The sequence below is a fragment of the Gammaproteobacteria bacterium genome, from assembly GCA_011682695.1.
Lineage (GTDB): Bacteria > Actinomycetota > Acidimicrobiia > Spongiisociales > UBA4744 > BMS3Bbin01.
This window is the reverse complement of the sequence record JAACED010000011.1, coordinates 1-45,213: the sequence shown is the minus strand read 5'-3', so window position 1 is coordinate 45,213 and position 45,213 is coordinate 1. Positions and strand designations below refer to the sequence as shown.

Sequence of the window (45,213 nt, the reverse complement as noted above, 5' to 3'; positions counted from 1 at the left end):
GTTGGGATCCTTCGCGGACCGGCTCGGCGTGGGCGGGACGCTGTCGGAGGCGGTGGGATGGTCCGGTCCGGGTCGGCCGGTTCATGATCGGGGCCGGGTGTTGGTCCAGGCGATGTTGACGCTCGCCGGGGGTGGCGAGTCGTGTGCCGATATCGAGACGCTCGCCTCGCAGGGCCGACTGTTCGGTTCGGTGTGTTCGGACACGACCCTGTATCGCACCTTCACCCGAACCCTCGACACCACAACCATGGAACGGGCCCGCCGGGCGTGGGCGCAGATCCGCGCCGAGGTGTGGCGACGCACGTCAGTGACCGGCGGGGACGGGCCGGTGATCTTGGATGTTGACGCGACCCTCGTCGAGATCCACTCCGAGCACAAGGACGGCGCCGCCCCACACTTCAAGGGAGGGTTCGGGTTCCATCCCCTGTTCTGTTTCGCGGATGGGACCGGTGATGTGCTGGCGGGGATGCTGCGGCCAGGGAACGCCACAGCGAACGACACCGCCGACTTGTTGGCTGTGGTCGACGACGGGATCGGTCAGCTCCCTTCAGATGTGGCGGCGGGGCACCGGGAAGGCGACGACCCCGGCCTGGCGGAACGTCGGATCGTGGTGCGTTCAGATTCGGCGGGCGGCACCAAAGCGTTCACCAACGGGCTGCGGGCACGCAACATCGGATTCGCCGTCGTTGCCCGCCGACAGACCGCCGTGGCGGCGGCGATCACGGTCGCGAACGACGACCCGACACGGTGGATACCAGCCGTCGGCCAGGACGGCGACCCGGTCAAACCCACCAGTGATGGGAGAACCGCAGCGGTGTGTGAGGTCACCGACCTTCTCGACCTGACAGGTTGGCCCGACGGGACACGGCTCATCATCCGCCGCCAACCGTTGCATCCAGGAACGCAAACAACGCTGCTCCCGGATCTCGCCTATCGGTTCTGGGGCCACTACACCGACCAGGGCGGCGACCCCGTCGAACTCGACCGCCAAATGCGCGCCCACGCCCACGTCGAAGACCACATCGAACGCCTCAAAGACTCCGGACTCCAACGGTTCCCCTTCACCCGGTGGGAAGCGAACCAGGCGTGGCTCCAAACCATCTGCTGGGCCGCGGACCTCGTCCGCTGGTTCCAACTCCTATGCCTGGACGGCCCACTCGCCCGAGCGAAACCCAAACGGCTCCGCTGGACCCTCTGGCACACCCCCGCCCGCATCATCCGAACAGCAAGACGCGACATCATCCGCATCCTCGACGGCTGGCCCACCGCAGCCGACATCATCGCCGCCTACCGGGCCATCGCCGCACTCACCTGACCCCACCACCATCGACCCGCAAGCCCGCCCTCACGACGGCAGACCCGCCACACACGTCCCGAACAGGTCCCGACGACCGGGCAAACCGACAACGCGACCCGGCAACCACAACACCACCGTCGCACATCAACCATCACCCCCACGACTACCCGAAAACAACCCCGTCACACCACCCCGTGAATGATCGAGGCTAGTGCCTTGGCCAGTAACGTTCGGGGGGTCGATGCCGAGGCAGGGGCGTCTGGTCGCAAGGCTGCACAACGAAGGCGCACCTGCAGGTGCGTCGAGGCGGAGAACGCAGCGAGCGGCGTTCCTGGCCGGCAGAACACCGTAAAGGTCGCCGGTCGAGGCAATAGATCGAAGGACGCTACCGCACGAAGTTGTCCGACGAGGCACTAGGGCATCTCGAGGCGATTCGCCGAGAGGAGATCGTGATCTGCGAGAACCTGGCTCGTCGGCCCGTCTGCAACGATCCTGCCTTCATTCATCACGATCGTCCGTTCGCACAACTCGAGAGCGTACGCAAGATCGTGCGTGACCATCAACATGGTGATGTCCAGATGCGTAAGGATGGATCCGAGTTCCCTGCGTCCGGCCGGATCGAGATTCGACGAAGGCTCGTCCAGAACGAGGATCTCGGGTTCCATGGCGAGGACGGTCGCAACCGCCACACGCCGGCGTTCTCCCAGACTCAGATGGTGCGGTACCCGGTCGATCTCCGCCTCCATCCCCACCGACGCCAAGGCGGTGAGCACGCGCCGATCCAGGTCCTCTCCGGAGACCCCGAAGTTGGCGGGTCCAAATGCGACATCTCTGCGAACGGTGGGCATGAACAACTGATCGTCCGGGTCCTGGAAGACGAGACCCACCCTTCGTCGGATCTCCATGAGGTTCGCTTCGGTGACTTCGAGTCCGGCGACACGGACCGTTCCGGCGCTCGGCCGCAAGATCCCGTTGAGGTGCAGCACCAGGGTGGTTTTGCCTGCCCCGTTCGGACCCAGTAGGGCAACACGTTCCCCCGGGTGGATGTGGAAGTCCGCCTTGTCGAGCGCCTTGCGTCCGTCCGGATAAGAGAAGCTGAGGTCTCGAACTTCCAGAGCCGGGGTGCTCATCGCATCATCAACGCGGCGCCGGCGGCCACCCAGGCCAGCAGGGGGATCACAGAACCTACCATCCAGTCCTTCGAGGTCGCCGCGGCGGTGTTGGAGGCCGGCATGATCCCGGTGTAACCCCTGGCGAGCATTGCCTGGTGGACCCGCTCGCCCCGCTCATAGGAACGCACGAAGAGCGCACCGGCAGAGGCTGCGATCGGCCCCGCCTGACCGACCCAAGTCGGGTCGTAGCCTCGTGCGGCCATCGCCACTCTCATCCGTCGTAGCTCCCCCGCGATCACGTCGAGGTACCGAACCATGAATCCTGCAATCGCAGTCACCAACCGGGGCACCCGCAGGCGCTCGAGGCCACCGAGGATATCGGGGATCTCGGTTGTCGCAGCCATCAGGACCGATGCCGACAATCCGAGTGTTCCCTTGGCCAAGATCGTCCATGCACCCCACAGCCCTGCCACCGAGAGGGATAACCCGAGAACGGAGGTCCGGTCGCCCGCGCCGAGGAAGGGCATGAGGACGGCAAAGACGATGAACGGGACCTCGATGACAAGACGGCGCAGCACGAAACCGAACGGAATACGCGCCACGACAAGTCCAGCCACGAGTAGGGCCCCTTCGAACGCAAACGCCCAGAAGGCTTCGCGGGGCGTTGCGACCACGGCGGCGACGAACAGTACGAGCGCCGAGACCTTCACCTGTGCCGGGAGGTCATGCAGCACGCTGTGCTCATGCCGGTACAGGGCATGTGTGTGAAAGCCACTCATCCCCTGGCTCGCCGCCGCAGCCGCACGACCACGTAGCCGAGGCCGAACGTGATCCCTACGCCGGCAACGCCGGCCACCGCGGTCGCGAGACCACCTTCACCTCCGAATTCGTAACCAGCCAGCGGAGAACGTTCTTCTACGATTCCAGGCTGTGCCGTCTCCGCAAAACCCTGATCTGCGGCAACTCGCTCCAGTCCGTCCGGGCTGCTGCTCGCAAAGGGGCTGAGGAACGCTGCCACCAGCAGTGCCACCCCGAACCCTGCGGCGACGAACCGTCCGATCTTGTGAGAGGGCCGTGACGAAATAGCGAGCAGATCTTCCGCGCCTGCGACGATGTCCGGTCTCGCGGCGAGTACTGCGGCAACGATCACGGCCGTGATCAGACCTTCCCCGATACCGATCAGGACGTGCACGCCTCCCATTGCGAGCAGGACCGTCTTGACGGGCGCCCCACCGGTCCCTCCGATGGCGTACTCCGCCACGAAGCCGAGAGAGGCAACGACCACCGAAAAGGCTGCCGCGATGCCGGCCGAGACGGTCACCACCCGTTGCGTTGACGGAAGAACCGAACGCATCAGTTTGAAGAGAAGCCATGCGGACCACGGCGCGAGAATCGCCATATTGATGATGTTCAAGCCGAGTGCGGACACTCCTCCGTCGGCGAAGATGAGGGCTTGCACACCGAGGACCACCGACAGGACAACCGTTGCGAGCCACGGACCGAGAAGCACCGCGGCGAGCCCGCCACCGATCAAATGCCCGGACGTCCCTGCTCCGACAGGGAAGTTGATCATCTGCGCGGCGAAGATAAATGCGGCGGCGAGTCCGGCCAAGGGTACATGGCGATCGGCGAGCCGACGGCCGGCCTGCTTCAGCCCGGCTGCGAGCCCCCCGGCAGCGACCAGACCCGCACCGACGGACGTGGTTCCGTTGATGAAACCGTCCGGGATGTGCATCCAGGGCTCCTTATTGCATGAGACTTGCAGCAACGAGTATACGCTCCGTGACATTCCGCTGCAGGCTGTACGGCGGCGTGCATACCAGGAGCCACGGCAGTCGGCACGTGCCTCCCGCTGCCCGTCGAGCTCGCATCTGAAGAGACGCGGCGCGGCGCGGCGCGTGTCCCGCGATGGAATCAGCCGGTTGCGCAGTCCCCACACGTCCCGACGATGGCGAAATGCGTTCCTTGAATGCTCGTAAACGAATGGCGATGGGCAAGACTCTCGAAGGCCTCGACGACCTCATCGATCGGGATGTCCACCATCTTCCCGCAGTGTTCGCAGACGAGGTGCTGGTGGTCGGTCTCGGCACTGAGGTGGACGATGGCCGGGCCGTGACCGAGGTGAATGTGATGCAGGACGTCGAGCCGTTCCAGAACGTCGATCGTGCGATAGACCGTCGACTGGTCGATGCGGATGCCAGAGCCCTCCTCGGCCCGCTGACGAATCTCGGTGGCATTGAGATGCTCACCCTGGTTCGCAGCAAGCGCATCGCAGATTGCCCTGCGCGCCGCTGTGATGCGCAGACCTTCCGAGCGAAGGTCGCGAACCAACGCTTCGGCTTCCATCACGGTGCCCGGAAGGCCGGCACTCCGGTGATCGCATTGCCGAGAATCAACGTCTGGATCTCGTTGGTGCCTTCATACGTGTAGACGGACTCCAGGTTGTTCATGTGGCGAATCACCGGGTATTCGAGAGTGATCCCATTTGCACCAAGGATTCCGCGCGCCGTGCGAGCGACTTCGAGTGCGTTGCGGACGTTGTCGAACTTACCGAAACTCACCTGCTCGTGGGTGAGTCCACCGCCATCCTTGAGCCGGCCGAGGTGCAGCGCCAGCAGCGTTCCCCGGTTGACGGCCACGAGCATGTCCACGAGCTTCTTCTGTGTCAGTTGAAACGCGGCAAGTGGTGCGCCGAACTGGCGTCGCTCTTTCGAGTAGTCGAGCGCCGCCTCGTAGCACGAGCGCGCGGCGCCCATCGCTCCGAAGAGGATCCCATAGCGAGCTTCGGTCAGACACGACAGCGGCCCGCGCAGACCCGTGACCCCCGGAAGCACCGCTTCGGCGGGCAACCGCACATCGTCGAGCACCAGCTCAGAGGTGACGGACGCTCGTAACGACAGCTTCCTGTCGATGTTGTTCGCGGCGAACCCGGAACTGTCCGTGGGAACAATGAACCCGCGTACCCCCTCGTCGGTGACGGCCCATACGAGGGCCATATCCGCGATGCCGCCGTTCGTGATCCACATCTTCGTTCCGTTCAACACCCAGTCGCCACCGTCTCTTCGCGCTCTGGTGCGCATGCCGGCCGGGTCGCTGCCGGCGTCGGGTTCGGTGAGGCCGAAGCAGCCGATGACCTCACCGGCAGCCATCCGGGGAAGCCACTGGTGCTTCTGTTCCTCCGATCCGTACTTCCAGATGGGGAACATGGCAAGAGATCCCTGGACCGACACAAAGGACCGAATGCCCGAATCGCCTGCCTCCAATTCGAGGCAGGCGAGGCCGTAGTCGACCGCTGATGTTCCCGCACAGCCGTAGCCCTCGAGGTGCATGCCCAGCAAGCCGAGCTCTCCCATCCTGGCTACGAGTTCCTTCGGGAATGTTCCTGCCTCAAACCAATCGGCGACGTCGGGCAGAACATAATCTGTGACGAACTGCCGGACAGTATCCCTGATCATTCTCTCCTCGTCCGAGAGGAGAGAATCGATTGCCAGGAAGTCATTCGGGTCGGGGGCGCTGCTCATGCTGTCTCCTCGAAGACCTATGCGGATAGGAGCCCGTTGAGCAACGCATGGCACGCATCTCGACCGGCAGTGCTCAACAGACTCCCGAAGGCTAACGGGCCGGAGGGCGACCAGGTGCCATTCACGCCGAGCGACGCATGATGCGTTTGCGCTGCTGTTCTGTGGTACCTCCCCAGATCCCGTGACGTTCTCGTGTCGATAGCGCCCATTCGAGGCACTTGAGCCGTACCGGACACACGCGACATATTGCCAGGGCCTCGGCGGCGTCCGCGTCCGCGGTAGGAAAGAACAGCGCCGGATCCATGCCCCGGCACGCTGCTTCGGCCTCCCAGGGACGCTCTTCGTCTTCGATCCAATTCTGCATCTCTTCTACATACAACGTTTTCGGTCCTTTCCTTCATCCCTCCGACCCCATCAGGTGAGATGAAGTTCTCGATCAGAGTGACCTGCGGGACTCCGATTCACTAAGCTGACACCCCCGTAACCGGTGAGGAGATCGAGTGCAGACAACGCTGTATTTTGCCTATGCCGCTCTTCTGTCTCCGCGGCGCATCCTCGACGTCGTCCCGGAAGCACAGTTCAGGTTCATCGCCCACCTTCCCGAAACCCGGCTCGTCTTCCCCCATCTGAACGGTAGGTGGGATGGCGGTCTCCCATCGGTGAAACCCGAGCCCGGCAACACGGTGTGGGGCGCAGTGTTCGAGATCCCGGTTCGGGCACTGGCCAGTCTGGACGAAACGGAGAAGTCTGAGGGCAGGGAGCGGTCAGAGGCATTCAAGGCCGTGGATCGCGAGGGACATCGTCATCCCGTCGTCACCCATATTCACAAGGGCGCCCCCAACGGTGAGTACACACCTTGCCGTGACTACATGCGTCTCGTCGTCGACGGTGGCCGCCACTGGAAGCTGCCGACGGGCTGGGTCGCAGGCCTCGAAGAGTACATCGAGGAACCGTCGCTCTGAAGAAGTGGTGATGCCGGGTTTCGGCCCGTCATCGCTTGCTCGTGCCACCGCCCATTGTTCAGGACGGCACCTGTCGACAATCCTGCATGCTCCCTCTTTCGACCACCCGAGCGTCAGGCGAGAACGAGGCTTCTTCTTACGCGTGGATGCCGGGATACGATCCCGGCATCCACGTTTCTGGAGGGCTGCGGGACGACGACTTCCACACAACCGAGCAACGGCCACGAGTAGGGAGGATCCACTCGCATGCTTCTGGCTCGTTTCTCGGATGCTTTGACTCGCACTCCCCCTGTGGGGTTTCACGTCGACGCAATCTTCAGACCTCAGGTACGATTTGTCATGAGTTCGCCGGACGGCCGCGGGTTTCGACCTGAGGAAAGTCCGGACTCCACAGGGCAGGGTGCTGGGTAACGCCCAGGCGGGGCAACCCGACGGAAAGTGCCACAGAGAACAGACCGCCGAAAGGTAAGGGTGAAACGGTGGTGTAAGAGACCACCAGCGTCCCGGGTGACCGGGGCGGCTCGGCAAACCCCACCCGGAGCAAGGCCAAGCAGGGACTGGATTGCCCGTCCGTTACGTCCCAGGTAGGCCGCACGAGGTCGATGGCAACACCGATCCCAGATAGATGGCCGTCCCCGGGGAGACCCGGGACAGAATCCGGCTTACAGGCGGACTCGCCATCGAGAGGGCCCCTTCGGGGGCCTTCTCGTGTGCGCGAACCGGCACGAAGGACGTCTCACAGTTCGCGTCCTGCAGTTGAACGGAACGCAGTTGTCATCGACAACCTCACCGGCAGGCTCCTTCGCTCGGCGTCGCTCAGTCCCCGTGCCTTCAATCCTCCTTGCCGCAGCATTCCCCGTCGAACCGACCTGGACGCAACCTGCAGCAACCAGTGACAAGACCACGACCAGCAACCTCTTGTTGATGAAGACCTGGCACCCGCCGCAGTCGAGATTGCAGCAGACACCGCCCGCCCAGCGTCACAACCCCGGCCGGTCATCACCTCACACCCCCTTTGCCCACGCCCTCACTTGCCTCACTTCCGGATCTCCTTCACGGCACGCAACACGACCACCGGGAGCGAACCTTTGGGGAACAGCCCCAATGCTGGATCCGTGCTTCCGACACGCCGCCTCCAAACGGCACGATTCACCTGCTCGGCAACAGCGCCAACAACAAGAAGGCAATCACCGCAATCAATCCGACCACGAGGATGGCCGCTCCCGACCGGTCGGTCGTGGCTCGCATCGCCAAATCAGGTCGGGCGAACCGGCCGGCTTGGCGAGCGAAGTTGGGATGAACCCCATAGAGCCACAAAACATCACCGTCCAACCGGCCAGAAACCCACACCACGCGGCGAGCGATCGAACCTCCAATCAGTGTCACCAGCACCACCACCCCCGCCCCAGCCGCCAGCTCCACAGCCCCGATGGCCGCCGCCGCGGCAAACAGCCCGATTCCTACGACCAGACCGACGGCCGAGCCCAGATCGACCATGTGGATCCGGCGGCGGACCTGTTCGGAAATGGGCAGATCCACCGTCACTTTGCGGCGAGCGAACCCCGCAGCGATCAAGAAAGGGATGATCCCCCAGAAGATGAGCAAGAGCGACCAGCCGGGCACCTGGGCGAATATCTGCCGGATGACTCCGTCGGTCGGAACCCCAGTCTTGGCACAGACCGAAGGCAGCATTGGTGTCTGCCCAACCTCGATGCTGAAGGCCGCCTTGTGCACGATGCCAACACTACTCCGGGCACTCGGGACGACGGAGGGATCACAGAATCAACGGTGTGAGGCGATCTTTGCCTCTCTCCACAAGGGTGCGGGAGTCTTGTGGTGCAGTCCGGTTGTTGGGCGCCTTTGTAGGGTGTGAATAGGCAGGCTGTGAAAGAGGACTCCTTTCCGGGATTCGTGCTACGGGTTGAACCGATGCTGCAACACGGTCTCGTCGCGCGTTTCGGTGCGACTGCCGGCCGGGAGTCGGCCGTGGATGTGCCGACGTGGGCGTGGCCGCGTTGGGATCGCATCCGCGCGATGACGAATCCAGCCGGCCATTTGTATCGTGTCGCCGTCAACCAGACCCGACGTCGTTTGCGTCGTCCTGAGTTGCTGTTCCGACCTGTCTCGCGCTTCATCGATGTGTGGATCGAACCGGGACTGCCAATGGCGCTCGCACACCGACGACACGACAGCGCGAAGCAGTGGTGCTGGTCTACGGCTACGGAATGAGTCATCTCGAAGCAGCCACGCTGCTCGGTGTGAAACGTTCAACGATCCAGAATCGCGTGGAACGCGGGCTTGCGAAGCTCCGGACCGAACTGGGGATGCATGATCATGCTTGACATCGACGATCAGATCCGCCGCTATGTCGAGGCAGTCGCTCCACCTGTGCGCAGCGACGAGATCCGGACCGAACCCAAGAGCGTGAAACGTCTGAAGCCCGCGCTCATCGGGGTGCTGGTGGTGCCGATCGGTGTGGAAGCCGTGTAATCCTGCAGTGCCTGCGTCTCTCAGACGGCCCCGTTTGCGGCGAGTTCGGCGAGTACAGCCGAGTCAGCAGCCCGCTCGGCGGTACCGGAGCCGGCTTCAACTCTCCCTCCGAACCGGCCGTCCCATTCGGCAGTACTTCGGTCGTGGCAAGCGTCGACAGGCCCGACCGTATCCGAACGCTCCGGGAAGTACCGTTCCTAGACAGGTCACCGATATGAGAGTTATTGCTTGGAGATCGGGGGTCCGTGCAGTAGCGAGCGACAGATGCTCTGATCTACGTTCGCGATGCGGGGCCAGGCAGCGCGAGTTCGAAGATGCTCCAACCGTGCTCATGACGGTAGGTGAGCGTGCCGCTCATCAGTTGGGCAAGGGTGCGGGCGACGGGAAGCCCCAGGCCCATCGATTCCGGTTGCCCTTGGATGTGATGGCCTCGACTCGATGGCTCGAAGATCGTCTGCCGCCGCGCTTCCGGCACTCCCGATCCATCATCTCGGATGGCGACGCGCACCGTGCCGTCACCGACGATCTGTATCCGGATCTGCTCGCCTCCATATTTGAGCGCGTTAGAGATCAACGCTCGCATGATCTGTCGAAAGTAGGCGGGATCGGCGAGGGCGTGAACAGTCTGAGGAACCTCCAGAGTGATCCTTCCCGCCGCCGTCGTCGGAAAGGCCTTCAGCACGCGTTGGGCCTCGGCTTGAATGTCAATGACTTCTGGGCGCGCACGGAGCAGACCAAGGTCTGCTCGGGCCGCCACGACCAGGTCCTCGATGATATTGGAGAGTTCGCAACTTCCCTGGGACACCTGGTCGATCCACTCCTCGCGCACAACGTCTGGTATCTGTTCCCAGTTCGTTCGCAGGAGCTCCACAAACCCGACTACAGAGGTCAAGGGTGTTCGCAGATGGTGCGCCGTCGAAGTCACAAACGCCTTTAGCCGGTCCTCCGTCGTCTCCAGTGCGGCGCGGGTCCGGTGAGCGGCCATGCCGTATGCCAGGTCGTTCGTGAGCTCGGTGAGGATGCTGATCTCGTCGGAGTCGAATGCGTATGGCTCCTCGGCGTACACATTCAAGGCACCGAAGACTCCTTTATCCGCGATGAGCGGAATCGCCACCGATGAGGCGTAGCCCCGCTTGACCGCCTCAGCGCGCCACGGTTCGAAGTCGTGATCAGTCAGAATGTGCTGCGCAGCGGCAGGTTTCCTGGTGCGTATTGCCGTGCCGGTCGGGCCGCGCCCTCGCTTCGTGTCGGCCCAAACGATGTCCAGACTCGCCAGATAGCCCTCTTCGAAGCCGTGCTGTGCCACCGGCCGCACTGTCCTCGCTTCGTCGTGCTCCGCGAACCCCACCCACGCCAAGCGGTAGCCACCGATCTCCACCACGACCCGACAGATCTCATCAAGGAGTTCTTGCATGTCGGTCGCACGCACGAGGACTTGGTTGGACGCTCTCAGAGTGCGCAGCGCACGATTTGCTCGGCGCAGCTCGTCACTCACCCTGTCATGGGCTTCCGACACGCCTGATCCCCCAAGTATCCTTATTCCACACTATCACCTTGGCTGGTCCCAATCAGGCGCATTCCTTCCCTCCTTCCATCTGTTCCCGGTCGTTGCGATGCGACAGCGGTGGCATCCTGAAATGGTGGGCGAGAACGAGTGCCATGCTTCAAAGACGGCAACCTAGGATCTTCTGCAATTAGGTGGAAGAGAGCGATCGTAGGTGGCGCATATTCACGCTGAGAGTGACCCCGTCGGCGGCACGCTGGCCTTGAAACAGAGAGATGACCAGGCAGGGAGGATGTGACGGTGCGGCGTCTCAAGGCTGACGGTATAGGACTGACCGAGGTTGCCTACATCTGGGGTTTCTGAGGAGAGGAGCTTCTTGGTGATGGAACCCGTCCAACAGCTCCTGGAGGTGCTCCAAATCGAAGGCCGGGCCTTCGCCTGACAGCCATTCTTTGTGGGTGCGGTGGAACCGTTCCAGCTTGCCGAGGGTTTGGGGGTGATACGGCGCCGAGTTGGTCAACTCCACCCAGATCGGCGAGGCTGCGAACATCACCTCCACGCCCTGGCGTCCCCCAGTGAAGCACATGCCGTTGTCGGAAAGGACCTGGCGGGGCAGCCCATGGCGAGAAGCCGCAAACTCAAAGGAATCCCACGCCCGCTCGCCACCAGGAGCCTTCCCAGCCAGAGCAGCCACCCTGCTTGTAGCTCGTCCCACGACTCACCGGCGTAAGTGCACTTGCACATTGCCGGTCGCCTCCCTCTCGATGGCGAGTCCACCTGTGAGCCGGAGTCTCAGGCCAATCGTCTCCTTGCGTCGCACGTCAGAGCCTTGCCGGCGACATGCACAGTGGCTGATCCTTCGGCATCACTCAGCAGACTCCTACACGGCTCGTTCAGGGCGCTGCGGAACAGGCGCCAGCCAATCTGCACACAACACGCCTCGTCCGGCCGTGAGGACGATCGCATGACGCCACGTCTCGGACTCCTCCCCGGACGGCTCATACCGCACCGACCAGCTCACCTTGCGGATCGCCTCCTCGAGTCCCCACATCGTGCGCGCGATGAGGGCGTTCGCCCGGTCGGTCACGATGCGAGCAGGCTGCTCACCGAGGCGCGGGATCGCAGCGTAGGCATGCTGCAGACAAACGCCGCTCGAGCGCAGGTACCAATCACGTCGATCCGCGTCGAGGAGGTAGGCGTCGAGAAGCGCCATGCCACGATCGACCGCGGTCACGGCTGCAACACACGCCACGCATTCCTCCTCGACGAGAACCTTGCGGAGCTGGACTTCACGAGTCCGTCTCGGGAACGCCCGTTCAAACCATCCACGGAACCTGTGCCGCCACCCACCGCCCCGTCCTCCAGGCTGAGGCGGCGCGGCCCCTTCAACGAGGGCATCGAGTCCCTCGAGAATCCTCATCCATGTTCGACGAATCCGTTGCATCGTCCGTGCCGAAGCTTCCGGGTTGTTCGCCGTGGCATCCCACAGGTGGAGCGGACACAGGCGGGCGAAATCATCCTGGTCCCGGCCGGTTCGGTCTGGATGCCCGAGCCATCGGATGACATTCTCCGACGCCTCTCTGCCGGCCAGGCAGAGAGGACACCACCCTTGGGCGACCGCTCGATCGAAATCGTCGAACGAGAGCACGGCCGTGGCGTCGGTATCGCAGCGCTCGGGTCTCCGGAACGCCTCGTCGTATCCGTGGCCAATTGCGGTTCGGATCTCGGGCTGCGACCGGCCGCTACCTGTCCGCACGTGATCGACCGTTGCGCCCAATCGCTTCAGAGCCTCAGGAAACACTCCTGAAGGCACCTGCTCGACGAGCATCCGGGCATGAGGCAGGCAGAACAGGGCATCCGGGTCCAGATGTGTCTGCTGATCTCCGCTCCACGATCCACGACTCAGCAGGCGCAGGACATACGCCTCCGTCTCATCCTCGACACGACACGCAGGGCAGTCCAGGCGTATCGAACCTCCGAGGCCGGCACGCCATCCGCGCAACACGAACTGCAAACCTCGAGCAGTGCGTTCTCCCTGCTCGTGTAGGAGCAGCTCACGAGCGTGCCTGACACAGTAACCGCCGCCCGCTCCCAGTCGGGTGAGGAACGACCCGTCCCCGAGTTTCTCGGCGAACACCCAGAACCAGTGCCTTTGGCGAGCCAGCGACACCTCCTGGCACACGGGACACTCGCCAGGCGGCCGAACTGGTCGTTGCGGCGGCTCCGAATCGGTCATTGTCGCGGCTCCGCGACGGCACCGTGTACGGGGGAACCGACGATGAGGTGGGCGGCACGCACCCAGGCGTCCTTCTCTTGCCCCAGCGGTTCATCGGCACGCCGATAGTCGGCATGATCGATGAGATGCCGAAGTTCGGACCGGATCGAGGCCGACCCTCGCAGATACACGGTCTCGAGCCGTACATGATCGATCCCGTGAATCTCCCGCCCCCTCGAGAGATGCGGAAAGCACAGGGTTGCCGTTTCGAGCCGTCGGCCCACATCGGTGTCTGGTTCGCAGGTTGCGATGATACGCAGGTAGTTGACGGCCACATCGTCGCCAACTGCACAGGCCCGACACGACCGGCCGGAACTCATGTTCGACCAAAAGCGGGGGGATCTGCGTCGAGGGTTCGTTCCCTCGGCGGCGACCTCCGCTTCGATATGGCCCAGCAGGTCCTCGTAGACGATGGCCACACCAAGCGCTTCGCTGCGTGCTGCGGCCACCTGCAGAAGGGCCAAGGAGTGCTCCCGGCAGAATCCGTGATCGTGGCGAAGCTCCTCTCGGACCCCGGAATCGTTCACGTTCTCCCAAAGCAGGCTCTCCAGGTACCTGGCCGCGGCGTGCACCGAACCACGACAGACCGGACACCCGCCCTCATCCAGATCGGTGAGGAGCTTCCTGTACCCGATCATGCGTTCAACGGATCGCGCCATTGCGATTGGCCTCCTCGAAAGCACCACTTCGGCTCGACAAGCATACGACTCTGCGTGTTCGAGTGATGAGCCGCCATGCGATGCGTCCCCGCTCAAATCATGCGGCAGGGTGCATCACGCGTCGCCGGCCCGGACACCTCCCTGTGTTCCGAAGAGGCGGATCATCGGTCCCCGGTTGTCCGATCAGCTGAACTCCCACGTTCCTTCGGTATCCCGATGTATCTCGAAGTACTCAACAGATACCGGCGGTACTCCTCTCCGTACACGTTCTCGAGATACGGCTCCGCCAACCGGACGGTGTACAGATGAAGAACCACCATGAACGCGAACGTGAGCGCCAACGCACATCCCGACCGCCCAGCAATCGATACGCCCAAGAGCATGAGAAACCAGCCGACGAACTGTGGATTCCTGCTCCATCGATAGATCCCGGTGGTGATGAGCTTTGAAATATCTTGACCGGTGGATCTGCGCAACGAACGCAACTCGATCATCCCCGCGGGCAGTAGGGCCACCCCGACCAAGAACAAGATCAGACCACCAATCTGACCGAGAGTTCTGTCGACTGGTATCAGCCAGACGCCAAACCATGATGCCAAGACCACGGGAATGTGATGAAACGCCCACATCGCATACCACGAGTAGAGAAGCTTGTTCGAAAATGTGCCCTTCTCTTGGTAGGTCGTCTTGATCTCAGAGAAGACATGCATTCCCAGTGTGATCCACAAGCAGATGGAAACACCCAAGCCAACGTAGAGCCACATCATCATTTCTCCCCGGCTCGATTCCTGGATCGTCGCCACAATAGGGTCACAGGCTCCCCGGCGCCTCGTAGGCTCTTACGGCCGCCGCGATCATGGGCAGAGCCCATTGGTGGACTCGGCGTGTAAAGGTGTTGATCCGGCACCGATGGCCCCTGGGTAACCGGGCCATACGACTCGGGGCAGCCCCAGTGCGAAGTTCGGAGATCTCGCCGCCCGCGCCAGGGTTCGGGTCATGGTCCTTGGGTGAGGTAGACCTTCGAGCATGACACGAAAACGACGGCCAAAGGCACCGGTAACCCATCTCAAGGCTGCGAGCAGGTTGCTCTCGTCGCCGACGAAGACCAGGGCACGACTTGCGCCGGTGTAGCTTCTGTGATCGTTCACGCCGCCAGGTCTGATCGTTGAGGACTCGTGCCCGCCCGCCGTCTGGTTCACGGTCCGAAACGGACGAACGATTCCTCGTAGAGACTCACTTCATCGGGATCGGCCGGTGGTAGCGGATCGACGGAGAACAACACCACCCGATTGTTCTCTCGGTCGGCAATGCCGAAGGTGCCGTCCGGGCCCATCGCCATCTTCTCCGGGAAACTGAACGAGTCCTCCGACGTCCCGGCCGCACCAAACTCGGAGACCAGTTCTCCCGTCGGCTTCAGCACGACGATATGCCCCACGCCGGCGCAGCGGTCCTGGGCTCGAAACGTGTCGGTGACATACACCAGACCATCCGGGCCGACGACAACCGATCTCGGGAGCTGCCAGAAGCCGACGATCTTGCCCTCCTCATCACGCTTTCCCGACGCCCAGAGCACGTTGCCCTCGCCGTCGAGCGCAACCACACGCCGATTGAGAGTGTCGGCAACGTAGAGATTGCCCGTTGCAGGATCGATGGCGACGCCATTCGGAAATGCGAAACTGCCTACCTCGGATCCCCGCAGCTCCCCTCCCCACCGATCGACAACATGCCCTGACTTGTCGAAAAAGTACAAGCCATCGTTGGAAGCGACGACGATCTGGGAACCGACAACGTGGACATCGTAAGGAGAGAATCCGTCGGGCCCAAACACGGCGAGGCCCTGGTCTGCCGCGGGCAGGCTTTCTATGTAGCGCCCATCGGCCGAGTAGACCACCACCTCTCGTCGTGTCCAATCTGCCACGTAGAGACGCTGGAAGTCGCTGCTGAACGACAGGCCGTAGGGACTGTGGAGACGCCCCGTGTCACTGTCATCGCCCACGAAGCGAATCAGCTTGCCGTCGGGACCGAACTCGACGACTCGGGAATTCCCCGTGTCGGAGATCCACACGTTGCCTGCCCCGTCGAAGGTGACCGCGAGAGGTTGGTCCAGCAAGTCGGTGGGTTTGGCTCCGAATCCGTAGATCGATCGGGAGATCTCCATGGGACATCCCTCCACCGCAACCACTGTCGAAGTGGGTTGGGGGCGAACCAACCACACCAATACGGCGAGCAGGGCAACCGCAGCGATGCTGAGAACACCGATGAGCGCGTAGAGCAGGCGGCGTATCGCGGTCTGCTCCCCTGGCTGTCGTCCCTGCTCGATCGGTGGTTCTTGCGCCGGTTCCATACTGTGCTCTTTCACGAGGTCGCAGTTGAGGAGTCCAGCCTCTTCAACTCCTCCCGCACTTCGGAGCTGGAGGGATCGAAGTCGACGAGTTGCATCACAAGGATCACGCTCCGAGGCTCAGAACCACGAGCGTGACAATGACAACGATCTGTCCCGTGGGAAGTCCGATGTTCGAGCTGTTATCGCCACTCATCACTCACCACCACGACAATCGCCTCACTCCGACGCTGCTGGAGCCATCTGCTGAACGCCTCATCCTGCATCTGCTTCATGAGCTTGTCTTCGATCGAGTTTCGGACCTCCAGAAAGGGCTGCACCTCACCGTCGATGGTGAAGTCGGACTGGTGAGCCTGGTAGTAGGCATGAAGCTCATCCTCGGTGGGCGCCACGTCGGCCGTCACTTCCTGGTAGACCCTGGAAGCGATCAACTGGAGCCGGATTCTTCGCTCGAGTTCGGTCTCATCGATGCCCTGGTCCTCCAAGAAACGCCTCCAGTCGTCTTCGGAAGGGAACTTGCCATGCAGATGATCGAGTGAGGCGTCGATGTCCTGCTTGGTTACGTCGACGCCCGCTCGCCGTGCTTCTTGCTGCATCAGGACGTCGTCGACGAGTGATTGGAGTATGAGCGAACGCCATTCGGGTCCCAGAGCCGAGGCGATGCCGTTGTGCACTGCAGCGATCCCCCCGATCCTGGCTTCGGCCTGGGATTCGTGGATGCGTACGCCGTCGACCTCGGCGATAACAGGGTCATGAAGCCCGGTTCGATACCAGATGGCGGTTGCCAGCCCCGCTATCACAACGAGAAGCAGAACCACAACCATCAGTAGACGCTTTGTGATCGTTGACCTCCGATGGGCAGTGGTGTCTTCTCGAATGGGTTGGATGCGGTGTTGGGCGGCAGCTATCGGAGCAGGCGCCAGTATGACAGGTCACGTGAGCGCCGGGTCCTCGAGACCCGACACCTCGTCCAAGAATGGCAGGCCTCGCCTGCGCGTACTTCGGGGCATGACATTGGCGGCAGAGCATCGTGAATCGACAAGCCATACGTCCGGAAGGCACGGTCCCGTCGGGGCGCTCCTCGGACAACGAGGGGTACACGGTGCCCTGCAAGAACGAGTTCGGTGGCAAGCTCCGGACACCGAGATCTCGGAACTTTCCACCGAGCGATGGCGCAGCTCAGACCGACCGTCGGGATGCTGTGTTTCGATGGCGTGCCAATCCGGTCCAACGATCCCAGGAACAGGATCGCCGCCGGCCTCAAGACTGCAGCCACTCGCCACCGGCATTCCCAGGTCCGTCACTCATCACTCTCGAGAAGACGGGCCCTGTCGGCATCGAGGTTTTCGATACCGTGAAGATGACACTGGACACACGTCGCCGGTTCATGGCAAGCGAAGCACGAGCCGCCGCCCTCGTGTCCGACCACATCTTGATGGGCGTTCACCCAGGATTGATCCTGAGGTCCTGCGGTGTGGTGGCATGTGTCGCATTCGTCGCGGCCTGCCACGTCCATTCCATACGAATGGCATCTCTTGCACACCTCGGAGCCGCCGTCGAAGAAGGCCAGGGCGTGAATCTTTCCCGCCCAGTCTTCCGGGTGAGGCATCTCGACACCGTGACAAGCCTCGCAGAACGTGCTCGCCGAGTGACAGGTGGTGCAGGAGGTCTCGGTGTTCAGTACGCCGATTCCATGAGCGGTGCCCCAATCTGTTGCAGCGTGGCTTGGGGGCTTGGGCACCACGGAGAGCGGATGACACGCGGCACAGGGAATCGGGTTGTCGGCACTTGCGCCATGACAACCGAAACAGTTCTCCATGGTGGGCCTGAATGTCATTCGACCGACGTGGGTCTCGGCCGGATGACAGGAACCACACGCCACGGCACCGGCGTCCTTCTCGTGTTGCGAGTGCGTGAAGTCCAGTGTCGGTATCTGACCGGCCAGGAGGGCGGCGTCAAGATCATCGTGGCACTCGGTGCACCCTGCGAACTCGCTGTTGTCGATGACGCTCGTTGCCGTCACCGGCGCATGATCGTTGCCGGACCGTTGAGCGATGAACACGCCGGCAACGGCCACCACTCCGATCGCCACCAGAGACAAGACTCTGCGCAGGTTTCGAGGACGTCTCATGAGGCTCTCAACCACCGCCAGGAAGGTTGATCACGTCTCTCCTCTCGCTCGTTTCGGTGCCCACATGACGCAGGCCGGGGTCCTGCATCGTGGCGACTTGGATCGTGAACGGCAGCCGAGTCTCCCCGCCCTCGAGGACGCAGCCGAGAGCGTATCCAACTTCTCGTGTCATCAACATCGCTCGTTTCCTGTCTCGAGCAAGCGCCGTTCTCGTGCTCGCCGGGTCACGTCCCACAGTATCGGCACCGAACCCACCGCTGCGGGGGCCGAAGGGCCCGAATCCACCGACCGTTCGGCCACAGCGGTACATGGTAGCTGCGCAACTCTGCCCTCTCCTCCGAGGATTCCCATTCAGCCGACGCCGTGCCGACGGAGATCCATGTTGCCGGGCGAAGGTCTCGTTGCGCTGCACGCTTCTGCAGATTGGTCAGGGCACCGACGTCGAGGTATGGCAGGTGAGACAGAGAGCGTCCGGGTAGGCGATGAGAAGTGAATCGGCGAGCGACGTGTGCGGGAAATCCACCGATGACGTGTCGTCGGTCGGATTCCCGTGGCAGGCACTGCAACCTGTCGAATGGTTGTGGTAACTGGTGCCGTCGACTCGGGACGGGTGACAGGCACCGCACCACCGAGCCCCGTCGTCGTTGTCCTGCTCGGTCCCATAGCTCTGAAGCGTCGAGTAGGTGTGATTGGGGTACGCCGACAGCAGTTTGTAGCCGAACAGGTACACGAGCTGGTTCTCGGCGTCTTGCACCTGGGCGAACTGGCAGTTCGTGACACCGGCGTCGCACACCTGCCATGCGCCCGACACAGAGTCGTGGTGCAGGAACTTCTGCTCCTGATCGCCCGTGTTCGGGTTGGCCCACCAAATCGACCTTCCCTCGTCGGTTGTCGTCCACTTGTTCACGACCTGCCCGAAGTCACCGTGCGGAGTGTGACAGCTTCCGCAGTACAGACCGCCCCCCACGTCGGATGCCGTACCGGGACCCGGTGCGCTCGTGGCATCCACGGGTGGCGGGCCACTCGCCCCCCACGAGTGCTGCCAATCGGACTCGGTCATCGCAATGCCGGTCTCATCGGGAGGTCCCTGGACCCCGATCCGGTGTGCCGACGCCGGCGTGGAAGTGTCGTACGCGCTCCGACTCGATACGGTGCCAAGAGTTCCCGGTCCAACCGGATCCCGCGGTGTCGGGTAGAAGCTTCCACCGCTGTGCATGTTCATGCTGTGGCAATCGCTGCATTCGCTCGGGAGTCCGAGCGTTCCACGAAGTCCATGCAAGCCATGACATGTCGCGCACATGTAAGTGACGCTGTTCTTCCAGAGCAGCGCGTAGTCCCCGCTCGCGTCGTGCACGTCGTGACATTGGAGACACATGTTGCTGCTGGCCGAGTAGCCACCGTGAGGCGACACGTTTCCATCGACCGGATCGCCTGGACTTGGCGGAGTCGGGCCATCGAGAGCCCACGCCGTTGTCGCGAAAAGCACCAGGGCGACCAATGCAGACGCACCCATTGCCACGATTGCGGTACCTGACGTCACGCTCGGTCGCTGCCTCGAACGGCGAAGATTGCGACGATCAGCGGTCACGTGCCGACTCCCATCTTCTTCACAGGCAACAAGCTATCACAAGGTATCCGGCGAGCGGCAGGACCCGCTAGGGCCGAAAGCCCCTAAGTCGTTGGACACGAGATTAGCCCCATCGTTGGGAGCCGAAGTTGCTCACCGGGGCCCGGCGCCTGCAACGGCAATCCGGTCGACGACGAGACATCAGCGGGCTTCCCGCCCACGTCGTCGATGCGTTGATTGATCTTCAACTGTCCACACACGTTGTACAGTACCTGCCAGACGTCGGGCAGCCTGCCGTGGGCCCCCAATCGGCGACCAGCGAAGGGGAGCCGCCGGCACCCTGCTCATACGTGTCCGTGGACCGGCCGAACGTCCCGGCGTTCAGGGCCCTTCGGCCCTTGAACGCACGGCTTGAACAAGGCCATGATGTGAAGCGGCACGAAGAGGCGAAGTCGAAGCAGCACGGAGGGGCGAGTTGAAGCGGCACGGAGGGGCGAGTTGAAGCGGCACGGAGGGGCGATGGGATATCGAAGGGTTCTCGGGCTGCTGTGTTTCGTCGCCCTGCTGTTCATGGTGACTGCCGGTCGCCCTGCGCCGGCGAGTGCCGAACAGAGCCCGCTGGAAGAACGACTCAGCTACGGGACCTCGCAATGGGACAACAGCACCTGCCTCGGTTGCCACAACAAGCCCGGGCTCTCCACCGAACTGCCATCGGGTGAACGTCTCGACACGACAATCGACGAAAGTCGCTGGCACGCATCGATCCATGCGTACTGGAATATGAAGTGCATTCTGTGTCACACGGAAGTCACGTCTGTCCCCCACGATCCCCCGACCGCCAAGAACCTCCGACAGTATGCGATCCAGCAGTCCGAATCGTGCACCGTCTGCCACATCGAGCAGGCCACCAAAACGACGGATGGTGTCCACGCGGCGGCCAGAGAGCAAGGAATCGAGGAGGCCGCAGTCTGCTCCGACTGCCACGACCCTCACTATGTAATCAACCCGCCCATCCCCCATGCAGACATCCCCAAGACTTGCCGAAAGTGCCACGCGGAGATCTACGACCGGTATGAAGAGAGCGTCCACGGAAGTGCACTGACCGACGGCAATCCCGATGTTCCCACCTGCACCGACTGCCACGGCATCCACGAAATCGAAGGACCCATCAACTCTCCCTTCCGACTGTTCTCCCCGCTCATCTGCAAGAAGTGCCACGCGGACAAGGAAATGATGGACAAGTACGGAATTCGCACGGACGTGTTCAGCACCTATGTAGCGGATTTCCACGGCAGGACGGTGATCCTCTTCGAGGACCTGGCGCCAGGCCAGGAGACCAACACACCGGTCTGTGTCTCCTGTCACGGTGTGCATGACATCATCCCGCCGGGCGACCCGGCGAGCACCGTGTACAAGACGAACCTGCTCACCACCTGCCGACGATGCCATCCCGATGCCGACGCCAACTTTCCGACGGCGTGGATGAGCCATTACACGGCGACTCCGGAGGAGTGGCCACTCGTCTACTACGCGAAACTCTTCTACCGGATTCTCATCCCGACGGTGATCGGAGGGATGCTGCTGTACGTAATCATCGATGTGGTCGGCCGCTATAGGGAGAGGCGAAGAACCCGACGTGAGGTGCGAGATGTCTGAGGTCACAACCCAACCCCGCTATCGGCGATTCTCGGTCTCCGATCGTGTCGAACACTGGGCACAGGCACTCGCTTTCACCGGTCTCGCCTTCACCGGCCTCGTGCAGATGTGGGCTGAGGGATGGTTCTCGAAGGCGATCATTGGCGCGCTTGGGGGGATCAACACCACGCGGCTCATCCATCATTCGTTCGCCGTAATCGTCCTCGTCGCCACCGTGTATCACATCGGCACGGCAGGCTATCGATTCTTCGTGCTTCGGATCGGGCAGGAGATGCTCCCAGGGCTCGACGACGCTCGTGCAGCCGTGCAGCAAGTGGCCTACCGCCTTGGTCTTCGCTCCGATCCCCCCATCCAGGGCAAGTTCACGTTCGACGAGAAGATGGAATACTGGTCCATCATCTGGGGAACCATCGTCATGGTGGCCACCGGCCTGATGATGTGGAACCCCATCTCCACGACCGCCCTCCTTCCCGGCGAGTTCATTCCGGCGGCAAAGGCGGTGCATGGTGGTGAAGCCATCCTCGCGGTCCTGGCAATCCTCGTGTGGCACACCTATCACGTGCATCTGCGACACCTGAACCGAAGCATGTTCGACGGGTACCTGACCGAGGAAGAGATGCTCGAGGAGCATCCCGCCGAGCTGGCCAAGATCAAGGCCGGTGCTCCGCCAGTGCCGCCGGTGCCTCCTGAGGTTCTGCGAAAGAGACGAAGGGTATTCTTCGCCGTCTACAGCGTGATCGCCATCGCGTTTGCCGCCGTTGTCGTGGTGTTCCTCACATACAAACAGGTGGCGATCGAGACAATTCCGCCTCCTGCCACCCCTGTCGAGATCTATGTGCCATACAATCCATCTGCGCTGCCCGAACTGCCAACCTCGGACAGCACGGCACCTTGACGGTTGCGCCGGGTTGCTTTTCGGGCTGAAGGACTCCATGATTCAGAACCGACCGCCATATCTTTCCCGGCATTCCGGCGCTCGCTGCTACTTGAGGGAGGAACTCGGTGTCTGAAGTGAGACCCCCGGACGAGCCCGACGCCGGCACACCCGGCGAACCCTCCATCGGTCCGCCTGGACAACCGTCCGCCAACCCATCCCCTGTCCCGGCCGACCCTCCATCCCCGAGCGATGCCGAGCCAACCGTCGAGACGCGAAGCCTGTACCGGCATCCACTGGCGGGAGTGGGCGGCGCCATCATGGTTGCAGGCAGCTTGATGCTCCTGGTGCTCGTGGCCATCGACATGACCTCTGGAGGCCACAACACCTACCGCTCCCTCGTGACCTACGTCGCGATGCCGTCCGTGGTCCTCATGGGCGCCGTCATCTTCCTTCTTGCGATTCGACGACAGGTGATGAACGCGAAGCGTCGCGGCCAAAAGGTGCAGTTCACGTTTCGTGTCGAGCCCTCGAACCCGAGGTACATGCGTAGCCTCTGGGTCTTTCTCGGTGTCGGAGCCCTGGTGTTTCTGGTGGTCGGTTGGAGCGGCTTCAAAGGCTATGAGGCAACAGACTCGGTCGCGTTCTGCGGACAGACATGTCACAAGGTGATGAAACCCGAGGCCGTCACCTACGAACACTCACCACACGCGAGAGTCCTATGTGTCGAATGCCACATCGGTTCTGGAACATCATTCTGGGTGCGGTCAAAGATCGATGGGATGCGCCAGGTCGTGGCCACTCTGACGAATTCCTACCCTCGGCCGATCCCAACGCCCGTCGAGAACCTGCGCCCTGCTCAGCAAACCTGTGAAACGTGCCATTGGCCGAATCAGTTCTACGGACGCAAGCTCGTCACGCGCCGCTACTACCGGACCGACCAGCAGAACTCGCCGTGGACGATCAGTCTGCTGGTGAACATCGGTGGCAGCAACACGCGTACCGGCTCCCAGGAAGGGATCCACTGGCACATGCTCATCGGCAAGAAGATCGAGTATCTGGCGGCCGACGAGAAACGCCAGGTGATCCCGTGGGTCCGCGTGACCCGCGACGACGGCACCGTCACGGTGTACAAAGACCCGTCGGCATCGGGCTACCCCGACCCCGACGATCCCGAGACCGAGTTCAGGGTGTTCGACTGCATGGATTGCCACAACCGGCCCAGTCATCTGTTCCTACCGCCGGCGGTGGCAATCAACCAGGAGCTCGCTCGTGGGACCATCTCGACGGATCTGCCATACGTGCGACGGGTCGGCCTGGACCTTCTCAACACGACGTACACCTCGCAGGAAGAGGCCGCCGAGAAGATCCGTTCCACGTTGCTCGCCTACTACGAGCAAGTGTATCCAGACCGGGTCGACGAACTCCGGGACAAGATCGAAGCCGCCTCGGATGCACTCATTCGTGTCTACGAAAACAATTTCTTTCCCACGATGAAGACCGACTACCGGTCCCACCTCAATAACCTCAGCCACTTCGTCAATGTGGGCTGCTTCCGCTGTCACGGCTCCGACAAGGTCTCCGACACCGGGGAGAAGATCACCGGGGCGTGTGACACATGTCACACGATTGTTGCCCAGGGTCCCTCCACTGACACATCGGAGCTGGACAACGATCTCCTCGGGCTCGAGTTCCAGCATCCGGTAGATATCGGCAAACAGTGGCAGGAGATCCGTTGCACGGACTGCCACACTCCGCAAGAGGGGTATTAGAACGCTGTTGAGTGATGCCGGTGCGTAGACACGTATCTTGTACTTTGTACTTCGTATCGCGACGCAGCACCGTACAAGACCGCGGGGCGGGAGCAGCGGCTCGAACGTAGCAGCCTCGCGTCAATCAGCGAGCGTCACCTCTCCGGGCCCCCTCCGTCCTCGGCCAAAGCGCCGAGGACACCTCCCCCAGCGTCCGCCCCGGGGGGCCACCTGGGGAAAGAAACAGGCCGGCGCCGACCAACGGATCCGACACACCACCGCTTCGATAGACTCCCCACCAGACCTCGAGAGGAGTATTCGTTGAGTTCCTACCTCCAGCCCCACACCCCCGTCCCGACCGACCTGGACATCGCTCAAGAGGCCCCTCTCGATCCGATCCTCGACATTGCCGCCCGCGTCGGACTCGGCCTGGATGATCTCGACCTGTACGGCATGTACAAAGCCAAAGTGCACCTCGACGTTCGTGAGAAGTTCTCCGACCGGCCGATGGGTAAGTACATCGACATCACGGCCATCACCCCGACTCCACTTGGTGAAGGAAAGACCACTACCGCCGTCGGGCTCAGCCAAGGTCTCGGCCGTCTCGGACATTCTGTGTTCACAACGCTGCGTCAGCCGAGCATGGGCCCGACGTTCGGTATCAAAGGCGGCGCCGCCGGTGGGGGCTACAGCCAGGTGATCCCCATGGAGGACTTCAACCTGCATCTGACCGGCGACATCCACGCCGTCTCAATTGCCCACAACCTGCTTGCCGCGGCGATCGACAACCATCTCACTCACGGAAACCAGCTCGATCTCAACCCCTTCTCCGTCACGTGGGGCCGTGTCATTGATCTCAACGACAGGGCGTTACGCAAAGTCGTCATCGGCCTCGGAGGTAAGCCCAACGGTTATCCGCGCGAGTCAATGTACGACATCGCGGTTGCGTCGGAAGTCATGGCGATCCTCGCTCTCTCGACCGGACTCGCCGACTTACGCGAGCGACTCGGCCGTATCGTGATCGGCACAACATTCGGCGGTAACCCGATCACCGCAGAGGACCTCAAGGTCGCAGGAGCGATGGCGGTACTGCTGAAAGATGCCCTGATGCCCACGCTGATGCAGACCCTCGAGCACACGCCGGTCCTCGTGCATACGGGTCCATTCGCCAACATCGCGCACGGCAACTCCAGCATCGTGGCCGATCAGATCGCGCTGAGGCTCGCCGACTACGTCGTAACCGAATCTGGATTCGGCTCCGACATCGGGATGGAGAAGTTCATGGACATCAAGTGCCGTGCCAGCGGACTGACCCCCGACGTGGTCGTGGTCGTGGCAACGATCCGTGCACTGAAGATGCACGGCGGGCTGGGCAGGGTGATCGCCGGGAGGTCTCTGCCTCCCGAGCTGACGACCGAGAACCTTCCAGCGTTGGAAGCTGGTGCCGCCAACCTTGTTGTGCACATCAAGATCGCCCGCGCCTTTGGCGTGCCGGTGGTCGTGGCGATCAACCATTTCCACACTGACACGGACCGGGAAGTCGAGCTCCTGAGAAAGATTGCCATCGAGGAAGGAGCGGAAGACGCGGTCATGACCGACCACTGGGCTCGCGGTGGCGAGGGCGCCAAGGATCTTGCCGCGGCTGTCGTCAAGGCAGCCGAGCAGCCGAAAGATTTCAAGTTCCTGTATCCACTCGACATGCCGATCCGGGACAAGATCGAATTGATCGCCACACGAGTCTATGGAGCCGACGGAGTCGACTTCATGGACGCAGCGGAAAAGAAGGTCAAGCTCTACACGAAGCTCGGCTACGACAACCTGCCGATCTGCATGGCCAAGACGCATCTGAGTCTCAGCCACGACCCCAACGCCAAGGGCGTGCCACAGCACTTCCGCCTTCCGGTGCGAGATATCAGAGCCAGCGTGGGAGCCGGCTTCCTGTATCCACTGTGCGGAACGATGAGGACCATGCCGGGGCTACCGAGTAGACCGGCGTTCGAGAACGTCGACATCGACACAGAAACCGGCAAAGTGCGAGGCCTTTTCTGAGGAGGAGAAACCATGATCGATCCTGCCGAACTCAAGACCCTGCCGTTCTTCCGCTCCCTCGATGACGAAGCGATCGCCGTGCTCGCACCTCACACCAACCTGCTGACAGCCAAGACCGGTGAACGCGTATTCGAGGAAGGCTCCCCTTCCGACACCCTGCTCGTGCTCGTCACCGGCATGGTTGCGAATCGCCAGCATCCCATCCACGGGGGGGAGGACATCCTCATGAATGTGGTCGGCCAGCCGGGCGAGGTGATTGGGGCTTCTGCGCTAGCCACCGCGGACGATGCCGTACATCCATTCAGCGCTGTCTGCATGGAGGACTCCGAATTCGTCGTCATGCCTGTCGCCGAGCTCTGGGAGGCCTTCGAGGAGAACCCGGCTGTCGGACTCCGCCTCCTGGTGAGATTTACCCATATGCTTGCTGAACGCCTCGCCGCGGCACGCGAACAGATCCGCAGCCGAATCCGCCCAGGGCTGATCTCACAGGGTTGATCCCTGCGCGGGACAAGGGCGCTGAGCTGAGGAGCTTCGCGAGGCCCCTCAGCTCGCCCTCCGTCTACTTCCCCAAGTCCGACAGCACCTCTTCGGCTCTTGCCTGCGCATCTCGAAGGAGGGCCATCAGATACTCGTGATTGTGGAACCCGCCGCTCTCGTCGCCCTCCGCGAGCGCCAAGTTGGTCTCTGCCTCATCCAGCTTGGCCTGAAGGTCCGCATCGTCAACATCGACCATGGCCTCACTTGCGGCAGCCACCTTTCCCGCCACGACTGCGTCGAGCGACTGGAATGCATCCTGCCATGCGGTGATCTTCGCCTCGACGTCGCTGCTGGAGAAGTCTGTATGACATTGGCTGCACGAAGCAGTGGTCCCACCGTTCGCTTCGGGAGTGATGATGGCCCATGTGTGTCCATGCTGCATCGACGAGTTGCTCCCGTCGACGTCACTCGTGTACATGTGGCAGCTGGTACAAGTCGCTCCCGGCATCGTGCGGATATCGGGCACACCGATGCCGCCGGTACCTGTCAAGACGTTGTAGCTGAGATGGTCCGTGTCGGGGAACCGCAGATTCCCGTGACACTGCCCGCACAGCTGCGAGTCGTCCGCCATGACGACGTACTCGCCACTCGCCGACTCGAACAACGAACGCTGGGTCGGGTTGTGGGGATCATGGCAGGTCGAACAGCCGACACTCGGCCACTCCGACGCGTGGTCGGGCGCCGTCGCATCGCCGAACTGTCCGCCGTCCGTTGTGAAGAAGTACGCGAGTGCATCCGCCTCGCTCATACCGCCGTTGGCGAGGACCGCCGTGGGACCGTGACATGCGATGCAGTTCTCCGGATCATCACCACTGATCACATCGACCGGCGTCTCCCCCGCACGCTCGGAGGCCAGCTCGCCGGCGACGTCTGCTTGCGTCGCCGCATGCGAACTCGAGGACCAAGCGTCGAAGGTCAGATGATCCGTGGCGAAGCGAAGACTTCCGTGACACTGGCCACAGAGCTGCGAGCTACTCGACATCGCGAGGTACTCCCCGGTCGACGAATCCAGCAGCGCCGGCTGCCGCGGGTTGTGCGGGTTGTGGCAGGACACGCATCCGACGCTCGGCCACTCTTCAGAATGCGCACTTGTTGTGGCTGAGCTGAATTGACCGTTGTCGGTGGTGAAGAAATAGGCCATCGCGTCCTGTTCACTCATGCCGCCGTTGGCAAGAACTGCCGATGGTCCGTGACATGCGATGCAGTTCTCCGGATCATCACCACTGATCACATCGACCGGCGTCTCCCCCGCACGCTCGGAGGCCAGCTCACCGGCCACATCGGCCTGCGTATCCGCATGCGATCCCGCCTTCCAGTCGTCGTAGGTCAGATGGTCGGTCTCGGGAAATCTGAGGGTCCCATGGCACTGCCCGCACAGTTCGCTCGCCCCGCCCACTGCCGTGTAGGACGCTGTCGTCGCATCGAACGCGGCAATGACGGGCATGGATTCTTGAGGGTGGTCGTCAGCCACTTCGTGACAGGCCGTGCAGGTAACGGCCGGCCATTCCGATGCATCCTTGGCGGCTGTGTCGCTCGTGAACACGCCATCGGTCGTCGTGAAGAACATACGAAGAGCTTCGACACCATTCAAGGTCGCCCCGGCAGTCGGGGCATGGCATGCAATACAGTTCTCAGGATCGTCACCGTGAATCACATCGTCAGGAGTCTGCCCGGCACGCTCCTCACCAAGTTCGGTTGCGACGTCTTGCTGGGTATCTGCGTGCGATCCTGTGGTCCACGTTTCGTGGATGTCCGTATGACAGGTTTCACAGTCGGTCCGAAGGGCGACCGCAGTTACTGCAGTGGTAGTAGTGGCAGTAGTGGTAGTGGATGGCGTCGGTGCCGCTGTCGACGTGGTCACAGGAGCCTTCACAGTCGTGGAGGTCGACCCGCTTGTGCACGCTGCCAGTGTCAGAGCCGTCATGAGCACTGCCACGAAAACGATTTCGCGTTTCATGGGAGCAGACTCCTTGACAACAGAGCGGCCTCTCAGGACCCCTCTTCTCTCCTGGTTTTCAATATGGACACGTTAGCCCATCACACTTGACCGTACGCTTCACGGCGTTCCGTTTCTAGAGGCCAGATGGCAGACAAAGGACCCTATTTCCATAGTCTCCCGGATCAGCGCCCATGAGCCTCGTACGGATTATCTGTCCTCAAGCCACTTCAGAATCGTGGCCGCGACCTCCTGCCAGCCGGATTCGAGCATCATGTCGTGCCCCATACCGGACACCATGACCGGTTCCGTTTTATATGCTGCAGCGGTCGCCGCGACCTCCGCCGGAGTGAAGATCGTGTCCTTTTCGGCTCCCATGACCAGCATCGGTGTCTTCACTCTCTCGGGTTTGGGCAGCCGGAAGATCATGTCCAGATAGCCAAGATACGACTCGGCCTGGAGTTGCCGATGGTACGTGGCAACCAGTTCGTCGGGCATGCTCTCGGTGAAAAAAGCCTCCCGGGCGAGTTCAGGGGTGGCAACGATCGGGTACAGGTTCCAGACGAGGTTCGCCTTCAGGAACGCACCCGGGTGGCGTTTGGCGATGCGCAGCGTCGCGCCGAGTACTCCCCGGACCGGGTCGGAAGCCAGAAGCACTCCCCCGGGGGCCGAATGGTCCTCGAGATACATCTGCACGATGAGGCCACCCATCGAGTGCCCGATGAGCACCGGAGGGGAACTCAAGCCTTCGGCCACGGAGACAACGTCGGCCACGTAGTCACGCATGCGAGCAACGCGCAGACTCCCGTCGATCTCACTCTTGCCATGACCCCGAAGGCTCAGCGCGTGGGCTTCGTACCCGTGCTCCGCGAAATAGGGAAGAAAGTGCTCATTCCAGCACCAGGCCCCATGCCATGCTCCATGAACAAACAGCAGCGGTTCGGGTTTGCGATCCATCACAGGTTCGTGCGTGATGACCTCGAGTTTCATGTCGTCCTCCTCGACCGCAGGCTATCAACATCCAGGACGCCGCGTTGAACGGTCGCTCCGCGCGCCGAGATCGACAGCACTCCTATGATCACCATCACCACCCCCGCGGCCTGGATCCACGACATTGTCTCCGCGAAGAACAGCCGGCCCCACAGCAACGCCGCCACCGGCTGGATGAGCAACAGGACCGAGGTCTCCAGAGCGGGCAGCTTCGGCAGTGCAGTGGCGATCAACAGCCATCCGACGACCTGAGAGACGATTGCCAGCAGCGCGAGCCAGCCGTGTGCAGGCCACGTCGGCACGAATGAAACGGTTCCAAACATCGCTCCCAACGCGAGGGAGCCAACAGCGGTTCCGATCGTCGCGTCCAGAAGCGGGCCGGCCGGTGGAGCGTCGTGGCGCCGTGTAGCCGAGCGAAACACGATCAGAAACGCGGCATACGTGATCCCGGTGGCGGCGCCCAGAATGACGCCGAGGGTCGGATTCGATCCATAGGCGTCGTCACGGCCAAGCCCCGACACGAGGACCAGCCCCGCGATGACGACGGGACCGATCCAGAACGTGGCCCTCGACGGACGCTCTCGCCACACCAACCAAGCCGCCAGTGCGACAAAGATGACCTGAGCATTCGCCAGTACCGTCGCAAGACCCGCACCGACCATCTCGATCGAGTGGTGCCAGATGGTCAAGTCGAGAGCAAGGAGAAGGCCTGCGCCTACGGCGATCCATCGAGACTCTGAGACACGCTGATCCCGATCCCGGCGCCACCACCACACCACGGCAAGGATCGGAATGGCGTAAACGGCGCGAAAGAAGGCAGCCGTGGAAGGTGAAACCTCCGCTGCTCGCACCAGGATCGCCGAGAACGAGATACAGACAACACCGACCGTGGCACCAATCCGAGTCGTGGAGGCCGCTTTCTGCATCGGGTGAGCCTAGGAGGCTCGCTTCGCTCGCTGTACCTGGTACCTGGTAACTGGTATTTCGTACCTCATATTTCGTATCGCGACCTATCAGGCACCAAGACCGCAGAGCGTCGCGACTCCTGCCGGCTGCTGGCGGCCATCGCTACAGGTGGGTAACTTGCGGGCGAAGGAAGAGGTGACCAATGCAGCGTATCGAAGCCGATGTCCTCATTCCCGGACGGGGAACGCCCATCGATGATGGTTGCGTGATCATCGAAGACACCACCATCACCTATGCGGGTCCCGTCGAGGCAGCACCGGCATCCCCATCAGCGACCGTCACAAAGGTTCCTGCGGTGATGCCCGGCATGTGGGATTGCCACACACACTTCACAGGTCTCACGACACCCAACATCGACGAGACTCCCCGAATCCCCCACGTCCTCGCCGGTGTCCGATCCGCCAGAGATGCCGAGGCTGCTCTGAGCGCAGGATTCACGTCCCTGCGCGAAGCGGGAGGCTTCGGTGTGTACCTGGCCCGAGCGGTCGCCGAAGGCACGGTTGTCGGGCCGAACATCTACGCTGCCGGATCCATCCTCAGTACCACAGGGGGCCACGGCGACCTGCACTCCTATCCGCTCGACTGGGTGCTCGACTATGAAGCTTCCGGCGGCTGGCTCAGCATCTGTGACGGTGTCCCGGAATGCCTGAAGGCGACGCGCAAGCAACTGCGCCGCAACGCCAAAGTCATCAAGGTCTGTGCGTCAGGTGGTGTCATGAGTGAGATCGATCATCCCATCCACCAGCAGTTCAGCGCTGAAGAGCTGCACGCCATCGTAGAAGAGGCAGAGCGAGCCGAACGGGTCGTGATGGCCCATTGCCACGGCACACCTGGCATCAGAGCCGCCCTCGATGCCGGTGTCGCGACGATCGAGCACGGCACCTACCTCGACGAGGAAACCGCCGCACAGATGAAGGAGCAGGGAGCGACCCTGGTTCCGACCCGTTTCATAGTCGAGCGTCTCCTCGCCGGAGGCAGAGAATCCGGCATGCCGGAATACGCCTATCAGAAACTCGTCGAGATCGGAGACCGTCACATGCAGGCCATCTCGCTGGCGTATGAGGCAGGAGTCAGGATCGCTCTCGGCACCGACATCGCGACGAGCGGTGCGGACTCTGCCGTGCCTTGGGGCGCAAACGGCGAAGAAGTCGTCTACCTCGCGCGGGCCGGCCTGTCACCCCTGGAAATCATCGAGGCCGCCACCGCCAACGGTCCCACGACGCTCGGGCCCCAGGCGCCGAACTCGGGTCAACTCACGGCAGGCTTCGACGCCGATGTCATCGCGGTTTCCTCCAATCCACTCGATGACATCACCGTCCTTGCAGATCCGACGAACGTCGTCAAGGTGTGGAAGGGCGGATCACTCGTCAAGAACGCGTGAGGCTCACCAGATGCCCACCTGACGGGCCTGCCGGACCGCTTCGTCGATCCCACCTGTCCACGGATCGCCGTGCCCCACGAGCACCGTGTCGATATCCAGTCCCACAAGACGATCCAAGGAAAGAAGTGCCTGCTCACTGTCGTCGTTGACGAAGCTCGGGCCGATTCTCGGGCCGGCCTCTCCGGTCGTGATGTTGACGGTCGCCAGGACATCGCCGGCAAACAACACGTTTCCGGACCGCAACACGCAACTTCCCTTGGTGTGGCCTGGAGCATGGATCACCTGAAGTCTGCCAGGGACGTCGAGAACCTCGCCGTCGTCGAAAGCAGCCACTTCCAGCACCGTCGGAAACGGAAACCCTTTGTGCTTGACGCCGTGCGCAAGGTAGCGCAGCAGGACCGGACGCCAGATCGGCCCCATGGGAAACCGAGCCTTCTCCCGACCGGTGGCAAGAGCGGCATCATCCACATGCATGTGCACCGGAACGCCTCGTTGGGCTCGGAGACGCTCCGAGAATCCGATGTGGTCCACATGAGCGTGGGTCACCACCACGGCAGCGATGTCGGCCGGACTGCTTCCCGACGAGTCGAGGAACTCTGTGAGAAACGGCCAGTACCCGGGCAGCCCGGCGTCGACCACAGTGAAGCTCTCACCCTCCTCTATGACATAGAAGTTGATGAGACTCGTCCCGAGTCGATGCACTCCCGGTGCCACTTTCATGCCATCCTCCTCCGATTCCACCACAGTGCACGAGTTGTATCTGCCTGCGAGCGCAGCGCACCTTCAACACTCATCGTCCTCGGCCATCGCCCACGCTCTGCCGTAGATCCACGGTCGGCGCGGGTCGGCAAGTACGAGCTGGTAGACGCTGATCCTCGCCTTCTCGAACGAAAGGGCGGATCCGGCCATGAACGCCCTCCAGATACGGTAGATGCGCTCGTCTGCTGCGGCAATGGCTTCGGCCCGGTGTCGCTCCAGGTTGGCCACCCACCGACGCAACGTGACCGCGTAGCTGATGCGCAGCGATTCCAGGTCTCGCAATTCAAAGCCGGATCGCTCGGCGACACCGATGACCTCTTCGATCGGAAGCAGTTCCCCGTCGGGGAAGACGTACGTGGAAACGAACGTCGGTTTGATCCGGCCACGGCCACGGCCCCGGTCACGAGTTCCGATCCCATGGTTGAGGAGAACACCACCGGGGGCGAGCAGGTTTCGTAGCCGCTCGAAATACGCTCGCATCTTGATGCGGCCAACGTGCTCGAACATACCGATGGAGGCGATGGCATCGTAGGTTCCTTCGATCTCCCGGTAGTCACATTCGAGAATCGTGATTCGGTCGGTCAGACCTTCACGATCAACCAGCTCGCGAGCCCATGCGGCCTGCTGGGACGAGAGCGTGATCCCGACTGCGTCGACGCCGTAGTTACGGACGGCGTGGGTTACGAGCGCTCCCCAGCCGCAACCCACATCGAGGAGGCGTTGTCCGGAGCGAAGCTGAAGTTTGCGACAGATCATGTCCAGCTTCCTCCGCTGTGCCGTTTCGAGCGGTTCGGTAGGGTCGAGAAACGCAGCGCTCGAGTAGACCATCAACGGATCGAGAAACTGTCGATAGAAGGCGTTGCCGACGTCGTAGTGGTAACGGATGTCCTGACGGTCCCGCCGAATCGAATGTAAACGACCTTGCTTCTTCGGCCGATCCGCATTTCTGCGCCGGCTCTGTCTGGGTAACTTGCGTGCCAGACGAAAGAGCGACAGTGCCGTCGACTTGCTCATGCCGCCCTCCACGAACTCGAAACCGAAGTCCAACAGCGAGAAGATGTCGCCTTCGATATCGACGTCGTCGTAAACGTATGCCTCTCCGGCGGTCAGGTCGTCCGGTGGAATCAGCAGTGCTCGGAGCGCACCAGGATGTTGGAGTGCGATCGTGACGGGAGCGTCGGCCGGCCCGATGCGCTCACCGTCCCACAGTCGGAACGCCAGCGGGTTCCCCGACCGATCCAACAAGATCCCGATAATCGCCTTCGTGGCGTCTTTGGAGTCCACCGTGACTCCTTTGCGCGGCATCTGAGAATACTACCGCGAAGCCCGTACGCGTAGCATGAAGCCCACCGCAAAGGAGAATCATGAGCGTTCGGATTGGTGTCGTCGGTGGACTCAACATGGACATCCACCTGTTCGATGTCAGTGAGAGCCGCAGCCAAGCTGCATTCCGGGCAGGCAACTATCTCGCTCAGCCAGGTGGGAAGGGCGCCAACCAGGCTCGCGCCGCCGCGGTGCTCGGTGCGGAAGTGTTCCTTGTCGGTCGAGTCGGGGATGATGAATTCGGAAGCGATTGCCGAGAGTCTGTTGTCGCGGACGGCGTCAACGCCGAACACGTCCTCGTTACAGAAGGTGTCCGCACCGGTTTCGTGGCAATCCGCCTCACCGACGGCCACCATCAATCACTCGTTTACGTACCTGGCGCCAATGCGCATCTCACATGGTCCGACGTGCAAGCTGCGCTCCCCGTGCTCGCATCATGCAATGTGATCCTGGTGCAGGCGGAGATCCCGGCCGATGTGCTTGCTCGTCTCACAACGTGGGCTGTCGGGCAAGATGTCCGCCTGTTCCTCGACCCTGCACCCCCTGAGGATGTCACGAGGGCTTCCCTGGTCGCAGCCGAAGCCATCACACCGGACCTCCAGGAGGGAACGTCACTGACCGGTCGCTCTTCGACATCGTCCCTCAGCCCGGTGCTCTCCGTGCGCGACCTCCTCGATGCAGGAGCGAAGAACGTGTTCCTCAAACTCGGCCACGCCGGAGTCATCTTCGGCCACGATGACGAACTGTTGCGCATCCCCACCCTTCTGGTGGAGCCGAACGACGAGACGGGTGCCGGTGACGTGTTCATCGCTGCCCTTGCCGTGCACCGTTCCGCAGGCGGCAGCTGGCGAGACGCGGCGAGGTTTGCCAACGCTGCAAGCGCTCTCTCGGTGTCGCGCCCGGGTCTGGCTCTTCCACGCGCGGATGAGGTCATCGAAGCAACGGCAGATCTGCCCCCGGAGGATGAACTGATCGAGGTTCGGTAGCGATCCTCAACGCCGTGATTGCCTTACCGACTATCGATACGCCCGATGGCTCTCACGCTTCGGAACTCGCGATTTCGGACGCCGATGGCCCGAGGATCTCCCGAAGTTCATCATCTTCGACGGTTTCATGATCCATGAGGGCGTCGACGAGGCGATCGAGAGCTTCACGGTGTTGTTCCAGTACCGATAGCGCGACCTTGTGCTGCTCCGCGATGATCGTCTGAATGTCCCTATCGACCTGAGCCTGCGTCTCTTCGCTCACATAGCGTCCCCGGGCCATCTCATAACCGAGGAATGGCGTATCCTCGTCGCCGTCCAGCGAAAGTGGGCCGAAGCTCCCCATCCCCCACCTCGTCACCATTCTGCGGACGAGCTTGGTGACCTCGACGATGTCGGACTCTGCTCCGGTCGTGAAATCCTCGAATACCAACTCTTCAGACGTGCGGCCTCCGAGCATGATCGCCACTTTCGTGCGAAGGTACTCCCGGCTGTAGTTGACTCGCTCCTCCGCAGGAAGCTGTTCCGTGACACCGAGCGCCAGCCCGTGCGGAATGATCGTCACTTTGTCCACCGGGTCCGCCAACCTCGAGTACCAAGCGACCAGCGTGTGACCGGACTCGTGATAGGCGACCAGCCTCTGGTCTTGCTCCCTCATCGGCATGTGACGTTCCGCGCCGAGCGTGACTTTGTCGACCGCTGCGTCGAATTCCTTCTCCCCCACCGTCTCCGCACCGGATTCGGCAGCCATCAGCGCTGCCTCGTTCACAATGTTGGCGAGGTCTGCACCGCTCAAGCCTATGGTCCGCCGGGCCAGCTTGGCCAGATCCACGTCTGGAGCCAGGTGCAGCTTCTTCGTATGAATCTCCAGGATGCCTTGCCGGCCTTCCAGGTTGGGTAGTGGAACCACGATCTGTCGGTCAAACCGGCCCGGACGCAAAAGCGCTGGATCCAGCACATCGGGCCGGTTGGTGGCAGCCAGCACGATCACACTCTGTCGCTCATCGAACCCGTCCATCTCCGTGAGAAGTTGGTTGAGAGTCTGCTCGCGTTCATCGTTCACGGTCCCCAACCCTGCACCTCTGCGGCGTGCCACTGCGTCCAACTCGTCGATGAAGACAATGGCGGGTGCAATGTCCTTGGCCTTCTGAAACAGGTCGCGTACCCGGCTTGCGCCTACACCGACGAACATCTCGACGAACTCGGACGCGCTGATATTCAGAAACGGCACCGAGGCTTCCCCGGCCACGGCCTTGGCCAGCAGTGTCTTTCCTGTTCCCGGGGGTCCGACGAGCAGGAAGCCGCGCGGGAGGCGTGCGCCAACCCGATGAAACTTCTCGGGATCCTTGAGGAAACCGATCACCTGCTGCAGATCAGCTTTCGCTTCTTCCGCCCCGGCAACATCGGCAAAGGACACATCCGGTCGTTCCGTCGTGTACTCGCGCGCTTTGCTCTTGCCGAAACCAAGGAGTCCGGATTGTCCTTGCATCGTTCGCTTGCCCATCCATGACAGCAGGCCGATCAAGAGAACGAACGGAAGGACGTTGATCAGGATGGCGGTCCAGGTTGTGCTCACCGGCGAGACATCGACGGCGACCTCATGGTTCTCCAAGAGCGGCAGCAGCCTGGGATCACCGACGCTCTGGGGAAATGTGGTCTTGAATTCGCTGAACTCGACCGGAGTGGTCGTGGTTGTCGTCGACTCCTTGCCCGCAGCCGTGGTCGTCGTGACACCCGCTGCCGCCTGCACCTCGGCAAGGCTCATGGGTTTGATCAGCTTGCCGCTGATCGCATCCCCTTTGATCTCTACCCGTTCGACGTTGCCGGCACGCACCTGATGAAGAAACTCCGTGTAAGGGAGCGGCGCCTTCTTGGGGGCCGAACCGAGAAACGCAAACGCGTTCCAGATGAGCAGTCCGATGAGGATGATCCACCAGATGGGCGCGAGCTTGGATTGCTCCGGCAAACCGCCGGGCCCAGGGGGCTTCCCAGAGTCTCGAGAGTCGTTCGAGCCCGACGGCGATCGGGGTCGATGCTGGTTTCGGTTGGTCACGCGCTCCCTCAAAGGTTGTATTGTCGCACGCTCAGGCCTCGCAGGCATCAACACGCACGCGCGCGTCGAGTGCGACGGTCCCGTCGGCGCGCGCAAGCAAAGGGTTGATCTCCACTTCAGCGATCTCAGAATGCGCGACAGCCATCGCACCGAGTCGAATCATCACATCGATCACAGCGTCGCGATCAACCCGCGTCTGGCCCCGTGATCCGCCCAGTCGCCGACCCGCCCAGGTATGACCGAGCAAGTAGTCCACGTCGGTGCAGGTAACCGGAGCGAGAGCGAAGGCAACATCACCCATGCTCTCGACGTCCACGCCTCCGGAGCCGTACATCACAAGCGGACCGAACTGAGGATCCCGTACCACTCCGATCGCAACCTCCTGACCATCGGTGATCATCTCCTGGATGACCACTCCGTCGATCCGAGCACCGGGACGGGCGTTGCGGACCTTTGTCAGCATCGTTTCGACGCCAATCCTGACGCCGTCTGCATCAGAGAGCCCGAGTAGCACGCCCCCCACATCGGATTTGTGGGGAAGATCGGGTGAGTCGAGCTTCACGACAACCGGGTATCCGATCTGCTCGGCTGCGGCTGCCGCCAATGCTGCGTTCTCCGCACGCACCGATGGAGCCGTCGGAATGCCGTAGGCGGTCATCAGCGCAGTCACGCTCGACGGGTCGAGCCAGCCGCTCGAATGTGCCAGCACTCGAGCGGCAGCGGCCGCGTCGACCGATTCCGGAATGGCACAAACCGACTGATCGAGGTCAAGGGCCACAGCATGTCGGTAGAGGGCGCCCAGAGCACCTGCAGCTCTCGATGGGAATCGATACTCCGGCACCTTGGCGGCCCGTAGCCTGTTCGCCGCCTCGTCGATCAACCCGCCCCCCATCAGCGCCACTACGACAGGTTTTGAACCCTCATCGATGACCGGAATGAGTGCCTCGACCACATCCTGGGCCGCGTACCGTGGCGGCGGTGGGAGGATGACCATCACTGCGTCGACCGCAGTGTCCTCCAGGAGCACCTCGAGGCTTCGCGCATAGATCTCCGGAGAGGCAGAAGCCAGCATATCGACCGGGTTGTTGGCCGACGCGGCGCTCGGCAGCAGATGCTCGAGCAGCGTTATCGTGTCCGAACTCAGCGATGCCATCCGCATGCCGTACTGCTCGATTGCGTCAGACGCCGCTACCCCGGGTCCGCCTGCATTCGTCAGCACGGCGACACCTGGGCCGGCAGGAAGTGGAAGATTCGAAAAGGCGCGGGCCCAATCGAACATCTCCTCGGTTGACGTGGCCCGCAGGATCCCTGCTCTGCGAAATGCAGCTTCATAGGCGACGTCTTCACCTGCGAGGGCGCCGGTGTGGCTCGAGGCAGCTTTTCGGCCCGCGTCGAATCGTCCCACCTTGAACGCAATGAAAGGCTTGTCCACTGTACGCGCCACGTCGACGAACCGCCGGCCATCGACGATGCCTTCGAGGTACATGGCAATGACTTTCGTCTCCGGGTCTTCTGCAAATGCGTCGAGCATGTCCGTTTCGGAGATGTCGGCTTCGTTGCCGAGGCTGACGAGACGACTGAATCCAAAGCCCTGACCTCGAGTCCAGTCGATCATCGCGGCGCAGATGGCGCCGCTCTGGCTGACGAAGGCGACATTTCCGCTCGGTGGAGGTGGAGGCGGAAGGAATGTCGTGTCCAGCGGAACGTGGGTGTCGATGGTGCCGATGCAGTTGGGTCCGAGCAACCGCATGCGATATCGGGCCGCGATTTCCAGGCACTGTCGTTCGAGCGCAGCTCCTTCAGTCCCGACCTCGCGAAAGCCACCGGACGAAATCACGACGGCTCGGATACCTCGCCGACCGCACGCATCCAGGACCGGCGGCACGGCTGGTGCGGGAATCAGGATGACCGCGAGGTCCACCGGATCGGGAACCTCGGTGACCGATGCATACATCGGCCTGGAGAACAGCGTCCCCTCCTTGGTGCCCACGAGATGCACGGAACCGGGGTATCCGCCTTCGAGGAGATTCCTGACTACCCCAAAGCCCAATTTGGATTCGTCGGCGGTCGCCCCGATCAGCGCAATGCCTTCTGGCCGAAAGAACGCCGTCATCGCCGGTGCATCGCCCACGTCGAGCAATGCTAGTGCCTCGACCGGCAACGCCCGTGATGCCGATGCCGAGCCAGTGGCCTCGCTCGCTTGTTCATGTACTTCGTACTTCGCACCGCGACCCACCCAGCTCCAGGACCGTGGTGCGAGCGTCGCGACTCCTGCCGAAGGCTGCAGCAAAGAGAGCTGGTAGCCGGCTTCCTCACCGAACTCCTTGGCGCCGTGGAGATGCGTGCCGCGTCGTGCTCGGCGCCCGCCGAGCCGCGGTCCAACGAAATCGAGAAGATGCAGGCCTGACATCGAGACCGCTCTCCTGGCGGTACACGTCGCAATCGACACTGCGCCTTGGACCACGGCTCTCCTGGGATGAGATCTCCGATGCCCCCGGGAAACGGAGTGTTCCGGACGATCCCCTCTCCCAACGGTCTTCGACCGGGCGCCTGCTGCGCAACGACTCCGCCGACTACTCTGCTGGGCCATGACACGCTTCGCCTACTTCTGCGGCCACGAGCAATGGCAACCCGAGGAACTGGTCGAACACGCTCGACTGGCGGAAGATGCCGGATTCGACCTCGTCGTGGTCTCCGAGCATTTCCACCCCTGGGTTGACGACACTTCCGCTGCAGGATTTGCGTTCTCGACGATCGGGGCGATGACCACGGCGACCGATCACATCGGTTTCGCCACCGGCGTCACGACACCGTTGTGGCGGTTTCACCCTGCCGTCGTCGCACAGGCTGCCGCGACGCTCGATCGACTCTCTGGTGGCCGCTTCCATTTGGGTGTCGGCACCGGCGAGAACATCAACGAGGGCCCTCTCGGATACTCGTTCCCGAAATATGCCGAACGCGCGGCCCGCATGAACGAGGCACTCCAGATCATGCGCCGCCTCCTCGATGGAGAGACACTGTCGTTCGACGGTGAGTACTACTCGACCAATCGCGCAAAGCTCTACAGCCCCCCGACTGGCAAGGTTCCGATCTGGCTCGCCGCGGGCGGACCGAAGTCGGCTGCGCTCGCCGCCCGTCGGGCCGAAGGTGTCATCACCTCGGTGAAGGATCCGGCCTCGACCCTGGAACACGTCGTCCAACCGGCACGTGCCGTTGCAGAAACCGAGGGAAGGCCGGCACCGACGCTGGTGGTGACCCGTTGGGCCGTGTTCGCCGGCAGCGACGACGAAGCTTGGCAGGCACTGTCTGCGTGGCGTGGGCTTCGCGCTCCGGGGCGTCTGGAGGCCGTCGACCCCGCCGTTCTGCGAGCCAGGGCCGATGATCTGCCCCGGGACGAAATCCTGAGCCGCTATACCATCGCCGCCTCGCCGCAGGACATCATCGATGCCTACCTGCCCCTCATCACGGATCTCGGCGCCGACGTCGTCACCATCCAGATGACCTCAACCGACCAACCGGCGCTCATCTCACTCCTAGGAAACGAGGTCCTCCCCGTTCTCCAAAGGTCCGGTCGGCCCACCTCGTAGGGTCTTCCGTCCCCTTCCATCTGCGTAAACGTTGGGTCACTATGCTTGTGAAAGGGGTCTGCTGATGAGAAGAAGCCTTCATGTGAACCTTCACCTCGAGGAAGACGACATCGAGACCACTGTCCATGCGCGCCTTGACCTCCAGGGGGACCGCTTCGAGTCCTACGGAAAGGCCCGACGCAATCCCGACGACCCCTTGATACCCCTCGTCGGCGAAGAACTGGCCATCGCTCGGGCGCTCGGGTCGCTCACCGCTCAGATCATGGAGGCGGCCCAGGACCGCATCACAGAGGATCTCTCGTAGCCCGCTCGTTTCGATCCCAGCACCTTCGCGGCTCGCTTTCGGTGCTCACGGAGCCCGGTGGAATGACCCCCTACCGGTGAACCCTGGGCTCGTACGTACCCTGTGGGTACCCCTGAGCCCTGGGTTCGGGGATTCTATGGGGCCGTTGCTCCCACATCGCCCAGAAGCCCCCTGATCTGTTCCGCCACACCTGGGGAGATCGGTCCGAGCGGTTGTTGCTGAAGCGCGGCGAGAAGGCTCGGCCTTTGATCTGCGATTGCGCTCCGGACAACGCGAATGTCTGGATCGTCGGGCAGCGTGGTGAGCCACAGACGCATGGGCATAGCCACGGTCGGACCGAACGTCGCAAAGAGGTCGACCCTCCATTGCCCGCTCTCATCTCGCCGGGCGATCCAACGAGTCAGCCCGCTGTCTTTTCTCAATGCCACTTCGATGTTGGCGAACTCGACGCCGTCCACAGTCACCCTCCGACCCGCAGCCACCAACATCTCACCGAGGTCTTCCCGAACGTTGCGCCCATAGGTGTCCTGGAAGGATGCCCAGAAAGCGGCAAGGGACTCTTCTGGAATCCCTTCCTCGAGCATGGCCGTCGCCTCCGACAACGTGGCTCCGTCCAAGGCGATGAGCAAGGCCACCTGCTCACGGTCCGTCAGCTCGCTCACTCTGGAGAGATCGCCGTCTTCGACGGCGGACAGGAGATCACGCAGGGCCCCGTCGGGCGTCGCGGCCCCCAGCAGCGTGGTCGTGGTCGTCGTCGGCTCCTCGGGCGGCGCCGAGCAACCGATCACGAGTGTCACCACGACGACAGCGGCAAGGAAACGCAACATCAGGGTGACGATAGCGCCGGCTTCTACACTCAATAAACCATGTCGCAAACCATCGTGGCAGCACTCATCGGAATCACGGCAGGGGTTGTCAGTGGATTGTTCGGCATCGGCGGAGGTCTCGTCTTCGTCCCGGGCCTCGTCCTCATCCTTGGCTTTGAGCAACACCGTGCCCACGCAACATCATCTGCTGCAGTCGTCGTGACGGCCACCACGGGAGCAATTCGATTCTTCGACGGTGGAGCGGCGGATCTGCGTTCGGGCGGGCTCCTTGCCTGTGGAGCGATACTCGGGGCGCTTGTCGGGGCGACTCTCATGGGCAAGGTGCCATCGAAGCGGCTCAAGGCCCTGTTCGCATTGGTTGCCGCCGTTGCCGCCATCAGGCTCACGCTCGGCGGGCTCGGGACGAGCGTCGGCGTCGACCACATCGAAACCACCTTGGGGACCATGATCGGGATCGTGCTGCTCGGCATGGCAACCGGGACGTTGATGTCGATGCTCGGCCTCGGGGGAGGGCTGGTCTACGTACCGATCCTTGCCCTCGTCTTCGGCCTCGAGCAGCACATCGCACAAGGAACCTCGCTGGTGGCCATCGTTCCGACTGCGGCATCGGCTGCCATCGTTCATTACCGGGCCCATCGAGTAGACCTCCCGATCGCTCTCATCCTCGGAACCGGCAGCATCGTCGGTGTGCTGCTCGGCGCGCTCCTGGCGTTCAGCCTGGCCGGCTCCACGCTCCAGTTCCTCTTCTCGGGGCTCCTCGTCCTCGCCGCAGGCCTCCAGTTGTTCAGGAAGAGCTGAGAGGCCGCCGATCAGCGGACGGCGCGTACATCGACAACCTATTGCGCCTGAGTCGCCCAGCCCGCCCCGCAGTCTTGCGTCAATGCTGCGCCGCGATACGAAATACGAAATACGAAATACCAAGTACGGAATACTTCACTACGACGAGCGAAGCGAGCAGCCCTACGGCACGAGGATGCGACGACAGTGGATACAGCGCGGTGGATCCTCGGCAAGAGCCTGACGCCGTTCGGCCGCCGAAAGCTTGAGATGGCACCCGCCGCATACCCACGTTTCATCGAGGCGTCCCACGGCCACGCCATCCTTGCGCTCGCGAAGATGCTCATAGAGGTCCAACAAGTCAGGAGGGATCAACGTGATCGCGGCCATCTTGCGTTCTTCTCGGCGTGCCAACTCTGCGTCGATACCCTTCCAGGCCTCTTTGATGATCCCGCTCAGACGCTGCTCCTCCGCCTCTGCCGAGGTGAGTTGAACGCGAATGACCGCCACTTCCTTCTCGAGCGTCTCCTTGAGTTCGAGGAGTTCGAGCACCCTGTCCTCGGTTTCCCGTACACGGTTTCGTAGACTCTCCACATCGAGTCGCATGTTCTCGGTCTCTTTGGCGCTCATGCCTCCGGCGTACAGGCGCTGCTCCTGCTGACCCACCTTTGCCTCTGCCATCTCGAGCTCACCGCTGGCTCGGTCGAGGTCGAGGCTGAGCTCACGAAGAAGAGTTTCCTTCTCAGACAGTTGTTTTCGAACCGCTTCCGTCTCGAGATGGGCGCTCTTGTAGCGTTCCAGCTCGGGCAATGACGAACGTCGTTCCAGAAGACGATCGATCTCTGAATCGACCCTCTGAAGCTCCAACAGATCGGCCAGACTCTGGAATTCGCTCATGGCACTCATAGGCGCAGATGGTACACAAGCCTGACAACGCACGAAGGCGCCTCGCCTTTGCCGATCTTGCACTAATCTCCGTCAGCCCGGGCGCTTAGCTCAGTCTGGCAGAGCACCTCGTTTACACCGAGGGGGTCGGCGGTTCAAACCCGTCAGCGCCCACCGATTCAAGGTCAGACCTCTGGCGGCCGACGACCTATGAGTACACGGAGCAAACGCTGAGGAACTCTCACGTCGCACCGAGGAGGCACACGTGGCAGGCAGCAAGCGCCTCGCCGAACGCGATGGTCGCGAAGATACGATCCGATGGTATCTCGAAGAGATCAGTGCCTATCCCCTGCTCACAGCGCAGGAAGAGGTCGACCTCGCCAAGACGATCGAGCGCGGCAGGGAAGCCGCGAAGGCTCTCGAGACCGCTCGCTCCGACCACGATCGTGAGATGGCCACCGCACTCGTTCGGCAAGGAGAGCAAGCGCGGCAACACTTCATCAGTGCCAATCTTCGACTGGTCGTTTCCATCGCGAAGCACTACATGAACGCGACCCTGGGGTTTCTCGACCTCGTTCAGGAAGGCAACCTCGGGTTGATCCGCGCTGTCGAGAAATTCGAGTATCGCAAAGGGTTCAAATTCTCGACATATGCAACGTGGTGGATACGTCAGGCAATCAGCAGAGCCATCGCCGACAAGGGCCGTACGATCCGGGTGCCCGTACATATGATGGACACCATCTCCCAGGTTCGGAAGGCGGAGAACCATCTCACGAAACGACTGGGACAAGCTCCCACTCTCGACGAGATCGCGGATCACTCCGGACTCGAGGTTCGCAAGGTGATCGAGGCACTCAAGGTTGCACCCGAGCCCGTCTCCATCTTCGAACCCATCGGCGAGAATGAGGCCACCCTGGGAGATCTCATCGAAGACACCGATGCCGAAGCCCCTTTCGAACTCGTCGTTCTCAAGATGCGCAAGCAGGATCTTGCCGCGGTCCTCGGCAGACTCGAAGAGCGCGAGCGGATCATTCTGACAATGCGGTATGGCCTCGAAGATGGCACCCCCCGCACGCTCGACGAGGTCGGCAAACGTTTCGATCTGACCAGAGAGCGTATCCGCCAGATCGAAGCGAAAGCGCTGGCAAAGCTGCGCCATCCTGCGAACCCGACCGGACTACTCAGGATGCTTTCTCCGTAGTCGTTCCATGCATCGGTCAACCGCCGGTTCTCTGGCCGGACCGGCGCAGGCTCGCATGAGGTACTAGCTTTCAGTACATGCAGTACATGCACGTAGCGGAGTTTCATATCCTCCCCGGTGCAATGGGACCATTCACCAGCGCCGTGCAGCGCTGGGAACGTGCCGCGCTGTCGGACGCGGATGGGCCCCTCGAGCATCAGGTACTCGTCGATTGCGACAAGCCTTCGCGAGTGCTCGTGCTGACTCGCTTCGAAGACGAAGAGCACGCGCAACGGTTCGCGACCTCGAGCCTGCCAAACCGGCTGATGGCTGATGTCCTGCACTGTTGTGATACCACGATGTCGTCGCGTCGCTACTCCGTGTTCTACGCCGCCAGCAGGGAAGGACACACCACCGTTTTCGGAACAGCGCCAAAGAGCGACTAGGAGACTGTTGATTAATTGGGTGGGTCTGTGGTGCTCGCGATCGCGAGCGTCTGGTGTCATACTGGGGGTATGCAGGGTGTGAACGATCCG

41 protein-coding genes, 1 tRNA gene and 1 other RNA gene are annotated in these 45,213 nt (G+C 62.3%); 18 read left to right on the top strand and 25 right to left on the bottom strand.

The genetic code is table 11. From position 1 onward, the window contains the following. The coding region (locus GWP04_03395) for an IS1380 family transposase (protein NIA24593.1) at nucleotides 1-1,315 on the top strand (1,315 nt) is incomplete at its 5' end. A gap of 395 nt (nucleotides 1,316-1,710) precedes the next feature. On the opposite strand, the gene GWP04_03390 is transcribed toward GWP04_03395, so the two are convergent. From GWP04_03390 to GWP04_03365, 6 genes are all read right to left on the bottom strand, one after another. After that, nucleotides 1,711-2,427 (bottom strand): ATP-binding cassette domain-containing protein, encoded by a 717-nt coding sequence (locus GWP04_03390; protein ID NIA24592.1) that lies wholly within the window; start codon nucleotides 2,425-2,427, stop codon nucleotides 1,711-1,713. Beyond that, nucleotides 2,424-3,188, bottom strand: a complete 765-nt coding sequence (gene cbiQ, locus GWP04_03385) for a cobalt ECF transporter T component CbiQ (protein ID NIA24591.1) — start codon at nucleotides 3,186-3,188, stop codon at nucleotides 2,424-2,426. Before cbiQ ends, GWP04_03390 begins: the two co-directional genes overlap by 4 nt. Beyond that, nucleotides 3,185-4,144 (bottom strand): cobalt ABC transporter permease, encoded by a 960-nt coding sequence (locus tag GWP04_03380; protein NIA24590.1) that lies wholly within the window; start codon nucleotides 4,142-4,144, stop codon nucleotides 3,185-3,187. Before GWP04_03380 ends, cbiQ begins: the two co-directional genes overlap by 4 nt. A gap of 179 nt (nucleotides 4,145-4,323) precedes the next feature. After that, the gene (locus GWP04_03375) at nucleotides 4,324-4,755 is read right to left on the bottom strand and encodes a hypothetical protein (GenBank protein ID NIA24589.1); all 432 of its coding nucleotides are present in this window, start codon (nucleotides 4,753-4,755) and stop codon (nucleotides 4,324-4,326) included. Further along, nucleotides 4,755-5,930 carry an acyl-CoA dehydrogenase gene (locus GWP04_03370; GenBank protein ID NIA24588.1) on the bottom strand — a complete coding sequence of 392 codons (1,176 nt, stop codon included), beginning with the start codon at nucleotides 5,928-5,930 and terminating at the stop codon, nucleotides 4,755-4,757. Before GWP04_03370 ends, GWP04_03375 begins: the two co-directional genes overlap by 1 nt. A 121-nt stretch (nucleotides 5,931-6,051) precedes the next feature. Beyond that, nucleotides 6,052-6,294: a WhiB family transcriptional regulator gene (locus GWP04_03365; GenBank protein NIA24587.1), complete on the bottom strand. Its 243-nt coding sequence runs from the start codon at nucleotides 6,292-6,294 to the stop codon at nucleotides 6,052-6,054. A 136-nt stretch (nucleotides 6,295-6,430) separates the two neighbouring features. On the opposite strand from GWP04_03365, the gene GWP04_03360 reads away from it, so the two are divergent. Together GWP04_03360 and rnpB are read left to right on the top strand one after the other, a co-directional pair. After that, nucleotides 6,431-6,892, top strand: a complete 462-nt coding sequence (locus GWP04_03360; GenBank protein NIA24586.1) for a hypothetical protein — start codon at nucleotides 6,431-6,433, stop codon at nucleotides 6,890-6,892. A 340-nt stretch (nucleotides 6,893-7,232) separates the two neighbouring features. Then, an RNA gene (gene rnpB / locus GWP04_03355) (RNase P RNA component class A) lies at nucleotides 7,233-7,573 on the top strand. 468 nt (nucleotides 7,574-8,041) lie between these two features. Here the strand turns inward: rnpB and GWP04_03350 are convergent. After that, nucleotides 8,042-8,626, bottom strand: coding sequence for a hypothetical protein (locus tag GWP04_03350; protein ID NIA24585.1), 585 nt, complete (start codon nucleotides 8,624-8,626; stop codon nucleotides 8,042-8,044). A 407-nt stretch (nucleotides 8,627-9,033) separates the two neighbouring features. On the opposite strand from GWP04_03350, the gene GWP04_03345 reads away from it, so the two are divergent. Beyond that, the gene (locus GWP04_03345; GenBank protein NIA24584.1) at nucleotides 9,034-9,234 is read left to right on the top strand and encodes a hypothetical protein; all 201 of its coding nucleotides are present in this window, start codon (nucleotides 9,034-9,036) and stop codon (nucleotides 9,232-9,234) included. Continuing rightward, nucleotides 9,221-9,382 (top strand): hypothetical protein, encoded by a 162-nt coding sequence (locus GWP04_03340; GenBank protein ID NIA24583.1) that lies wholly within the window; start codon nucleotides 9,221-9,223, stop codon nucleotides 9,380-9,382. Before GWP04_03345 ends, GWP04_03340 begins: the two co-directional genes overlap by 14 nt. Nucleotides 9,383-9,656: 274 nt before the next feature. Here the strand turns inward: GWP04_03340 and GWP04_03335 are convergent, their stop codons facing one another. The 9 genes from GWP04_03335 to GWP04_03295 form a co-directional block, all read right to left on the bottom strand. Continuing rightward, nucleotides 9,657-10,898: a GAF domain-containing protein gene (locus tag GWP04_03335; protein ID NIA24582.1), complete on the bottom strand. Its 1,242-nt coding sequence runs from the start codon at nucleotides 10,896-10,898 to the stop codon at nucleotides 9,657-9,659. 868 nt (nucleotides 10,899-11,766) lie between these two features. Next, nucleotides 11,767-13,068, bottom strand: coding sequence for a hypothetical protein (locus tag GWP04_03330; protein ID NIA24581.1), 1,302 nt, complete (start codon nucleotides 13,066-13,068; stop codon nucleotides 11,767-11,769). Nucleotides 13,069-13,118: 50 nt separating this feature from the next. Continuing rightward, nucleotides 13,119-13,820, bottom strand: coding sequence for a hypothetical protein (locus tag GWP04_03325; GenBank protein NIA24580.1), 702 nt, complete (start codon nucleotides 13,818-13,820; stop codon nucleotides 13,119-13,121). Between the two features lie 161 nt (nucleotides 13,821-13,981). Further along, a complete protein-coding gene (locus tag GWP04_03320) occupies nucleotides 13,982-14,590 on the bottom strand; it encodes a DUF1295 domain-containing protein (GenBank protein NIA24579.1) in 609 nt (202 codons plus the stop codon). 425 nt (nucleotides 14,591-15,015) lie between these two features. After that, the gene (locus tag GWP04_03315) at nucleotides 15,016-16,164 is read right to left on the bottom strand and encodes a hypothetical protein (GenBank protein NIA24578.1); all 1,149 of its coding nucleotides are present in this window, start codon (nucleotides 16,162-16,164) and stop codon (nucleotides 15,016-15,018) included. 179 nt (nucleotides 16,165-16,343) lie between these two features. Next, complete coding sequence (locus GWP04_03310) at nucleotides 16,344-16,985, bottom strand: hypothetical protein (protein NIA24577.1); 642 nt, start codon at nucleotides 16,983-16,985, stop codon at nucleotides 16,344-16,346. Nucleotides 16,986-17,461: 476 nt separating this feature from the next. Then, on the bottom strand, nucleotides 17,462-18,292 hold the full coding sequence (locus GWP04_03305) for a hypothetical protein (protein NIA24576.1): 831 nt from the start codon (nucleotides 18,290-18,292) through the stop codon (nucleotides 17,462-17,464). A 7-nt stretch (nucleotides 18,293-18,299) separates the two neighbouring features. Further along, on the bottom strand, nucleotides 18,300-18,464 hold the full coding sequence (locus tag GWP04_03300) for a hypothetical protein (GenBank protein NIA24575.1): 165 nt from the start codon (nucleotides 18,462-18,464) through the stop codon (nucleotides 18,300-18,302). A 255-nt stretch (nucleotides 18,465-18,719) separates the two neighbouring features. Beyond that, nucleotides 18,720-19,832, bottom strand: a complete 1,113-nt coding sequence (locus tag GWP04_03295) for a hypothetical protein (protein ID NIA24574.1) — start codon at nucleotides 19,830-19,832, stop codon at nucleotides 18,720-18,722. A gap of 546 nt (nucleotides 19,833-20,378) precedes the next feature. Between GWP04_03295 and GWP04_03290 the strand changes: the two genes are divergently transcribed. The 5 genes from GWP04_03290 to GWP04_03270 all read left to right on the top strand — a co-directional run bounded on the left by GWP04_03290 (nucleotide 20,379) and on the right by GWP04_03270 (nucleotide 26,684). Further along, nucleotides 20,379-21,515 carry a cytochrome C gene (locus GWP04_03290; protein NIA24573.1) on the top strand — a complete coding sequence of 379 codons (1,137 nt, stop codon included), beginning with the start codon at nucleotides 20,379-20,381 and terminating at the stop codon, nucleotides 21,513-21,515. Continuing rightward, the gene (locus GWP04_03285) at nucleotides 21,508-22,410 is read left to right on the top strand and encodes a hypothetical protein (GenBank protein NIA24572.1); all 903 of its coding nucleotides are present in this window, start codon (nucleotides 21,508-21,510) and stop codon (nucleotides 22,408-22,410) included. The genes GWP04_03290 and GWP04_03285 overlap by 8 nt, the downstream gene beginning before the upstream one ends. Before the next feature lie 107 nt (nucleotides 22,411-22,517). Next, entirely contained in the window at nucleotides 22,518-24,161 is a 1,644-nt protein-coding gene (locus GWP04_03280; GenBank protein NIA24571.1) for a cytochrome C, read from the top strand. A gap of 300 nt (nucleotides 24,162-24,461) precedes the next feature. After that, nucleotides 24,462-26,189: a formate--tetrahydrofolate ligase gene (locus GWP04_03275; GenBank protein ID NIA24570.1), complete on the top strand. Its 1,728-nt coding sequence runs from the start codon at nucleotides 24,462-24,464 to the stop codon at nucleotides 26,187-26,189. A 12-nt stretch (nucleotides 26,190-26,201) separates the two neighbouring features. Then, nucleotides 26,202-26,684, top strand: a complete 483-nt coding sequence (locus GWP04_03270; GenBank protein NIA24569.1) for a cyclic nucleotide-binding domain-containing protein — start codon at nucleotides 26,202-26,204, stop codon at nucleotides 26,682-26,684. 64 nt (nucleotides 26,685-26,748) lie between these two features. On the opposite strand, the gene GWP04_03265 is transcribed toward GWP04_03270, so the two are convergent. The 3 genes from GWP04_03265 to GWP04_03255 form a co-directional block, all read right to left on the bottom strand. Next, nucleotides 26,749-28,683, bottom strand: coding sequence for an ammonia-forming cytochrome c nitrite reductase subunit c552 (locus tag GWP04_03265; GenBank protein ID NIA24568.1), 1,935 nt, complete (start codon nucleotides 28,681-28,683; stop codon nucleotides 26,749-26,751). A gap of 189 nt (nucleotides 28,684-28,872) precedes the next feature. Then, entirely contained in the window at nucleotides 28,873-29,652 is a 780-nt protein-coding gene (locus GWP04_03260) for an alpha/beta fold hydrolase (protein NIA24567.1), read from the bottom strand. After that, nucleotides 29,649-30,578, bottom strand: coding sequence for an EamA family transporter (locus GWP04_03255; GenBank protein NIA24566.1), 930 nt, complete (start codon nucleotides 30,576-30,578; stop codon nucleotides 29,649-29,651). Before GWP04_03255 ends, GWP04_03260 begins: the two co-directional genes overlap by 4 nt. Nucleotides 30,579-30,808: 230 nt before the next feature. On the opposite strand from GWP04_03255, the gene GWP04_03250 reads away from it, so the two are divergent. Beyond that, nucleotides 30,809-31,999 carry an amidohydrolase family protein gene (locus tag GWP04_03250; GenBank protein NIA24565.1) on the top strand — a complete coding sequence of 397 codons (1,191 nt, stop codon included), beginning with the start codon at nucleotides 30,809-30,811 and terminating at the stop codon, nucleotides 31,997-31,999. A gap of 3 nt (nucleotides 32,000-32,002) precedes the next feature. Here the strand turns inward: GWP04_03250 and GWP04_03245 are convergent, their stop codons facing one another. Beyond that, nucleotides 32,003-32,719 carry an MBL fold metallo-hydrolase gene (locus tag GWP04_03245; GenBank protein NIA24564.1) on the bottom strand — a complete coding sequence of 239 codons (717 nt, stop codon included), beginning with the start codon at nucleotides 32,717-32,719 and terminating at the stop codon, nucleotides 32,003-32,005. Between the two features lie 63 nt (nucleotides 32,720-32,782). Continuing rightward, the gene (locus tag GWP04_03240; protein NIA24563.1) at nucleotides 32,783-34,063 is read right to left on the bottom strand and encodes a methyltransferase domain-containing protein; all 1,281 of its coding nucleotides are present in this window, start codon (nucleotides 34,061-34,063) and stop codon (nucleotides 32,783-32,785) included. 59 nt (nucleotides 34,064-34,122) lie between these two features. Here GWP04_03240 and GWP04_03235 point away from each other — a divergent pair, with 59 nt between their 5' ends. Next, nucleotides 34,123-35,067: a hypothetical protein gene (locus GWP04_03235; protein ID NIA24562.1), complete on the top strand. Its 945-nt coding sequence runs from the start codon at nucleotides 34,123-34,125 to the stop codon at nucleotides 35,065-35,067. 52 nt (nucleotides 35,068-35,119) lie between these two features. Here GWP04_03235 and hflB read toward each other — a convergent pair whose 3' ends face one another. After that, nucleotides 35,120-37,165 carry an ATP-dependent zinc metalloprotease FtsH gene (gene hflB / locus GWP04_03230; protein NIA24561.1) on the bottom strand — a complete coding sequence of 682 codons (2,046 nt, stop codon included), beginning with the start codon at nucleotides 37,163-37,165 and terminating at the stop codon, nucleotides 35,120-35,122. Then, nucleotides 37,149-39,527: a CoA-binding protein gene (locus GWP04_03225; GenBank protein NIA24560.1), complete on the bottom strand. Its 2,379-nt coding sequence runs from the start codon at nucleotides 39,525-39,527 to the stop codon at nucleotides 37,149-37,151. Before GWP04_03225 ends, hflB begins: the two co-directional genes overlap by 17 nt. A 178-nt stretch (nucleotides 39,528-39,705) precedes the next feature. On the opposite strand from GWP04_03225, the gene GWP04_03220 reads away from it, so the two are divergent. Together GWP04_03220 and GWP04_03215 are read left to right on the top strand one after the other, a co-directional pair. After that, entirely contained in the window at nucleotides 39,706-40,704 is a 999-nt protein-coding gene (locus GWP04_03220; GenBank protein NIA24559.1) for a TIGR03557 family F420-dependent LLM class oxidoreductase, read from the top strand. A gap of 64 nt (nucleotides 40,705-40,768) precedes the next feature. Beyond that, complete coding sequence (locus GWP04_03215) at nucleotides 40,769-41,008, top strand: DUF1876 domain-containing protein (GenBank protein ID NIA24558.1); 240 nt, start codon at nucleotides 40,769-40,771, stop codon at nucleotides 41,006-41,008. Nucleotides 41,009-41,142: 134 nt separating this feature from the next. Here the strand turns inward: GWP04_03215 and GWP04_03210 are convergent, their stop codons facing one another. Beyond that, nucleotides 41,143-41,835, bottom strand: a complete 693-nt coding sequence (locus tag GWP04_03210; protein ID NIA24557.1) for a hypothetical protein — start codon at nucleotides 41,833-41,835, stop codon at nucleotides 41,143-41,145. A gap of 39 nt (nucleotides 41,836-41,874) precedes the next feature. On the opposite strand from GWP04_03210, the gene GWP04_03205 reads away from it, so the two are divergent. Then, complete coding sequence (locus GWP04_03205; GenBank protein NIA24556.1) at nucleotides 41,875-42,633, top strand: TSUP family transporter; 759 nt, start codon at nucleotides 41,875-41,877, stop codon at nucleotides 42,631-42,633. Between the two features lie 162 nt (nucleotides 42,634-42,795). On the opposite strand, the gene GWP04_03200 is transcribed toward GWP04_03205, so the two are convergent. Beyond that, nucleotides 42,796-43,518, bottom strand: coding sequence for a hypothetical protein (locus GWP04_03200; GenBank protein ID NIA24555.1), 723 nt, complete (start codon nucleotides 43,516-43,518; stop codon nucleotides 42,796-42,798). A gap of 79 nt (nucleotides 43,519-43,597) precedes the next feature. On the opposite strand from GWP04_03200, the gene GWP04_03195 reads away from it, so the two are divergent. The 3 genes from GWP04_03195 to GWP04_03185 all read left to right on the top strand — a co-directional run bounded on the left by GWP04_03195 (nucleotide 43,598) and on the right by GWP04_03185 (nucleotide 45,123). Further along, nucleotides 43,598-43,671, top strand: a tRNA-Val gene (locus tag GWP04_03195). Nucleotides 43,672-43,762: 91 nt separating this feature from the next. After that, nucleotides 43,763-44,698 (top strand): sigma-70 family RNA polymerase sigma factor, encoded by a 936-nt coding sequence (locus tag GWP04_03190; protein ID NIA24554.1) that lies wholly within the window; start codon nucleotides 43,763-43,765, stop codon nucleotides 44,696-44,698. A 77-nt stretch (nucleotides 44,699-44,775) separates the two neighbouring features. Further along, entirely contained in the window at nucleotides 44,776-45,123 is a 348-nt protein-coding gene (locus GWP04_03185; GenBank protein NIA24553.1) for a hypothetical protein, read from the top strand. The last annotated feature ends 90 nt before the right edge of the window (nucleotides 45,124-45,213 follow it).

Bases quoted from the DNA above. Each gene is read 5' to 3' on its own strand.
- GWP04_03375 (NIA24589.1), bottom strand. From the start codon at position 4,755: ATGGAAGCCGAAGCGTTGGTTCGCGACCTTCGCTCGGAAGGTCTGCGC.
- GWP04_03200 (NIA24555.1), bottom strand. From the start codon at position 43,518: ATGAGTGCCATGAGCGAATTCCAGAGTCTGGCCGATCTGTTGGAGCTT.
- GWP04_03225 (NIA24560.1), bottom strand. From the start codon at position 39,527: ATGTCAGGCCTGCATCTTCTCGATTTCGTTGGACCGCGGCTCGGCGGG.
- GWP04_03265 (NIA24568.1), bottom strand. From the start codon at position 28,683: ATGAAACGCGAAATCGTTTTCGTGGCAGTGCTCATGACGGCTCTGACA.
- hflB (NIA24561.1), bottom strand. From the start codon at position 37,165: ATGCCTGCGAGGCCTGAGCGTGCGACAATACAACCTTTGAGGGAGCGC.
- GWP04_03270 (NIA24569.1), top strand. From the start codon at position 26,202: ATGATCGATCCTGCCGAACTCAAGACCCTGCCGTTCTTCCGCTCCCTC.
- GWP04_03215 (NIA24558.1), top strand. From the start codon at position 40,769: ATGAGAAGAAGCCTTCATGTGAACCTTCACCTCGAGGAAGACGACATC.
- GWP04_03255 (NIA24566.1), bottom strand. From the start codon at position 30,578: ATGCAGAAAGCGGCCTCCACGACTCGGATTGGTGCCACGGTCGGTGTT.
- GWP04_03380 (NIA24590.1), bottom strand. From the start codon at position 4,144: ATGCACATCCCGGACGGTTTCATCAACGGAACCACGTCCGTCGGTGCG.
- GWP04_03220 (NIA24559.1), top strand. From the start codon at position 39,706: ATGACACGCTTCGCCTACTTCTGCGGCCACGAGCAATGGCAACCCGAG.
- GWP04_03310 (NIA24577.1), bottom strand. From the start codon at position 16,985: ATGGTTGTGGTTCTGCTTCTCGTTGTGATAGCGGGGCTGGCAACCGCC.
- GWP04_03390 (NIA24592.1), bottom strand. From the start codon at position 2,427: ATGAGCACCCCGGCTCTGGAAGTTCGAGACCTCAGCTTCTCTTATCCG.
- GWP04_03315 (NIA24578.1), bottom strand. From the start codon at position 16,164: ATGGAACCGGCGCAAGAACCACCGATCGAGCAGGGACGACAGCCAGGG.
- GWP04_03185 (NIA24553.1), top strand. From the start codon at position 44,776: ATGCAGTACATGCACGTAGCGGAGTTTCATATCCTCCCCGGTGCAATG.
- GWP04_03300 (NIA24575.1), bottom strand. From the start codon at position 18,464: ATGACACGAGAAGTTGGATACGCTCTCGGCTGCGTCCTCGAGGGCGGG.
- GWP04_03305 (NIA24576.1), bottom strand. From the start codon at position 18,292: ATGAGACGTCCTCGAAACCTGCGCAGAGTCTTGTCTCTGGTGGCGATC.
- GWP04_03290 (NIA24573.1), top strand. From the start codon at position 20,379: ATGGGATATCGAAGGGTTCTCGGGCTGCTGTGTTTCGTCGCCCTGCTG.
- GWP04_03285 (NIA24572.1), top strand. From the start codon at position 21,508: ATGTCTGAGGTCACAACCCAACCCCGCTATCGGCGATTCTCGGTCTCC.
- GWP04_03320 (NIA24579.1), bottom strand. From the start codon at position 14,590: ATGATGATGTGGCTCTACGTTGGCTTGGGTGTTTCCATCTGCTTGTGG.
- GWP04_03240 (NIA24563.1), bottom strand. From the start codon at position 34,063: ATGCCGCGCAAAGGAGTCACGGTGGACTCCAAAGACGCCACGAAGGCG.
- GWP04_03205 (NIA24556.1), top strand. From the start codon at position 41,875: ATGTCGCAAACCATCGTGGCAGCACTCATCGGAATCACGGCAGGGGTT.
- GWP04_03365 (NIA24587.1), bottom strand. From the start codon at position 6,294: ATGCAGAATTGGATCGAAGACGAAGAGCGTCCCTGGGAGGCCGAAGCA.
- GWP04_03370 (NIA24588.1), bottom strand. From the start codon at position 5,930: ATGAGCAGCGCCCCCGACCCGAATGACTTCCTGGCAATCGATTCTCTC.
- GWP04_03325 (NIA24580.1), bottom strand. From the start codon at position 13,820: ATGGCGCGATCCGTTGAACGCATGATCGGGTACAGGAAGCTCCTCACC.
- GWP04_03235 (NIA24562.1), top strand. From the start codon at position 34,123: ATGAGCGTTCGGATTGGTGTCGTCGGTGGACTCAACATGGACATCCAC.
- GWP04_03210 (NIA24557.1), bottom strand. From the start codon at position 41,835: ATGTTGCGTTTCCTTGCCGCTGTCGTCGTGGTGACACTCGTGATCGGT.
- GWP04_03260 (NIA24567.1), bottom strand. From the start codon at position 29,652: ATGAAACTCGAGGTCATCACGCACGAACCTGTGATGGATCGCAAACCC.
- GWP04_03245 (NIA24564.1), bottom strand. From the start codon at position 32,719: ATGAAAGTGGCACCGGGAGTGCATCGACTCGGGACGAGTCTCATCAAC.
- cbiQ (NIA24591.1), bottom strand. From the start codon at position 3,188: ATGAGTGGCTTTCACACACATGCCCTGTACCGGCATGAGCACAGCGTG.
- GWP04_03340 (NIA24583.1), top strand. From the start codon at position 9,221: ATGATCATGCTTGACATCGACGATCAGATCCGCCGCTATGTCGAGGCA.